Below are 57671 nucleotides of genomic sequence, written 5' to 3' on the forward strand. Positions count from 1 at the left end.
GTGACCCGTCAGCAGAGGGAATTTCTCAAAGAGCGGCGATTGCAAATGACCAAGGATGATCTCAAAGCGCGTTGGGCGGGAAAAATTCTGGAACCAACCCCGTTCAAGGAGTCTGAGAAATGAAAAACGTAATCCGTCAATGGTGTTGATATAGCGTGAGATTGAATAAGAAATACCTTACTCATTTTATTCACTATCGTAGCAATTTATGCCCTGTGGCAGTGATATTTCCCTGCCTTTTATTATCTCGTTTAAACCTGAAAAGGAAAATTAAATGAAAACTGAAATATTATCTAATATGCAGACTCGTTGTGTCGGGCATTATCTGATTGATATTCCCTTAGCATTTGAAAACATCATCAACAATGAGATATTTATTGGTGATGCGAAAATAGAAACCAAGCGTATGCATCTATCCGCATTTGAACAGCGGATAGAGATAAGAGAGCAAAAATTAAGGACGACTAAAACGGCCGATTTGAAAGATCTGCCCTTTTTAAAGAAGACCCATCATCTCCAGGGAAACTTATATGGTGTGATTTTTGATAGAAATAACAGTATCAGTGAGCCCGGTTTTACCCGAGTATTAGAAGCCCATTTATATGATAATGGGGTTGCTTTTATTATAGAAATGAAGTTTACAGAGATATCAGATGATAAATACAGTTATTCAAGAGACTGTTATATAAAATCTGGATTGAATGAAAGCCAATATAAAATGCTTTCTCAGACTCTGGACAAAATGCAAAAGCTAATTGCCAGAATCAGTGGCAGAAAGGATAGCGATATTCCGACAGAGGCAGGAATCTGTATCCCTGATGGTTTTATTGCCGACTATAATAATGAAAAAGAAAGTATAAAGTTTGTCTATCAAGGAAATCAGGATGATAATTTCACATTTAGTCTTGAAATCATTAATGACCTTAAAGGGGAAGGGATTTTACTTGAACATATTGGTGAAATTGAAAGGGACTGGTTCGTTAACTATGGCAGGATAATAAGAGAAGGAGAAAGAGAGATAAATGGGATACATGGCGCGGAGTTGTTAGCGGTAGGTCTGCAATCTTTTGACAATAATCCACGTTATCAATTTGATTTTATTGCAAATGATATGGTATTGGATGATAAAAAAGTTTGTATTGTCATTATGTTAATGAATTACCAGTTACCTGCAACGCCATATACCGAAGATGAATTGATCACATTTTGGGATACAATAACGAAAACTTTTCGTAGAAGGCCGGATGCTTTCGAATAGTAATAAAGTGAGAGTGTGTGTTTTAAATAATTCACTAATGGGGGGCAATGTGTTCTGGCTTTTATTGCTAATGGTTTTTTTTCTTTATCTGTTGGTTTTTGGTCCGGCAATATTGGTTGTTGATATATTTATCATTCGTCGGATAATTAAAAATGGAGGGTGGGGGAAATATAAAATTGTGTTCTTTTTGATTCCTGGCGTGTTATTGATGAGTATCTTGATAGCCGGTGTGGGCTTTTTCACTAACATGTCGCTTCTTTATTTATGTGACCATTCATATTACTATTTTAGTTGAGGTGATAACTTTAAAGTCAATGGCAAGGTATTTCGATATGAAATATTGCCTTTGAATATTAATTGCTTATTGCGTGATTGCTTTGGCAATAAAGTAGAGGATGCCGTTATGTCTGGCCTTATTTTAGGTGATATCAGGCTACGGCTATTTTTCTCTACTATTTTACTTCCCTTCTTATTATTTATTCTGAACGGGAAACGGTATTTTTTAATGACTTTTTTGGAGGAGCATCCTATGGATGATTTAACCCTGCGCTATTATGAGGCAGAAATGCGCTACTTACGTGAGGCGGGTAGAGAGTTTGCTAAGGCTCACCCTGACCGGGCGGCTGCGCTTAATCTGGATAAAATCGGTATGCGTGATCCTTTTGTGGAGCGTCTGTTTGAAGGCTTTGCTTTTATGATCGGGAGCCTGCGTGAGAAGCTGGATGATGACTTGCCGGAGTTGACAGAAGGGCTGGTGAGTTTGTTGTGGCCGCATTACCTACGCACGATTCCGTCCCTTTCCATTGTTGAATTGGGGATGGATTGGGCGCAATTGAAAAGTCCGGTACAGGTGAAAAAGGGCTTTGAGATCCTTTCGCAGCCGATCGGCCCAAGCAAGACCCGGTGTCGTTATACCACGACTCAGGCGGTTCAGTTGCTGCCTCTGGCACTGACCGACGCTTCCCTGCAAGAGGAACCGAATGGACGTTCCGTGATTCGATTGCGTTTTGGCTGTGGAACACTGGTGGACTGGCGCCAAATTGATTTGAGCCGTTTACCGCTGTATCTCAGTGCCGACAGCCCGCTGGCCTGTGCGTTACATCGAGCGTTTACGCTGCAAACACAACAGCTTTACCTGCGTTTACCCGGTCAGCCTGATCGTCAGCCATTTGACGGCGGATTCTCACCAATGGGGTTTGGCGAAGAGGAAAGGTTATGGCCGAAAGGGGAAAGTTCATTTAGTGGTTATCAACTACTGCTGGAGTATTTCACTTTCCGTGAAAAGTTTATGTTTGTTGCGCTCTGTGGGCTGGAAAAGTTGACTCTCCCCGAGAGAACGCCGTGGTTTGAGCTGGATGTGGTTCTGCGTGAAAGTTGGCCCTTTGATTTGCCATTTTCTGCTGAGCATATCCGTTTGCACTGTACTCCGGTGATTAACCTGTTTCGATTGGAATCCGATCCGCTTCAATTGTCACCATTGCAAACTGAGTATTTGCTGTATCCGGTCCGTTTTCATGATGGGCATACCGAGGTTTATTCCGTGGATGAGGTGTCCTCTTCGAAACGCGAGGGTCATCGGTATGTGCCGTTCAGTAGTTTTCGTCATAAAGGCGGCATGCTGCGCCATGATGCACCGGAGTGCTACTACCATACCCGTGTGAAACGAGGGCCGTCAGGTCTGTGTGACACCTGGATTATTCTGGGTGGAGCGGATTTTGATGATAATGAACTGTATAAAGAAGAGGTTTTGTCACTCACGTTGACCGGTACTAATGGTCAACTGCCGCGCAGGGCGTTGCAGGATACGCTGTTGGATACTGCCGTTAGTCCTCCGCTAGCGGAATTTACGGTACGTAACTTGTGTGAGCCGACATTGCCTTGCTATCCACCAAATCGGGACCGTTTCCACTGGCGAGTGCTCAGTCATCTTGGTTCTAACTTTCTTAGCATGATGGATAACCCGGAAGTGCTACGTGGGACATTGGCCCTGTATGACTGGTCCGACAATGAGATGAATTATCGTCGGCTGGAGGCGATTGTCGCGGTGAAGCATTCGCTGATTGAGCGATTTGAGCAGGGATGTTTGCGGCGGGGAGTACACATTGAAGTGACACTGGATAGCAACGGCTTTGCAGGCGCCGGTGATATCTGTTTGTTTGGCGAAATGCTCAGCCGCTTCTTTGCCTTATACACCGATATTCATCTGTTTAACCGACTTACACTGATTTTACAACCTACGGGGGAACGACTGTTATGGGAAGAACAACACTGTCAGAACATTCCCGGTTGATGGCGATGCTGGAAGCTGACATTTCGACACTCGATTTCTACCAATTTTGTCAGATCATTGAACGTGCAGTTCCTGATCGGCCGCCGTTGGGTAGTACGGAAAATCCGGCTGATGATGCGATACGTTTGCGGCCTCATCCAGGTTTGGGATTTCCCGTCAGTGAACTGAAAGCGATAGAGACTGACAATGAACATCCAGAGCGTCCACCGACGGCCAGAACAACCTTTATGGGGTTGTATGGGGTAGATTCTCTGTTGCCGACCGCTTACCTGAACGATATCGCTCAGCAAAGGGAAGGGAATGAAACTATCGAAGCCTTTCTGGATATTTTTAACCACCGGATGTTCACCCAGTTTTACCGTATCTGGCGTAAATACTCCTATCCGGCGACTTTTGCTACCGGAGGAACCGATAGAACCTCCCAATGTCTGCTCGGACTGATTGGCTTAGGGATACCGGGTAGTCAGCAACAGATTGCTACGCCGATGTCCCGTTTTTTGGCGCTGCTTAGCGTTATGCGCCTGCCAACTCGAACTGCTGAGGGCGTATCGGCGCTGGCGGCATTGTTGGCGCCGAAAACCCGGATCGTGGTGACGCCTGCTTGCCCGCGGCAGATCTATCTGATGCAACCAGCGAGTTTTTCAGATACTCGCCGAATTTCCCTCTCGCAGCGTACCGTGCTAGGCAGAATGGGCATTGATATCAATAGCCAGTTATTGCTGGCGCTGTATACCGATTGCCCGGATGAAGCGCGGGGCTGGTTGCCGGGTGGTCAGTTGCATACCGATTTTTTGGTGTTGCTGCGGGTTTATCTGGGCTGGCGATATCAAGCCGTATTGCGACTGACTCTACCGACCCGAATATTACCGCCGCCGATACTGGGTGGTCAGCCTGTTCAGTTAGGGCTGACGGGGGTATTGGGTTTAAAAGTTGAAGATCAGGCGGCAGTGCCTGACAGCATTACGCTGAGTCTGGGGGGGTATCACGGAATACCTCCAGACAGTAATCAAGACAAAGGAGGGAATTATGTTAACTATTCCTTTTTATAAAATTGTGCCGATGATAGCGGCAATAACATTACTGCTGTCAGGCTGCGGTCTGACTCAGACGGTGACTGATGGCTCAGCAGCGGTCACCCAATCCCTTTTTCATAAGCGGGTGAAAACGTTGCATCTGGATTTTATTCCACGGGCAGTGGTTAATACCGACACGGGAGAAAGTGTTGCTCTGTCCGTCCCGGCATTAGTCCGGGTTTATCAGTTGCGGGATAACAACGCTATAAAAAAGATGGATTATGCGGATTTGTTGGATGACGGCGATCGGATACTGAGCGCCGATTGTCTGGCGAGTGAGGAGGTGGTGGTGAAACCGGGTAGTCACGCATCGCTTGATATGCCGATGGCGGCACAGGCGAAATATGTCGTGGTGGTGGGGTTGTTCAGAAACCCCGATTTAGCCAACGGGACTTGGCGTCGGATCATAAAGCGCAATGAGTTGTTAGCGGATGGGCCTCGTATTATTGAGCTTAATGCCCACGGCTTGGCCTTGTTGCCTGAAAAGGGGTGAATAAATGAAAAAACCTTCTCTGTATGAAAGCCTTTTTGGCAATTTTAATTGCGGTCTGGAGTTGCATCAGGTGAGTGAAGAAGATCAGGTCATTTTGTCGGTATTAGACAATATGCAACGTATCCTCAATAGTCGCGCCGGTTCGCTTACCCATCTGCCTGATTATGGCCTGCCTGATCTCAACACCATTCTGCGAGGGTTGCCTGCGTCGTCGCAGCGCTTGATCTCGACGATTGAACATACCTTATTGGCCTATGAACCTCGTTTGAAACAAGTCAATGTTACGTTATTGCCGGAACTTGCGCCGGGACATCTGCGTTATGACATCAACGCTGAACTCAACGGTGTGGGGCTGGTGCGTTTTAGTACTGAGTTTGTGCCGGATGGGAATGTGTTGATCCGCCATTTACGCCAGCAAGGGTATATGGATTAGGTACTTGTGTGTGTTTTGCTACTCGTGTCGTAAATGATCATTTGTAATACAAAGTGAAGGCTTGCCATTGTTGTGCAAGCCTTTGGTAGTTTAAGAGAGAATTCTCTCTAGAAAATCTAAAGCTGATTGAGTGCTAGATAATTCAGCATCAACACTGTCACCATTCATATACTTAACATGGATTAAAAATGTATTAAATATTAGGTGATTAGGAATGAGCGTGCTGTTGTATGTAGCAATAAAGTCTTTAGCTTCCTTTAAAGTTTGAAATTTAAAGTCATGCCCATACAAAGGGGTTATAACTACATATTTGAGTGTTTTTTGTATTTTCCATTCCAATGCTTTTGTAAATCTTTCAATGTTTGCCTTATTTGAGTTAAAAATACTAGACTTAACTATTTCAAGTTGATCTTGTTTAAGTCGTTCAATAAGAGCAACTTTTTCAGCAAGGATTATTTCTGAGGTATCTTCATCAAAAGCCATATCAATCCCGGCTAAAGCGAATGCTGAAACGATATCTTTATAACGAATATACAGAACTTGAAAACCACAACTCTCAAGTTGTTTTAAAGAAGGTTCTGTAAATTCTCCGGCGAGTATTGCGCCTTTGAAAGGACATTCAAGTTGATATTTACCTACAATAGGAAGTACAGCGCCTTGAATTTCTTGAGCTTTATTCTTTGAATGTTTGGTGTATCGACGCCATGCTGATTCAATGAAGGCGACGGGTCTTCCTAATGTTGTTGCTGAGCCAGAATACTCAAACACGAAATCTAAGTCATGAGTGTTTCCATAAGTATCTTCCCAAGTTATTTTTTTTCCTTTTCGTGCTTTTCTTGGTTGTCCAACAACATCAAGATATAAGCTTGTCTTATTTGCTATATCTTGTAATAAAGGAACGAATAAATTTTCGAGTATGTTCCCAATGAGTTGTCCAAGTTTGTGAGATGGAGATATAGCCATATTCTTATCCTTCAACCCATAAACGACCTTCATGTAAAGGTACTGTATGTGTTCTATTCTTCCATTTAACATTCCTATCTCTTAGCTTTTCAAAGCTGAAAGAGGAAAAACCGGCAGAAACAGCAAGTTCCCCAAGCCATTTTTCAGCAGGAACATGTATACCATATGGTGCGGAGTCACCAATAACAAAGCAGGCTTTTGAATCTTTCTCCATATTTTTACGAATATTTACCCATATTTTGGCTATGTCTAAAAAATAAGCCGCAATCATGGTGTGGTAGGATTTTTTACCGCCTTTACTATGCCTTATTATGTCTAACTTTTTGGTTACATCAGATATTTCATCTTTTATTGGATAGAGAAGTGGATTGCTAAGAACTTCATCCAAGTCGATTTTATCTGAGGATGAGTGTTGAGAACATGATCTCATCAGTGAAGGTCTGACAACGTTTTTGAGGTCGCCCCAACCATTTATCTCTCCCCAGAACATCATCTCTAGTCTCGTTGCATCTGCATAATCATAGTTATTAGGATATGGCGGTGATGAAATTAGCAAGTTACACTTTTCTGCTTTAAACGGTTGCCTCACATCTTTGTGTTCAATATGTGAGTAGCTCTGCCAACCTGACGAAATTGCATGAAGCATATCGGCTCTCATCATTTCAAGCTTCCCAGAGAAAGCTTCAAAGGGATCTAGTACTTTAGATTTGGATTTATTGGGTAGAACATATTGCCATTGAGCTGTACCTACATGGCTACATGCTCTCAGTATTGATGTTATGTTTAGCCTGATTAATTCCCAGAGTGGTTCAGCATTAGATAATGTCTCATATGCAATTTTTAATCGTTCAAGTTTGTTAAATGAATCAAAGGAGTAACATTTTCCCAAAAGGTTACTTTCATTGTAGCGAGTAGGATCCGGCATTGTCTTTAAAGACGATGCATATGTGATAAGTTCTTCTCCTGCATCACTTAGGTCGTTCGTATCTAAGTACCAAAGCTGCTTAGCTTTTGCGATCCTTGCTACAAAGGGGTGTCCCTCAAATCCGAAAGAGCTAACATTAAAAAAATCGGCCGCAATGTTGGTTGTACCTGAGCCAGCAAAAGGTTCAAGAATTATCGCTTTTTTACCCGTTTCGTCTTGGAATTTTAAAATCTCAGAATTCACCCACTCAGCCGAAAAACCAGCGGAATAGCGAAACCACCGGTGAACAGGGAGTTTCATGTTATCGGTAAAAGTTCCTGAGCGAGCTGTTTTTTTGAGCATAAATCTTTTTGTCATTTCGTGTTAGTGTAGAAAGGGCTATTGTACTCGAAAACATCTTTTATTAAGACTGTTTTTTATTCGATCATTTTGTTTCTCATATTCATCTAGAAATAAGGTAGTAACAACGATTTAAACAACAATAGCGAGTAGAAGTTCTATTGTTAATGAAGTTATGAAATTGTGATATAAATTAAATGCAATTTTCATATCAGATTGAATTTTAATAATAAATTTTTCGATGAGATAAAATTTTTAATGATTACAATGAATATTATCATCGGACTTGTGGCAGAATATTTTCTGCCTGTGAGGATTAGATATTTTATCGTTTACAAAAACAATATTCCTCATGTTATTTTAAAAATATCTAAGTAAATAAAATTTCAAATGGAAAAATAAAGGTAAGAGAATTGTTTTAATTCGTTTTACTTTAATGAAGTTAATAATATTGTTTCAGCGGTAGCCTTATTAATAGATCAAGGCTACCGTTATTTCTTCTGGTATGTCCAGATTGGGTTTTATTGTCAGCAGCAGAATGTTTTAATAATAAAACTGCTATGACAATAAGAATTTTTCTGGTACATAATGATGAAAATTATTCGCTAAACAGTATTCTTCCAGTTGTTGACTGGAATGAACACCTATTTTGCCATAGATCCGAGACATATAAGTTTCAACGGTATGGTAAGAAATATTTAATTTCTGTCTAATCTGTTTCCTGGTATATTTCTGTAAAAAGAAGAAAATAATATCCCATTCACGCGGCGTAAAAATATCGCTTGGTGGTTGGAGCATAATCGATGTTGGTAATTCTTTATAATATTGATGCAAGCAGGATAATGAATAGTCTTGGGCTTCCCAACAGTGGTACATGACGCCGATACAATTTCCATTTTCATGATAAAAAGGTAATTTTTCACAGAAATAAGATGACAAAATTTGATTTTGTCCGAATATATGTGTCTCAATTGAACATATTCTTTGTTCTTTTTCCATAACTCTTTTATCTTGAATAATAAATTCCTTAGCAAATTCAGCGCCTTCCCAAGGGAGTTCATGATCATAAAGCCCCTCATAATCAAATGATGCTTTAAAATTATGAATATATTTCTTGGTTGCTGAATTTCCATAAATGAAATTTGAAGAACTATCTTTTATTCCCCACGGCTCATGGCTGATTTCCATTGTGTTGATGATTTGAGGTGATATCGTACAGTTCTTCATAAAAACTCCTTAATAGTTTTCAGATTAAATAAACATTCTACTTTTGGATTTCCTGGTGCTTTCTGGGGTATAGCAATAAAATTGACTTTTTTCATAAGAATTTTCTAGTTTTATATGTTATGGCAGACTGAGTTATTGTTTATTATTTAAATTATTGTTTTAATTTACTGTTTATTATATTAAAACAACGAGTGATATAGTAATATCCATCAATCTGTTAGCTCAAAAGTACATTTGTTAGTTCATTGATTATGTTATAAATTCAGAATAATTCTAAGGAGGTTTATGATTATACGGTGTTCTGCAATAAAATAATTTATCAATATTATGAGTAAATTCTTTTGTTGCTGAATTTCCGAGAGTAAAATATGAAGAACTATTTTTTATGCCCCACGGTGTATGACGTATTCCCATGATGTTAACAATTTGAGGTAATATTGCATAGTTCTTCTTCATAAAAACCCTGTTGTTATTTAGGGGTTAAGGAAATATTCTACTTTCTGGATGTACAAATCTTTCTGGTACGTAAAGATCATAATCATTTGTGCGGCAATAATCTTCCAATTGACGACTGGAATGAACACCAATTCTTTTATATATTCGGGAAAGATGGGTTTCAACAGTACGATAAGAAATATTTAACATCCTACCCATCTGCTTACTAGTATATTTTTGTAACAGAAGAAAAATAACATCCCATTCCCGTTGCGTAAATATATCGGTTGGTGGTTGAAATAATATAGATTGAGGAAGTTTTCCATGAAATAGACGGGTAAATGAGAAATCTTGCGCTTCCCATCCGTGGAAAATGACGCCGACACATTCACCATCATCATTATAGAGTGGATATTTTTCACAAAAATGAGATGATAGAAATTTATCTTTCCCATACATATGAGTTTCAAGCGAACATACTCTTGTTTCTTTCTCCATTACACTTTGATCATGAATAACGAATTCTTTTGCAAACTCAGCTCCATCCCAAGGAATTTCATTATCATACCGTCCTTCATAATCAAATGAATCTGGAAGATTCTGGATATGCTTAAATGCTAAATTACCATAAATAAAGCACGAATTTTTATCTTTAATTGCCCAAGGTTCATTACTTTGCCGCAAAGTGTTAATGACTTGAGGTGAAAGACTTAAATTGCTAGTTTTGTACATAATGAGGTCCTATTGTGTAGTTAATAGTTTACAAATTTATAACTCCCTGCTACCAATAGTGATAAAACGTTCTGGAATATAAAGATGATAGTTATTTTTCTTACAGAAATCGGCTAATTCTATATGGGGTGGTAAATTAAATTTATGGTAAATAGATTGAATGTGATTAACAACATCTTCTGTAGTTATCATTAATTCTTCGCTGATACTTTCTTCATCCAGTGAGCGTAAGATCAGAAAGAGAATTTCCCACTCAGTTTGAGTCAGGATATCGTTAGGTGGCATGAAGACTAACGTTGCCGGAGTGGTTTTGTCATAATAATAAGAAACGGAAAAATCTTGGGTTTTATACATATGAAAGAAGATCCCAATGCAATCATTATTCTCATCAAAAAGAGGAAATTTATCACAAATATAGGTCTGTTTGAGGTTATTTTCTCCAAACTGATGGGTTTCCAGTGAAGTGACGCGCTGCACAGTTTGAATGGTTTTTTGATCCTGACGGTGAAGTTCTTCTGCATATTCAGCAATAGCTGAGGGTAATTCACCTATAGAAAGCCCGATAATATCGAAATCTTCAGGAAGGTTGAGTAGTTGATAGAAAGCAGGGTTAGCATAAATAAATCTCGATTGGTGATCTCTGGCACCCCAAGGTTCATTGCTTTTATCCCACATCATGGTTAATTGTGGCGTAATAAGAGTGGATTTGTTTCTTATATTTGACATAGTAACTCCTAAATTCCGATTTAAATTGTTATCTGGATAGTTGCTTTTTCGATTATGTCTTAAGTGGACTGCTATATCATAGAATATAATGCTTTTCTCGTCAAAAAGCGTATGTTTATTAATTGAATTTTTACTATTTTATAATGAAACTTTAAACAACAAGGAATATAACTATATGTATTATTTTAGATGTAGATTATTGGGGTGATTTATTGGAAGAATGGTTGGAGGCTGTTGTTGTGCTTGCTGCTGTGCCTGATATCAGCCACTTGTTAGCTGGAAAGCCTCCATCATTAACAGCCAATAGGTGCAGATTATACCCAGAATTATCAGTATCCTAGCTGTTGTCAATTGATAAATAATTATTTGTCCTAATGCTTAATGGTTGTTTTGTTAAACTATTTTATTTACTTTTCTCTGTAATAAAGAGTAAACCCGAACAGTAGCGTGAAAAAAAAGATAGTTTTTGAACACATTTTTGATGTGACCTAAAGATTGAACTAAATAAATTACGTCTGTTGTGTTAAGTATATGTTGTTAGTTTTTCTCATTGTTTGTGCTCACGGCCTTTTTAAAAGAGTCGCTGGCAATAGTTACTCTCATTGAGATTAAGTAGTAAATACTTAATGAACGATGCTAACATAAATTTGGTTTTTTATTGGAATTTAATTTTTTCTTGATGCTATTCGTGACTTCACATGTATAACTCGCAAGTCACTGGGAAATGAAAATATCATCCAAGATGATCTTGATATGATAAAAAACACGGAAGTACGCATCTTATGATGCCTTTTAGGACGTGGAGGATATCAATAGTGGATGGAACCGTGGAAACCCAACCGTGGTTGTTGAACTTAGGGTTTAATATCGCTACCATCGATCGAAGGCACATTTATACCCTAAAGATTTCAAGATGAATCGCGACGGCAAGGGAGTGAATCCCCGGGAGAATAGATAACTATGTGACTGGGGTGAGCGAGTGCAGCCAACAAAGAGGCAACTTGAAAGATGACGGGTATATCAATTTGATAACTGTATCGTCCTTTTTAGATGATTAACGGGGAATAGGAGGAGGTTATATGCCAGCAAGATTGGTAAATCCTGAAAAGGTTAATGAGGTTTTCGCTCATCTGAATGAAAGCTCAGATAATCATACTCTCTATACTGCGTTGATGAATGGGGTTGATATTACTGATCAGATAAAGGGATTGTTGCTTTCGCCAGGTTATCGAATGGTTCGTGTTGATGGTCGATTTGGTAATCGTATCAGCCAATCCCACTTCGAATTGGCGTTGGTTAACGATGTGTCTAAAGAGGTTGCCTATTATAATCGAGTGGTTATACAGCCAGATGTGGTATTAAATTGTCGCCCAGTAACACAAATTCTTGTTTGGCGTATTCTGAAACGTGAACATCGGACGGTTTTGCATGAACTGGCTGGTAAGGTGTTCTTTGATTACTTGCTTGAACATTACAACGTGATTGTGTCGGATATGAACCAGACTCATGACGGTATTTCTTTTTGGCAGGCCCGTATGTATGACGCACTGGCGTATAATATGCATGTTTATGCTTATGATATGATTACCTGTGAGTTGCGTAAGATTTTGACCCAGAATGATGTTAGTCGCCAAGAATCTTGGTTATGGGGAGATCCTGAACATCATCAGAATAGACTGGCAATTATTTCGAAAAGCGAATTACCCATCCAATAGACCCACTTTGCGCTGAGGGTCCCCATAAATCATCGCTAATAAATCAACACCATATTTCGGTAGGTTTTTGCGAGGTGTTTTAATACATTTTTAAGTGTTATCTCTATTAAAATGAACGGAGAGTGTTGTAAGACATTCTCTGCGAACGTTAAATATGAAATGATTCGCCTTGATTTAACGCTATTTGCCTGATATCTCAAGTGTATACCCTATGAATTTCAAGATGCATTGCTACGGTAAGGGAACGAATCCCTGGGAGAATAGGTAACTATGTGACCGGGGGGAGTGAGCGTAGCTAACAAAGAGACAACTTGAAAGATAACGGGTATAAGGAGGGAGGTAATTTCCCTCCTACTTTTAAAGAGAGGATTGTATGGTAAACAAAGAGAAAAAATTAATATTTCTTATTATTCTAATCGTATCTATACTGACTTCTTGTGTAGGTTTTGTGATTCATGTTATCAACTCCGAGTGGGTAGTTCCTTATATAAGGAATGAAGTAAGCAATATAACTATAGCCCCGTCTTGGGATGTTAGATATCTTGCTGCATTAACAAGTTTAGAGACAGGACTGGGTATAACATTTTTATATATTCTTATAAAAAAGAGCCTTCCTACATATACCCCTATCACAAGAGGTATCCTTATGTGGTTAATTGAATTAGCAATTATGGGACGGCTTGTTAGGCAACCATTGATGGACTATGCTATAGGAAATCCATTTGCAATATCTGTTTTACAGAATTCAGTATCATGGATTAACTGGTTTTTTATTTGCCTTATAACCACTTGTTTGTATGACTATCTAATTAAAATTTGGTGCCAAAAGAATAATGAATGATAATATTTTTAGAAATTTAAATAAAGAGAACGATGAAAATAGGTGGGTTGCTAATACAATAATTAGAATTTACCTATCTTCTCTTTTTTTATATTCAATAGTGTTTTTTTTGATATTTTTTCTGATAAATACAGAACTAAAGGTTACATAATATTAATCTAGTGGCGATTTCGAACTGGTATAAGTTCAGTAATCATACTCCCTTAGGAGTTATATGAACAGATATAAGCTACCACCGGATTAATAACTAAGAGATGTAACGTTTGGTAAAGATATTTGGGTAGTAAGTATAATGGGTAAAATGAAATTACAGCTATCAAGTGTTATAAGCGGGATTTTCTAATATGGGTAATATTTGAGCATTCATGCGGTTGCCTTGGTGAATTACCCATCCAATAGACCCACTTTGTGGTGTTTTTTTGTAAATTGCCAGAACAGTGTTTGAAGTTTAATCTCGCTATTAATTTAACTCATTATAGTTAGTAATATTGTATTTATTGTTCGCATTTATTTAGATCAGAGTAATGGAAGTGAGCGGTTATTTTTTCACTATAGATATTTTGTTGCAAAGAAATAAGTTAAATTTTCCTACATTTCTGATGCAACAATGTTAATAATTTAACCTTAGTAATTTGATTTGTGAAAATCTTTTAATAATTTTAATAAAAACAACAAGTTAATCTATGTTTTAATATTATTTTTTACTATCTTATTTGTATTGTTAACATCAGTGTGGGGATATAGGGCAATATGTGGGGGGTAAACAGACTTTCTTGTGTATTAATATTGATTTTGAGTTTTGGCTCTATATTATTTTATTCTGCTTATTCATTTAACACTATTTGTATATATAAGCTCATTATGTCTCTGAGCTTAGGTTTTTTATTTCATTATATACTCTACAATCTTTGTGAATAAATTTCTTGTTAAGGGCGAAATATGTTTAAAAAATTCGAACAATCATCTTTGATATCAATCATGACAAAGGTGTTTTCTCTCATTATTGCATTGAACATAAAGTAAATAATCAATGAAGTAGTAACTTAATAGAGTTAGGGTAATCTGACTAATTAGGCCAAATAATGCCATCATTGATGGCTGTCATTATATTTTTACCGTGGTAAGAACGGTGGATTCGCACTGTCCACGGAAAACTCGATTCTCAAAACCGTTGCTGTATCTGTCAGATGCAGTGGTTTTCTATTTAACCTCAACTTAAATTAAGGGATTATTTATGGGAAAATCATCAAACCGTAGTACAGAATATTTCTTTACTGGGAAATACTACGATGATGATGATGGTAATAATATTGTTGCCATCGGCGTGGGAGGGGTTATTTATGCCAAAGGAGGCGATGATCGTATTACCCTCGGATCGATTGGGGCGACGGTCTATGCTGATTCTGGTAATAAGGTCGTTAATGGCGGCGCCGGATATTTAAAAATAGTGGATAAGGAAGGTAATCTGTCAGTACATGGCGCTACCGGTTATTCGGGTATTGATAAGAGCGGTAATGGTGATATTTCATTTGCTGGCGCGGCGGGAGGGGTTGCTATCGATCACCGGGGGAGCCACGGTAATCTCAATTTCTCTGGGGCGGCTGCTTATAATGGCCTGAGTCGTAAAGGGCAATCCGGTGAGGTGATTTTTGAAGGTGTTGGTGGTTATAACGAGTTATGGCATGAAACGAATCAGGGCGATTTAAATTTTTTCGGCGCCGGGGCCGGTAATAAAATTGATCGTACCTGGTATGATCACTATGAGAAAAGTCACGGCGATGTGAAATTTGAAGGCGGGGGAGCAGCAAATAGTATTAGTTCGCGGGTTGAAAACGGCAATATTAGTTTCACAGGAGCCGGAGCGGATAATCACATTATACGTAAAGGTAAAGAAGGCAATATTATTTTGCATGGCGCCGGGGCATCAAACCGTATTGAACGCTTGCGCCAAAGTCAAGATCAATATGGACAGACCCACGGTAATATCGAATTTGAAGGGGCAGGGGGTTATAACCGGATTTATTCTGATGTCGCGCATGGTGATATTATTTTCGATGGTGTCGGTGCTTACAATGAAATATCAAGAATCGGCGCAGATAGCGGTTCTCGTGATGGCGTTCTGGAATACGCTAAAGCTGAAGAGATTGTGTTAACGACAGCGACAATGGGAGGAAGTTGGATTCAGCAATCCCAACAAGTAACAGGTATTAAATCAACTATCGAGCCTGACACTTATCTCTTTGCATTTGCCGATGAAATGTACACTAAGCTGGTTAAGGTTCAACTTCAAAATGATCCTGAAACCGGTAAGCTCGGTTATTATGCTACTTCTTGGTACAAACAGGGCAATCATCTTAATAATCTTGCTACGGAGAATATCTCTTCAAGCAATGGATTTACTGATATAGGCACTAATGGCGGTTACCGTCTCTCTAATTTAATCTTCGAACATCATCAACCCGTTACTATTCAACATACGGTTGAAGAAGATTTGCAGGAAAACCAGTGGGTGACTTATGCCGGTGGAACCAATGCCAGAGCAGGAGATGTCACGTTAATTGATGCCAAGATGCATGGGCATGCAATCCATTCTGGCGGTTTGATATTAGATGTTTCAGCGGTGAAATCGAACCGTCAACCGAACACTTATATTTATGCCAAATATGTTGAGTCATATACCAAAGTGGTGATGGTTGAATTGGCGAATAATCCTGAAACTGGTGCGCTGCAATATTATGCCAGTGCGTGGTACAAAGCGGGTGATCATACCGGCAATCTGGCGGCTGAAGATTTTTCATACAAAAATGGTTATCGCTCAATGGAAGTGGGTGGATATTCCCTAACCAATCTGCAATACAAAGTGAATTCAGTATGCCGTGTTTCTGAGCACTTAGCACATACCGAAGAGTACAGTCATCAGGAGTTGGTGAAATCATCCGCCAATATGGGTGACAGCTCCGGTGACATTAACTTCAAGGGCATGGGGGGCGGCAATGTCATTACTTCCAGTGTCACACGCGGCAATGTCAATTTTAAAGGCGCTGGTGCTGCCAATGTGATTGTGAAACGTGGTGAACAGGGCAATCTGACATTCCGTGGCGCAGGTCTGGCAAACGTACTGGTTCATCAAAGCCAGTATGGAGAAATGGATGTTTACGCTGGCGGCGCAGCAAACGTATTGGTTCGAATCGGTGATGGGCGGTATCTGGCTCATCTTTTGGCAATGGGTAATATTTCGATCCATCAAGGTAATGGCGATAGCCGAGTTATCATGCTTGGGGGGTACAACACGCATAGCCAAATAGGTAACGGTAATGCCAATTGGTTAGGCGCAGGCGGTTTTAACGTGATGACCCAAACCGGTAAGGGGAAACTCTCCTCAGTACAGGTGGGTGGCGCCAATGTGCTGGCTAAGCTTGGCGCCGGTGATTTGGTTGCCGGTATGCTTGGTGGTGCGAACATTATCACGCATCTCAACGATGATGAAATATCAGGCACCACGGCGGTTGCATTAGGCGGTGCCAATATTCTGACGAAAAAGGGCAGAGGTAGTGCTATTGCGCTGATGGGCGGTGGCGCCAATGTATTTACTCACATTGGTAATGGAAGCACGACGGGGGTGATGTTAGGTGGCGCTAATATCTTGACCAAGGTCGGAAACGGTGACGCCACGGGTATCATGCTCGGCATAGGTAATGTGCTGACTCATGTCGGTGGTGGTCAGACTTTGGGAGTCATGGGAGCCGCAGGCAATGTCTTTACCAAAGTGGGTAATGGAACGGCGATTGCAGCCATGATTGGCGCGGGCAATATCTTTACCCATGTTGGCGCCGGTGATGCATGGGGGTTGATGGGAGGCTTGGGAAATGTTTTTACCAAAGTGGGGGATGGTAAAGCGCTGGCATTGATGATCGCTGCCGGCAATGTGTTTACTCACATTGGTGATGAAATGAGTGTTGCCTTGATGTTGGCGAAAGGCAATATCGCCACCAAAGTGGGTAACGGCATGACGCTGGCAGCCATGATCGGTGAGGCCAATGTGATGACCCATATTGGTAATGGTTCAACCTTTGCCGCGATGATCGGGCAGGGCAATATCCTGACGAAAGCAGGCAATGATTTGGCGCTCGGTTTGATGGTTGGTGAGGCCAATATCTATTCGCATGTAGGTAATGGCACTAGTATTGGCTTGTTTGCCGGTGAGCTGAATATCATGACCAGAGTAGGTGATGGCACAACATTGGCGGCAATGTTTGGTCGAGCCAATATCATGACTCATTCCGGCAATGGCTTAACTGGTGTTTTAGCGTTAGGAGAGGCGAATATTGTCACCAAAGTGAGTGATGATTTTATGGGGGTGTTTGCGGCGGCGGAAGCGAATGTCATTACTCATAAGGGATCATCAACGACTGCTGCTGTGCTATTCGGTAAGGGCAATATTCTAACGAAGATAGGGGACGGGACAACAGTCGGTTTACTTATTTCCGATGTGGGTAACATCATGACCCATGTTGGTCATGGCACGACGATAGGTTTCGCCAAAGGTACAGCGAATATCATTACCAAAGTGGGGGGCGGTATCGGCGTTAATGCTGTTTGGGGGGAGGCTAATATCTTGACTCAGGTTGGTAATGGTAACCGTTATAACTTCGCCAAAGGTAAAGCGAACATCATTACCAAGGTGGGTAATGAGCAGGAAATCACCGTTGTTCAGGGTGATGCCAATATTATCACCCATGTAGGGCAAGGTGATGATTATACCGGCGCTTGGGGAAAAGCGAATGTGATTACCAAGGTCGGTGATGGGCGCAATGTCGTACTTGCCAAAGCTGATGCCAATATTGTGACTCAGGTAGGTAATGGCGACAGCTTTAATGCCTTGTGGAGTAAAGGGAATATTGTCACCAAATTGGGTGATGGTATGCAGATTACCGCGGCAAAAGGCAAAGCGAATATTACAACCACGGTGGGGAATGGTTTAAGCGTCACTGCGACGCATGGCGATTTTAATATCAATACCAAAGTGGGAGATGGTATTTCTATTAATGCAGCGTGGGGTGAATATAACGTTAATACTAAAGTCGGGCATGGTCTCAATGTTGCGATCATGAAAGGTAAAGGCAATGCCAATATTCATATTGGTGATGGTTTGGGGATTAACGCCTCTTATGCCCGTAATAATATAGCGATTAAAGTGGGTAACGGCGATTTCTACTCTCTTTCTATTGCGGAAAGTAATACGCAAAGTAATAACCTTCCTTTTCTGTTTAAAAATATTAAACGAACTGTGTTAGGTGTGGAAGGTAGTCAGGCGATTAGCTATTTGATTCACGGTAATGAGGCTAACACTTCTGGAACGAATAAAGGCCGAGGGGCGATTAATTTAACTGAAGTTTCTGCCATTGATGGTTTCCAGATGAATGCCATTGATGACGTTGGTTCGGATCTGCGTAATAAATTAAGCGGTACGGTCACTCAGGCGGAGACGCCTGATACTAAGGCTATCCAGAATGCTTTGCATATTGGAGACAAGGTTGATTCGACTCAGAGTGAATCATCATCACAAGTTGATGCTGTTATTAAACATGCAAAACAGGACGGAGCTGCACAAAATGCGTTAAGTGATACAGAGAAAGCAGAGGAAAATCGCCGTATTCTGGAACAAGAACGGGATGACCAACTTAAAATAATTTCAAAATCACAATTCCAATTGGAATCAACGGATCAAAATGCGCTGAATACCAATGGACAAGTACAGCGTGATGCAATAAGTGAAGAGTCCAGGGTAGTAACAAAAGAGTTACTCTCTATGACTCAACGTCTGAATGCGCTTAATGGCTATGTCAATTACACAGGTCAATCGGGTGATGAGTGGCGTAACCGGTTTGCTACGGGATATTTGAACCGTACTCAGGAAAAATTAGATGACACCAAATTTATTTCCCAGAAAAAATTAGCTGATTTACAGCCGCGCCTGATTGATAACCAACAACAAGTAAAAAAGGCAATTGGCAAATCAGAAGCAGGTTTAGAGCAAAGTTATCAGAATATAAAGAACACAGACGACAATATTGAAGATTCGCGTACAAAAGCGAAATCAAGACAGAAAGAAGCAGATTTACAACGTCTGCGAGCAGCGCAAGCGGAAAGCGATGCCTATGCCGTATATGAAGAAGCGAAACAACGCGGTGAATATGATAGCTCGGTAGCGAAAAATAAAGCCGCTCAGGTACAGGCTGATGCGAAAGGGGCGAAACAGGCCGGTGACGCAAAACCCGATCGTAGCGGGGCGCCCGGCAGTGGCTTGTCTGGGAGGGCTTATACACCAATCGACGTAGCGAAACCGAAAAGTCATATCAATCCTGAATCCAAAACGGAAGCTAATGGCTGGAACAGTGAAGATCTAACACTCACAGCCGCAGATTTGGCGGCATTGAATAGTGCGCGACGGGCGGTTAATCGACTACAGATCAACAGGGGTATTCGTGCTGAACATGTCGGTGCTTCGGTCATTTCGCGGCTTACCGGAACGTCATCCGATAGGGTTGCGGAACCTGCCTCAAATCAACTGAGAAAGTTAACCACAAAAGCACCTGTAATTTCGGGTATCAATTTGCAAGGGTTAGGGCAAGTTGCTGGTGGAGATAGCCTTAAATCCCATTCTTCCATCCTGAGAGAGTTTGAGCCTTTCTTGCTGAGTCAGGGTGACAAACGGTTTATTGATTCGACGAAAAGATATCTTGGCCAGATAAATACCGATCGGCCCAGTAAGGCGCTGGCGGCCGTACGCGAGGCTTTCAACAATACGGTCGAGCAACCTGATGAGCAGCATGTATTGCAGCTTGAGCAAGCGCTTGCTCATTGGCAACAGCATGATCCCAATGAATTTGCCAAGCGTGGCCGATTAGTCAAAAGCCTGCGTTTTGAGATGGGGGAACTGGTTGCCTACCTTCAAGCAAAAAGAGCTGAGTCCGCCGGAATTTTAGGGGTTAGCTTATCGCCGGATCATGTTGCACAGTTTGACCAACAGGTATCCTTTGATGGATTTGGGCGTGTGGTGGGCTTGAAAGGTGATATCGCGCAAAACGAAATTAATCGTCTTACTGCTTTACAAATTAAGCCATTGACCCAGATTAACTCTGTGGCGGAACGGGAAGCGCCTAAAACTGAAAGTGAAAGTCTCATTGTTTTCGTTAGCCGATTGCAACAAGAAGCTATTCCCGAAGGTATGCCGCTAGTTGAACGGGCCAAAAACCTTTGGCTTAACGGGCAAGTAACACGACGGGAAACCATTAAGCTATTTGAGGATGCAGTTAGCCAGTTGCAGACACATTCTGAATTACACACGTTAGCTCAACAGTTACTGGCTGATGCCCGTAAGGAAAAGACGACAGGACAATATATTGACAACCTGTTTGGCCGCCATTTTGATTCTGAATTGGCCCATGAATTGGTGAAAACAGCGCCACAGGATGCCATGACCACTTCCAGACAGACAGGGCAATTTCTGGTAGAGAGATTTGAACAGTGGATAGGGGGTTTTTATCCTGATGTAGCTGAGCGTGAGAAGGTTATTGCTAAAAAGATGGCGGGATTCGCCAGGGTCATTAATAGGGATTTTCGTCCTTGGTTTAGTCGAGTGCCTGAATTGACGACGTTTCTGGATGAACCGACTTTTGCCAATTTTAAAGTCATGATGACTCAGGTTGATGATGGTTTTGCGGTGATTAAGGTGCCATTTTTGGCAGTGAAAATGGCAACTACCTCAGGAATGGGGATGGATCGTGCGGAGTGGAAGGTTAAAGGGGATCGTTTCTATGAGGATGCGATCACCAAAGCCCGTTCGACCAGTAGCCAACTGACTAGCGGGGCTGATGTCACGTATGAAGTCGAAATAACCGAAAAGCAGACTAACGATTATGGTACGGCATTGCCTTACCAGCCTGCTAATAACAAGCATGATGACTTTTTGTATGGCAGAAAGGTTGCTGCGGGCCGAATTTTGGTTCCCGGATGGGAAACGAGATTTGAGCATCATGCGTTAGCGCAAGGTCATTCTGTGGTGACAGGCGCTTCCGGCTCGACCAATATCATGGTTCACCTCAATAACTATATTGCCAATGAACAGATTGCCAATGAACAGATTGCCAATGAACAGATTGCCAATGAACAGATTGCTGGTGAACAGCCTGCTTTCTCGGCCAGGCAGGGTTATCTCAACACGCTGGCGTTTCTGGTATTTGATGGTGGTCATTCTGTCAACGAAAGTCTGGCGGTTTATCAGGCGCTACAGGTCACCGGCGATGAACAACGTAAGCAGTTACTCAATAGCTACACTGCCAATTATAGGGAGCTGGTGGATATTGCCGGTGAAGAAGGCAAAGTGTGGATAAGTCAGGCGCTGGATAATGCTTTCCAAGAGACTGGGGAATTCTATCAGAGACATGCCAGAGTGAAGCCGCGAAGTCGTCCTGCGGTGGAGGAGTTAGATGGGTTATCGGGTAAGAATAAACGGCCGGAACCGACTATCATCGACGATACTCATCAGGATAAGAAAACGAGCAAGCCACTCGGTGATTGGCGAGTAGAGGAGGTGACGCCACAAGCTGATGGCCGTGAAACTCGCTTTGATGGTCAGATTATTATCCAAATGGAGGATGATCCGGTCGTCGCTAAAGCTGCGGCTAATCTGGCGGGTAAACACCCAGATTCTAGCGTAGTGGTTCAACTTAACTCTAAGGGCAAATATCGAGTAGTTTATGGCGATCTTGCCAGATTATCCGGTAAGTTACGTTGGCAGATTGTCGGTCATGGTCGTGATACGTCGGAGCAGAACAACATTCGTCTGAGTGGTTACGCTGCTGATGAACTAGCGACCAAACTAACGCGGTTTTATCAGGACATTAATCTGGGTAAAAGTATAATTCACAAACCTGATCACATCAGTATTGTGGGTTGTTCTTTGATAAGTGATGACAAACGGGATGGCTTTGCTCGTCGCTTTATCACAGTGTTGGATAAGCAGGGCATTCGTAGCGATGTTTCCGCTCGCAGTAGTGAAGTGGCTGTTGATGCCGGTGGGCGCAAATTTACCCGTGATCAAAATAACCAATGGGTTAATAATCTGTCTGATAACAAAGTCGTATTAAATTGGAATAATAAAAATGAGCTGATCATGCATACCGAACAAGTTCGTCGCGGTATTGCTGAAAGCGACATCAACCTCTCTAGGGTAGGACATACCGAAGCTGATACCGTTATTAAAGGCGCGATTACCGGCCACAATGAAGTGTTAGTTCAACCCAAGAAACGTGAAAATACGATTCAGGTTGCCCCTGACGATCAATCGAATAATCAGCTCAGTTACTCCGGTAATATCCAGGTGAATGTGGGAGATGGCGAGTTTACCACCCTCAACTGGGGAACCTCGAACGTTGGTATTAAAGTGGGTAGCGGTGGTTTTAAATCATTGGCTTTCGGTGATAACAATGTGATGGTGCACATCGGTAATGGCGACAGTAAACACAGCTTCGATATTGCAGGCTACCAGGCGCTTGAAGGGGCGCAAATGTTTATCGGTAATCGTAATGTCAGTTTTAACCAAGGCCGCAGTAATGATCTGATTGTGATGATGGATAAATCCATGCCAACGCCGCCGTTGGTTAATCCGTTTGATGGTACTGCGCGTATTGCCCACGTATTGCAAGGGGTTGCCGGTTACAGTGAAGATCAAGATTGGTTGGCGGCGCAAGATCAGCAGTGGACCATCGCCGGTGCGAAGAGGTTTGTGGAGGATATGTCCGGTTTGGACCGAACCAGCAGCGTGGACTACAACACATTGACTGATCTGGATTCGCAACATGAGCGTAGCAGTCGTGGTTTGAAGTATGACGCTGAATTGACATTGAACAAGAAATTTAATCAGTGGCTAGGCGAGCATGGCCAAGGCACTGGTATGGGCAAAATAAGTCGTCTAGAACAATTCCGTCAGGCCAATCAAAAACTGGCCTTCAACTTTGCTGTAGGTGGGCGTGGCGCTGATATTCAGGTGACAACCGGTAACTGGAATCTGATGTTCGGTGACCATATCCAGTCGATTCTGGATACTAACTTGGGTTCGCTGTTTGGCCTGATGACGCAGCAATATTCGGCAACCGGCATGGCGAAGACCACTTTTACTTATAATCCACAGGACTTGCCGCGTCAGCTTAAGAATAAACTGATTGGCCGATTAGCGAGTGTACATGCAGATACCACCTTAGCGGATATTTTTGGCGTGAACTACACCGCAGAGGGGAAAATTATTTCCCGCACGGGAGAATCGGTTGATGGTGAGGCGATTCTGCAAGAGATGCTGGAAGTGATTGGGGAATTTAGTGGTGATCAACTGCAAGCTTTCACCGATCCAGAAAAGTTACTTGATAGCTTGGAGGCGGGCATCGATATGGGCGAGGAGGGCGTCAGGTCATTTGCGGAGAGTCATGGTCTGAAAGAGAAAGCGCCTGATGAGAGCCAGGAATCAGGATCTGCGGTGAGTATCAACGGAGAAAATGCTCAGATCAATAATAAACCTAAACCTGCATTTGGTTTTAATTCGCTTAACTTACCTAATTTATTTGCGACGCTGTTCAGCGAAAAGAAGCAGCAAGAAATGAAATCGTTAGTGGTTAACCTGAAAGAAAACCTGACGGCAGATCTGCTTAATATGGAAGAAAAAACGTTTGATTTCCTGTGTAACAGCGGCCATTTGCACGGTGATGGCGATATCCATGTATCGTTGGGGAACTATAACTTCAACTGGGGAGGCGACGGTAAAGATCTTGGCGCTTATCTGGGGGATAACAACAACTTCTGGGGTGGCCGCGGTGATGATGTTTATTACTCACTAGGGACTTCCAATATTTTTTCAGGTGGTGAAGGTAATGACTTGGGCGTCCTGATGGGACGTGAAAACTGGATGTTTGGCGGTAATGGTGACGATACCGCAGTGGTGGCCGGGCGCATTAACCATGTCTCTATGGGGGAAGGCAATGATCAGGTGTTTGTCTTTGGTGAAGGCGGTTTTATTGATGCGGGTAACGGACAGGATTATATCGTCACCTCCGGCAACTATAACCGAGTGGATAGTGGGGAAGGTCAGGATTATGCGGTGATCATCGGCAATAATAATCAGGCCGAACTAGGAGGAGGCGACGATTTTGCCAGAGTATTTGGCAATGACAACCGGATCGATGGTTATTCCGGCAACGATACGATTAAGCTGATGGGCTACCATGCGGTGATCAATGGCGGCGAAGGCGATGATCATCTGATAGCCGCGGCTATTTCGAAGTTCAGCCAATTTGACGGCGGTGAAGGTCAGGATCTGCTGGTGTTAGGCGGGTATCAGAACCATTTTCGGGGTGGCGCGGGTGTGGATAGCTTTGTGATCGGCGAAGAAGTGATTGATAACCGAGTGAACGATATTAATGCAGAAGATATGATTCTGTTTAACGGTGTTGACTGGCAAAATTTGTGGTTCCAGCGCAGCGGGTATGATCTGGTGCTGTCAGTGAATCGCCACACTCAGGACAACACCGCTCTGGGGAAATTTGAATCGGTAGGTTCGGTCACCTTTAATGATTACTTTAATGGCAATCGTGCCAAATTGGTGACTCGGATGAGTGATAAGAACACGTCAGGGGAGCGTGAATTTACCGCACTGTCAGATAATGCGGTGGATTCTTTGATTCAGGCTATGAGTAGTTTTGCCCCGACAGTGGGTGATAATGGTTTTATTGCGGGTCTGGACAGTCAGGCGAAAACGGCTATCACAACGGCGTGGACCGATGTGACGATTGGTAAGGGGAAATTTGCTTAAGGGCAGCAATCTCAGAATCACGTAAATTTAGGCTCGGCTTTTTCGGTTGGAAGGTGTAAGCAATTCATTCCGACACTATCTCCAATAAAAAGCCGAGTGGGCTACGATGCCTTGAATGTTCTATCTGGGAAATCTTTTTGAATTGGTCAACGACCGTTTCTATCAAAAAACGTTTCCGTAACATTATTTTATCCTAGAGTGATAAAGCTTTTATTTTTACATGGTTACGAACACTTGTCACCAGCGTAACCCTTCGTGGGTAAGTTCATCACAAAGTGCCTGCGATAAGTAGCCTTTATCGCCACAAATGCCCCGTTAATCCTTTTGTTAACGCTTTGACAACCTGGCTCATCTGTATTTCTTGGTGTCAGTTTAATCGAGAGGAATTAACCTAACCAGTTGATAATAAAATTAAATTTAAAACCATGAAACCAGCCCATGCTGGTTCTTACACGGTGCGCTATTCCATTAAATACGCGATGGTTAGGGATACGTATGTTCTGATAAACCGTAATTTTGGTCGGAACTCTTGAGTTTTTGCCTTGCGTGACATAAGGAAAGCACTGAGGGGATGAGGACTCTTCTTTTGAGTGTTAACATCCGGGTATAGCTGACTTGGCGGGGAAAAGTTCCGGCAAGATATTGTTTAACATGAAAAAGACAAAAATCTTTAAAGTCACGATAATGGTTCATATGAAATAAAATGAATAGGGTTACCACTTCACTGAGCGAAGGGAATATGAGCGATGATGTTTGAGCAACTTGTTCTTGATGAGTTATTGATACCTGTGGGGGATAAATTGTTGGCAAAAGTCATCAATGTTGCAGTAAAGTTCTTCTAGATTATACATGCCTGAAAATCTCTACGATTTTGCTTTCTTGAACAGAAACTTTGATCGTGACTCAGGCACTTAGTTCCCTTTTTAAATAAACTTCAAGTTAACTTAATTAACTGCTTTAAAATTAATTTGACTATAGAACCATTTCATAATCCCGGCGATGAGGTTTTTAACTTCATTCGAAGTTGATGAAGTTATAGTGATTTCAGTTATAACTTGGCGTTCGTCAGAAAAATAATCTCCATCCTTAGCAAAAGTTTTATAGCTTGTAACTTGAGGGAAAGGGCAAAACTCAGGAATATTGTAAATATAAGAGTTGATTAATTTATTTGGTATAATTATCCATCCGCAAATTGAGTTTGGCTTAATATTGATAGAGTTAAGCTTTTCATTTGACACATTACCAATGTAAGCATTAAATGCGATCTCTTTTGGGTTGATGCCAAATATATTTTCTATCGAGGTCATTACTGGCCCACCGCCTGCACGAGCTGCGATCTCGCATAATTTAAAACTTCCGTCAGAACATAAGAAAACTTCTGCATGAAAAGCAAAATTCACAGGAGAAGGAAGTGCCTCAATGCATTTTCTTACATATTTTATTATTCTATCAAATAGTTTATCCTCAGGTGATAACAAACAACTTGAAATATAGTTTCCATTCTGAAAATCCATGCAATTTGACACATATAATGAAGGCCAAATAAATCTTATCTGATTATTTAGGACAACCCCATCAACATGGTACATTGGGCCATCAACAAATTCCTCGACCATCATATTAATTAACTCTTCGGAATTCCTCTTTAATCCAATATATAAAGAATTATGGAGGTCATTGTCATTTTTAAGTATTGAAATGCCTCGTGCACGTTTAGAAGTTCGGGGTTTTAGTATGACAGGATAATCATGATCCTCAATGAATTCGATAACATCTAGGGCGTTTTTTATCAATGAAAATTTAGGGATGGGAACATTATTTCTTTCCAAAATCTCCTTCATTACACCTTTGTCTCTATATGCTTCTATTGCCTCGACACTTGCACCCGGCAGACCCCATTTCTTTCTTATGTAAGCAGCGGGTAATAAATCAAACTCTCTGACTCCTATAACATAGTCAAAGACCGTTTCTTTTCTCAACTTTTCTGCATAATAAAAAATAAGGTCATCGTTGTCTGGATGTAAACTTTCAATGTCAACAACTTTCTTAAACGATGAAATCACTTCATTGCTCATTAACTTTAATGATTCGGTAGAAGTAATTAAATAGCAATTGTGATCTTTATACCATTCACTTACAGGGTTATAATTAGAGGATTCAAAATCAATAACAAGCAAATTCATCTTACACACACCTTAGCAGTCAGCAGATTTAGGAAAAATATTATCTAACTTAGCCGGAACCCAACTTTCTTTTAACCAAATAATCAGCATGAAAATTGATTCAATTAAACGATACACGAGAAACGAAAACCATAGTGTTTCAATGCCATGATTTTTGAAAAGACAAAGATAAATCGCTAACGGTATGAAAAAAAACCACTGCAATGGCACTGTAACCATTGTCAACTGCCGGTTGAAACCTGCTCCAAACATAGAGAATTTTAATATTTGAGCAAAAACCTCAGAAAAAACAAACAGTACCGTTATTTTAAACAATCCTATATAATTATTTACTATAAAATTATCTTTTATGAATAAACCCATAATATAATGTGGATTTATCAAAATGAAGAGTTGAATAATGAATATTCCAAAGCCTAACTTTACAGCAATATTACCCCATGATTTAGCATCCTTGTATTTATTCGCTCCAAGAGATCGACTCACATAAACCGCAGAGGCCATTCCCATTCCGATTAACGGTGTGATGCTTAGCAACATAAGATTATTGAGAATTGTTATTACTGCCAAAGCGGAGGAATTCATTTGGCTAGCAATAATGAACATGACTGCAAACCCACCCGAAAAGAAGAGTTGTTGTATACCTGCATAGAAAGAAAGTTTTGATATCACACCGATCTGTTCAAAAATTTTAGTAACTTTAAAAAAACGATATTTAGAATCTATAAAATATCCACTGAAATAAAATAAGCAGGCGCCTATGTAAAAAGCACAACATGTCCCCAATCCAGCCCCTCTGATTCCATACCCTAAGGAAACGAGTGTAAAACCTATTAAGAAATTAAAAAAATAAGTAGAGAAGATTATTAATACACTCATTTTATTTTCACCGATCCCGCCATAGTAACCCCGAAAAGCCCTGATAATCCCTATAGCTGGAGCACCTAACACTAGAGTTTGAAGGTAAGTTATGCAGTTAGAAGCTAAAACTTCATCATGAATAAACAGTGTTATGAATTTTGGGACAAAAAAACCTAAACCTACGATTAATATACCTAAGACTATAGCAACAAATATTGCACTATGAAGCGCATTAATACCTTGATTTATTTTTCCAGCGCCAATGCTCTTACCAACTACAGTTTGAACGCTTATGGTTATACCAGTTACACAACTGGTCATTATCGAGAAAATAAACCCGCAAAGACCAACAGCGGCGATGGCATTCATGCCGATCTTACTTACAATGAACATATCAATAATGCTATTTAAGCTTTGTGAAAGCATAAGCAAAATAAAAGGGAAGGCAGTAATTAAAACTTGCTGATATGGTTTTAAGTTGATTCTGCTATTCATTTACATCACCAGATTGCTTTCCTTCAAAAGAAGTCAGATCTAATAAAAACAAAAGGCAATCGACATCTTTTTTATTGCTTACTGATGCTCGTATCCAACCTGGGAGTCCAAAAAGACCACAATCACGAACCATGACTCCAAATTTTTCTGCCTTTATAAGAAAATCAGTATTTCCCATAGGGGGTTTAAAGCATATAAAGTTAGTATAGGATGGTATATATGTCACTTCAGACTTACTAAATGATAATTCAATAGTAGATATTAACTTTCTTACTGTTCTTACATTGATGGATAAAATATCACTGGTAAGAACTTCAGAAGCCATCCTTTGAGCGAAACGGTTTATTCTAAATGGCAAGGCGAGAGCAGTTAAGGAGACAGCATGAATTAAATCTTTAGGGCCTATCGCAAAACCCACCCGTAATCCAGCAAGGCCATATGCTTTTGAAAAAGTCCGCAATACAATAGCCCTTCCACCATTCACTATATATTTTAGAATAGAGTTCTTATTTTCATCAGAAAATTGAATATAAGCCTCATCAATGATGGGGATAACTCTTTTATCATTCATTACCTCAATGAAATAGATAACCTCATCTAGGCTTACTATACTTCCAGTCGGATTATGAGGGTTGCATAAATAAGCAAGAATAACATCGCTAGTAATATTTTTCTGATAATTAGCAATACTACACTTCATATCATTTAAAGGAGCGTATATAACATTTCCCCCGACAATTTTTGCTGATGTCTCATAACCGGGAAATGTGGCCTCACTGGTCAATATAGTCTTTTTGTTTTTTAAAAAAGTTAAACTTAAGAGAAGAATTATTTCATCTATACCATTTCCTAAAACTACCATGTCGGGTGAAACTTTACAGTGATAGGATATTTTATTTTTTAGATCTGTATTGCTTGGATCTGGATAGATACTAATCTTCTTAAATTCATTTAAAAAAACATGATTAAGATTAAGCAAGTTATTGCTATCACTTTCGTTCAAATGCAGTCGATGAGATATATGGGTATCACTGGTGTTGAAATCCATATTTTTACTCATTTCAAACCTCCTTGTAACCATATAATATGCCAAAGCAATAACATCCCTTACTAGCCTTTCTTGTAATGAATTGATGCTCTATTCCTGCTGGTACATGAATAACACTAGGAGAATAGTATGTTTTTGTTTCTCCATTTATTGTTACATCAATGATAGCTTCGTTTGGCTCAGGAGAAATTAGGAAATATATTTCATCAACTTCATGTTTGTGTAATGCGGCAACAGGTTTATTCACTAACTCTGATATATCGCCGCCTGCAAGCTCGAAGGGTACACCCCCAAACATTTCTTCAGTTATAAAAAAGGGAACCTTATTCTCATGACCTGCGACAGATTTCATTACCGGCAGATCTTGCACGCAATTATAAAAATCCATATAAGCCTCACTTTAGAGTGAAAAGGTAAGTATTAGGAACATTCAAATATTGAATTTTTTCAATTTCAAAACCAGCTTTGGAGAAGAAATCTATGTACTCTTCTTTCTTGTAAATCTTTATATTCATAAAGTGATGCACAAATTCAAAACCATAAGTAAATATGGGCGATTCTTTGGTGATTGTATTTTCATCTGACACAAAGGTATCTGCCAAGAGAAACCTTTTTGCTTTTGGGAAAGTCTTTTGTAATTTTCGAAGAACGTCTACGGGATCTTTGATGTTAAATAAATCATGCAGCATCATGAAGGAAATTACTGTATCAACAGTTTCGAATGTAGCTATTAATGAAGCATCATAGGCGGCCTCCATTACGTTCTGATTAACCACGCAAATTCTGTCATCCATAGAGTTATTTCTTATATTAATTTCAGCAGCTTTAATAGCTTTGGCGCTTACATCAATACCTAAACCCGTTACTTTGTTAAAAATCTTACAAATGTCTATTAAAGCTCCAGCTGCACCACAACCTAAATCTACTATTTTACTTATATTTAGTCTTTTTAATTCATTAACTATTGTATTCCACATATATTCACGATTTGCTTGCCGAGACCCTAATGCTACGTTAGCTCCATCAATCAGATTATATAATGAATTATTTTTCTCATCTTTGAGGTCTGTAAAGTTTCGCATGAAATTCCCATAGCCGCCTATAGACCAAGTGAAAAATCCAACATTCCTCCTCATATCCATGCCTAATGGAGTCAGGCTAATTTTCCCATCATCAGAATCAACAAAAAAACCAAATTTTGTTGAGAATGAAATAAGAGATTCAATTATTTTTATTTTTCGGTTATCAAAAATTTTTTCTTTCAGAATGGACTTATCGAATGAAGAGTTACTTCCGAATAATTCAAATACACCTTCTTTCTCAAGGTGATAACATAGGTTAGAGCCAATATAACCATTAAATAAATTTGATGCCAACATAGCACTTTTCCTTAATCATTGCATATAATATCAATTGAAAAAGCTAAAGCATTGCACAACAACATGGTACGGCCGATAAATAATCACATTGTTCTACAAATCTATATTGTAACAGTCTGGAGTGGGATAAATTAGGAAGGAAATAAAAGTAGTAGATATTGTCTTTTATTTATTAAAAAATTACGATTCCTCGCACTATTTATCCAATTCCATCTTGGGTATTGATACATTATAAGTATAGAAATGTAAAGTTTTTTATTAGTTAAATCATGTCATGACGTATGGTGTTGATGTAATTTGTTGATAATAATAGATATTTTTTTGGTTATTGTCATTGAGATTGGCAGTTTTTCTTAACGAACGGGTGATCAGGGTTAATGAGCTGTTCTTGATTTAGTGGACCACTACACTTAAAAGTCGTTATGAAGAACTTGGAACAGATTTATCAAGCTATCACGGAAGAAGCGGCCAGCAGGCACTGGAGATTTTCGCTGAAGTCTGGGATTAACGTTACCCTCAAATTAGCCGTAGCTGGCGGGAAAGCTGGATAATACCGTTGCATGATTGGCGTATAGCGATGAGTCATTTTATAATTGAATTTGGTGACTACTTAAACCGTCACCTTTAAATAAAAGGGTGATTACGCAAAACCGTAAACAAGGTCAGTTTTATTTGTTAATGATTTTATTAATTCTTTATTATTGCTTTAATATTAAATTTAGGATTTTGTTATTAAATGGAGTTAATTACAACGTTTAATTGTTTTTACTGTGGGGTTATATTGTTTTTTATGATAATATTAATGAGTTGATTTATTGTCAGTATGCTGATTTTGGTTATGTATTAAAATGGCAATGTTAAAAATAATATAAGTTTAAAATGCAATTAATTAATATGTCAAGGATGTAAAAATATAGAATAATAACTTTATCCTTGTTTACACATTCTTATCTCTAGCATATATTTGGTTTTTTTTCATAAAACCAATACGATTAAATTAGTTAATGATTTGTTAATTTATAAGATTGAATTTAATTTCTAAGTTGTATTAATTTATACAGTATAAAATATATGACAGATTTAAATTGAAAGTTATTGAATCGTTATTGTTATCTGATAGAGGAAAATTTTAAAAAAGTCAGAATAACAAGTAGTACAAATATAATAAAGGAATAATGTGATGAATACAGACACTTATTTATTTCTTAGCACAGAGAACATCAAATATAGTGAACAATTCTATGAAGCATATACCGACTATCCTCAGCCTATTAATAAAAATTGGCCTAACCTTCCGGCCGATTTCCAAAGACATATTGATGATGTGATTAATTTGAATGGTTATTTGTATTTTTTCAAAGGATCACAGTATCTTAAATTCGATATATCATGACGCACCTCTTTCTTAACTTTCTGGTCCCGAATAGGAATTTATTTTTGCTGGCCTCTAAGGGACCTGTCAGCTCCGATCTTAGAACTCAGGTCAATATCCACTCATATTGCGATATTGTATTCTTCCTGCATAGATTGTCTTACGAACTCCGCAAATGGCTTCACATTCTTTCCTACCGAGGCTGATTCTAACGCTGATAGATACTGAGTTCTATTTTTGAGTTTAATCACTGTCCAAGGGTATCCTCCGATTACCAGCAAGAAATTCATTAAGAATCTGGCGGTGCGGCCATTACCATCGGGAAACGGATGAATGTAACCCAGAAAAAGATGCCCCAAGATAGCCTTTACCACAAAGTGTTTCTCAGTAGCGATCAACTCTTTTAGTGCTTCCATACAGTCCATCAATTGCTCGCTGGAGGGCGGTACATGCATTGAAGTGCGGATATAGATTGGTCCTTTGCGAAATCCCGCCAAATCCAGTCTGTTGATAATTCCGGCATCGACACAGGGATTGAACAGCGCAGTGAACCAGTCAGTCAAGCCAACATCGATCAGATAGTGGATATCCAAGCCTTCTTTATCTTCATGTGCCTCACGCAGTAGCTCTTTCACCTTGTTGAAGGCATCGTAATAGCCTCTGGCGGCCAGCGCATCCTTCTGCTCTTTGTCCCTTTGGATGGTATCCGGCGACCAGTCACCTTTAGACAGGCGCTCGATTAATTCTGGTGTAACCTTGTAGCCCTCGATGGATAGTGAGTTGTAGGCATCGCTTATGTAGAGACTGCTCATCATGGCGTGTGTTTCTTCGATTGAGCGCTCAAAGAAGTCAAAGGGGGGGGGAAAGTCATCAAATACCTCGATGACTTCTTGTCTCATCTCCTGCCACAGGAGCCTAACGCGAACTGCACTTGGGGATTCTCCACGACTACCACCTACTATTATCGGAATATGGTCAAATGGGTTAACTTGCTTAATACCTTCAAAACCGGCTCCCTCCATGATGGTTTGTAGTTTCCGGCTTTCGGCCCTCATCTTTAGCTGCTGGTAGGCGCCAATTAGTCTATTTCCTGAGGCAACATTCTTGATTGTCAGTACTGCTTCTGAAAGCAGACTCAGATCAGCATTCCTGAGTGCTAGCTGAATGCTTATAGGGTTGGCTCTGAAAGTTTGTGGGCCAGTTTCAACGAGTGCGCTTTCCAACGAATGAACATTTATACCGTTTACTTTGACAGTCTTACAGGGAACCCTTCCCTTGATGATCACCATACTCATGTTGTTAGGCAGGTTAAGCGTGCGAGGCGTTGTGTCTGAGGTGTAGACGATTATCTGGTTTGGTAAAGCATTGTTTGCTGTATGTAAATCAAGAGAGGATTCGGGACTTAGCCAGTAATCATCTCCGAAGATACTTTCGACGTACTGTCCAACGAAAGACCAGATGGATTCATACCAAAGTACTGAATCACCCGCTTTTTCAGTCGTGAGATCTGCATCCAGGAGATACCATCCCCTGATGATTTGCTTGAAATAGCCTTTATTGACCAGAAGTGTGCGTTGTTTATCAGTGATTGACTTAGAACTCAGCACGTTGCCCACGGCCGCATCGCTTGCAGCTCTCAGCGCTTCTGCCAACCTTTCGTTTCCAGTTTTTGCCATGTCTTTCTTCCAGCAGATGTTCAAGTATTAGCTAATACGGGAATACAATATTAGCTATTACGATATTGAATTACTAGCTTTTACGAGCTTGCATTATTAGCTATTACGCACTTGCATTATTAGCTGTTACACTCAAATACAGTGAATCTGAGTCCTACTAACTGATTGTTGATGGTCAATATGAGGCAAAGGCCAAACAGATTGTTGGGGATTTTTTATAACTCCTTAGATCGCTTGAGCCGGATTGAGTTCCTTCAAAGTGCTCGACTATTTTGCAAAGTGATTCAGGACAAATTAACCCTAATATTAATAACAGTACTCTTTACTACAAAGTTATTAATTTTTTTATTTAATGTTACAGATCGCATTTTTGTGAATAAAAGAGACGCTATTATGCATTAGTGAAATTGCTTAACGACGGGTAAAGATAATGCTCTCTTTGTCTGCATAACGATGAAACTTGTCATTCAATTCTAATAATTACTATTCATTCAGAGGTCTTTATGGGCAGTACCGGAAGTGTCAGTGCGTGGGAGGAGGCGTTATTAATTGCCGCTATTCAATATCCTGTTCCCGTCATTAAGGGGCCTGAAGATATTCAAGTTCAGGTGCAACAGATTTGTAAAACAATGGATTCAACTAAATCGGGTTATCCTGATTTGGATCTTATTGTATTTCCTGAATATTCCGCTCAGGGATTAAATACCAAGATCTGGACCTATGATGAAATGTTATTATCGTTGGACGGTCCAGAAGTGGATTGTTTTCGTCAGGCTTGTATTCGCAATAATATTTGGGGCGTGTTCTCTGTAATGGAACGTAATGAAGATACGTTGCAGCCACCTTATAACACCGCGATCATTATTAACAACAACGGTGAAATTGCATTGCATTACCGTAAGTTGCAGCCTTGGGTGCCGATTGAACCTTGGATGCCGGGCAATTTGGGTATGCCGGTCTGTGAGGGGCCAAAAGGTGCGAAGCTGGCGGTGTGTATTTGTCACGATGGTATGTTTCCTGAATTGGCACGCGAAGCCGCCTATAAAGGCTGTAATGTTTTTATCCGTATTTCCGGTTATTCTACCCAAGTTAACGATCAATGGATCTGGACTAATCGCACTAATGCCTGGCAGAACTTAATGTATACCGTATCGGTTAATCTGGCAGGCTATGATGAGGTTTTTTATTATTTCGGTGAAGGTACAATTTGTAATTATGACGGTAACGTTATCCAGCAAGGCCAGCGTAATCCGTGGGAAATTGTCACCGCTGAATTGTTCCCGCGTCTGGCAGATAAGGCTCGTGAGAATTGGGCATTAGAGAACAGTATTTTTAATCTCGGTTGCCGAGGTTATGTTGGTAAACCTGGCGGAGAGAGAGCTAATTATTTGACTTGGGTGCGCGATTTGGCAAACGGTGAATATAAATTGCCTTGGGATGAAAGCATCCGTATTCGTGATGGCTGGAAATATTACCCAGAAGGTGTGAAATTGGGGCCATTGCCGAAAATTGATAAGTAAATAGATAGGTTGATAATATAACACCATAGAAGTGCTGCGATGCTGCTATTCTTTCCATCCTGTGTAAGCTTAAAGCATAGTGGAAAAGTGGTGAGTTTGGCGTTCTTCTGGTATGAAAAGTATTGTGGAAATATAGGATATAATGATTATCGGATTGGTCAGTGATATTTTACTTCCCATTATGTCCTATATTTATTGATTTGAATTATTTTTTTTGAAATCGAAAATAGTATAAATATTTTATTGAATAACTATTATAGTAAGGTGATTTTTTTATTATATTTTTATTAATCCCATTGTGTTTATTAGTTTAACATTAATTTATTGAATGGATTAATCATCTATATGATGATTGAGAATAGTTTTAATTTTTGTATAAATTGGATATATAAAATCTAAGTTTAATTGAATTGAGATATATATGGTGGATTGAAATAAAATGATTTTTTAAAAACGATTAAAGTAAAATATATTTTAGGTTGGATGATTCATCGTGATAGGCCATAGTGTAATTCTATTCATCAAACATCTAATCATCATGATGTTTGATTGAATACTCCTATACCCTATGGATTTCAAGATGCATCGCGGCGGCAAGGGAGCGAATCCCCGGGAGCATAGATAACTATGTGACCGGGGTGAGTGAGTGCAGCCAACAAAGAAGCAACTTGAAAGATGACGGGTATATTTTCTATTGAAAAGGTAATCACATATGGCAAATAAAATAGAATCACGCATTAGCTATAAAACGCTATTTAACGATAACCAAGATCTCTATTGTTTTCCCGGTTTACCTGAAGCTAATGATGGCCCTTTGGCTTATTTGGTCGATCTGTATCAACAATCCTGCTTGTTTGAAGAAGATGCCGATAAAAAGAGTGCCCGGCTTCTCGGCCAACGACGGCCAGATATTGAAAAATTACTGCTTGATGGCATAAATCTCAATCAAACCAGTAAATCATTACCCCTTGTTGTTGAAATTCTTGCCGAAAAAGTCAAAGCATATCTCAATAACGACCAACCTTTGACGGGTTCGCTGGCCGATATTTATTACCCACTTTCGCTGCCATTCCATTTTCCACTCCAGCAAACGACAGCCGTACTGGCGGAAAAACAGATCTCATTACTGGATCTGATTCAACAGGCCGATAGCAAATATCCCAATTTTATCGATGACAATCTGAGTGTGGATTCGCTGCAAACGGCCATGATGGTTAGCAGTACCTTGGCGCCCAAACTGCAAGCCTTGCTGTTGGAAACATCACAAAGCGGCCAAAAAGATTTCTTCGATAACTACTACGGTCTCAAAGGCGATGCAGCCGATGCAGCACTCTCTTTATCTCGCCTCACGGTGTTTACCCAACAAACCGGGCTAAGTTCCCAACAAGCTGAACGCCTGTTTGCCGTTAATGGCATATCAAAAGCGGAAGAGAACGAGATATACAGTACCGTCACTTATTCCGCTAATGTCATCAAACCCGACAATGTGGATAAACGGTTTCCTTCCGGTGCTAACTATGCCGCTTCCTATATCAATGCGGGTCAAGCTCCCGCGCTTTATCTGGAAAAATTCGAGAATAAAGACACCGCCAAAAGCGTTATCCTAATCTCAGACGTCAGTACTGATAACTTTGACCGTATCCAACGTTTCCTGCATCTGCAAAAAGCACTGAAACTCTCTTATGAGCAACTGGATCTGTTACTGGCAACCGCACGACAAGCAGAAAAACAGACCGGTTTTGTTATCACAGAAGCAACCATCCGCACATTGGGCGTCTTCCTGCATTTCCGGCAAGAGTACAACACGACCGCGGAACAGTTTGCTGCCTTTATCGGCCAGATAACGCCTTATGCTCTCGGTAATCAACTCTCCTTCTTTGACAGGATTTTCAATGCGCAAGGGCTGTCAAAACAGGCATCCTCTTCCTCTGTGCTTGTGCTGGATAATCGTGAATTTGACCCAATGATGACCGAAGGCCCAGACGCTTTAATCGTTAATCAGCTATGCAAAGGTCTGAATATTGATGATGAAACATGCCAAATTCTGCTAACGCTCGTGATGTATGTTCAGGGGTTGAAGAAACCCCAATGTTCACTGAATGTCGTTTCCGCCCTGTATCGCTTGGTAGCATTGCCTCGTCAGTTACGCATGTCAGTTAAAGAGGGTTTGGGGCTACTCGTCATATTGAGCCGTGATAATAACAATTATCTGCAACAGCTAGCGGGTATTCCAACATTGGCGCAAGATGCCAAGACCATTGATATCCTTGATGTACTTATCGCGGTCACGAATGCGGCACAGTGGATTCAGCGCCATAATTTATCTCCCCTGTCGCTGAACACGTTACTCACCCCTTATCAATCTGACGGCAATGTGACGGTTGATATTGAAAATATTGATTGGATTAACAAAGTCAGAACTGTCATCCCCGATGCGAGCGATGCGTTGCTGAGCGAAGATAAAATTGCCGCTGTCATGCAAGACTTTCAGGCGAAGAAAACGCCGATCCAGTGGATGAATGAGCTTAATCAACTGATAGGGGAATTAGGTGTTGTTTTGGTTCAAGTCGTTTCAGACGATGATCAAAAAGCCTTAAGCGACAAAGTGAGCGGAATTCTCCAAAAATTAGCCCAAGATGATGCATGGAAACAACAAGGGGATACCTGGACACAGGAGCTAACGACCTTGATAGGCAACGCCTTTATTGCCCAACAGGATCTAATAATTAATGCTATCGCCCATGTCTTTGATATTGAGGATTCACTTGCGCTGCCACTATTACGATGGACGGGAAATAGCAACGCTGACTTTCTGAATAATACCATTGCATTGGCTCGCCGTTCCGGTTCTCAACAACAAACAGAGCAAGCGCTGACCACATGGTACGATCTCAACCGTTATGTTGAGATTTGCAAGTTATTCAAGCTGAAAGATACAAGCGTTACAGCATTAGTGAATTACTCTGCTTGGTTCAATCTCCAGAAAGATAACCAACTTCGCCCCCTTGATTTGACTTTCCTCCATCGCTTGAGCCGTTATAGTGATTGGCTGAATTTATTACCCGCCAATAAAACAGAAGTTGATGTGATCTACTATCTGTATCAAGCCGGTCAAATTGGGCAACAACCGTCTGACGCCACGGTTTGGAGTGCTGAACAAGCTGCCACAAATTTGGCCGAATTAATTGGCTGGTCAAGTCGAGAGATTCTGAGAATAACCAGCGATTTTAATCTGAAAATGGCACAGAATGTCGTTGACGTTAGTACCGTCATGCGTCTAAAAGCACTGGCCGAAAAGAGTCAAGTATCTGCCCAGCCATTACTAGATATCGCCAAACTGACCACAGCATCCAGCTATGATCATTGGTATCAAGTCAGCAGCGCTTTATTTGCCGCCACCTCTTCCGAAGTACAATCCAAGCTAGGCGGTTCACTCAATGAACGCTGGCGTGATTCGATGGTCGAATATCTGTTACGGCGCTGGGCGCCTTCCAGCGATTCCTCATCGGATATCACGACTGTTGAAGATCTTTCAAACTATTTCCTGACCGATATATTGGTGGCTAAAGAAGTTGATACCAGTAGAGTCGCTTTTTGCATTGCCAGCCTACAACGCTATCTGTTCCGTCTCTTTTCCCGGATGGAAACCGGCTATGAGGGACAAATCATCAGTGATGAACGAACCCAGTTCTGGGAGAACTTTCTGAATCAATATAATCGTTGGCAAGCTTGGCAAAGGCAAAGAAACTTCCCGGAAAACTTTATCTCCCCCGCCAGCAGGCTGCGTAAAACTAGCGCCTTTACCACGCTGGAAAACGATTTGGGTCAATCACGTTTGAACAACAATATGATCCAAACAGCTATTCTGCATTATCTGACCGAATTTGAACGGATCAGCAATTTGCAATTGATGTGCGGCTATATCGACGGTACTGACCCTAAAAACGATAGTTATCACTTTATCGGTAAAAGCAATGTCGAACCTATAGAGTATTACTGGCGCACACTGGATATTAAGCTGCGTGATAACAACGATGTCATTAGCCCACTGGCGTGGAGTGAATGGGAAAAAATCACATTGTCTTTATCCGGAACCATGCTGGCAATCCGGCCTATTGTGATTTCTGGCCGTCAATATGCAATCTGGGTTGAGCGTGAAGCAACGCCATTGATGGGGGTAGATCAGAAACCCACCGATTATCGCGCCATTAATGTGAAATTTACCTTCAAACAAAGCAATGGTGAATGGAGCGCCCCCAATCTATTACTCCGCTTGGATGGTAGAGATGCCAACGGTGAATATCCGACACAAGATGGGCAGCGCGTTGCTGATAAAAATAACTCTTACTTGAAAGATGAAAAATATAAGCCTGGGTTGATAGCTATGGTGGATGTACAACTACAAGTGGACGGAGACCAATGGATGGGGGTTTTATTGTACGACTCCGAAAATAAAGATAGCAACAAGTGGGAGAAAAACAAAGATTATTACCTTGAATTGCGCGACTTATTATTGCTGGATAAGAAGTCCTTGACTCAAGAGAATGAAAAAACGCTTGTTACCACGTGGTATAAGTTGTTCAGCAATCCAGACACATTACAACATCATTATGCAGGTACAGCGAAGTTTCTCACTATAAAAGAAACCGAGGAGGAAACGAAGAGTAGTTATTATTATATTAAACCGCATAAATCTTCTTTTCTGCAATTAGAGGGCAAAGTAGGCAGCGGAGGAACTAATCTTCTGTTAACTTGCAGAAACACATTGGTTAAACGCTATCAGTTAGCATCATCAAGCCCTAATAAGTTTCCCTCCAAAGAACTTTTTTGGGGAATCAATACTAAGAACATTCAAATGCAAGTCGAAATTCCTGCCAGTGATACAGCAATAAAAACGTTTAAATTTGGTTGGTACGGAGAAAATGCACCAACGGATGTTTTTATTATCAGCTATGATGAAACACAACTTTTTAAGTTATTACCCTCTGAATGGAAAGATAATAAAATTACCAAAAGCCACGATTTTTCATGGATCGGTAGCGGTGCATTTCAGGCCAGTACACAATGGAATCTCAGTGATAAAAACCTGTCACTCTCCATTGAGGGAGAGAATATTTCCTTACGTAAAGAGATATACAAAATCCAAGATGGTTGGGAATATTTACCATCTGTTCTGATCTTCAGAACATACCCACAAGGTGAACAATACGCCAGCCAAAAATTACCACTAGATGGTAACGCAGTAATACAAGATATCATTTTTAATCTTGAACCAAATATCAATACCTATTTTTTTAGTTTAGTCGCAGGATTAATTGAATCAGAAAATAAACCACAAGTTATCGAGAATATATACGAACTCACGATCGAAGAAGGTGATAAAATTCCTGCCATTACGTTGAAAAGAAATACAAAGCAAGTTCAATATCTAGATATAACCAACCTGAAATTCAAATCTACCGCCATTAGATTAAACACATTATTTGGCAAACAACTGGTTGCACGAGCGACGCAATCCATTGACAAGGTATTGGCATGGGAAACTCAATCCTTGCTTGAGCCTGCGTTGGATAACGAAACTTCACCGACAAAAGTCGATTTTAATGGCGCTAACGGGCAATATTTCTGGGAACTGTTTTTCCATCTTCCTTTCCTAATCTCTTCCCGACTTTGTGAAGAGCAGCGTTTTTATGATGCACGCCGATGGTTTATCAATTACCTGTTTGACCCTTATAACAATATTCTAATGTGGAATTCCCGCGCCATTGTCGAAAATGGCAATGATCTTCCTCCAATAATGAGAACGGCCGATCCTGATACTATCGCTTACAACCAGCCCGTCTATTATCAGAAAGCCCTATTCCATTTCTTAATCAATTTGTGGATACAAGAAGGCGATAACCTCTACAGACAACTGACCAGAGATAGCCTGAACGAAGCCGGTCTGTGTTATCAACAAGCCCTGCAATTACTCGGCGCATTACCGGAAGGTTTGGATGCCAGTCATTGGCGTCCGGATACCTTGGAAAAGGTCAAAGCAAAATTGAAACCCAAGGTACGTGCGGCTGAAAATTTATTTAAATCCCCGTTCAATGAAAAACTGGTTGAATTTCAAAAAACGTTGAACACTCGGCTCTATAACTTGCGTCATGGCCTAACTCTGGATGGCAAAGTACAACCGTTGCCACTTTATGCTAGTGCCGCGAGTGCAGAGAGCTTGACGCAAAGAAACGCAGGCTATCTCACCAGCGGGCTGAACAATATGCAGCAGCAGATCCCCCCTTATCGCTTCCCATTGATGTTAAAAAGCGCAAATAGCGCGGTAAAACAATTAATTGAAATGGGACATTGGTTACTTCATATCATAGAAACTGAAGTTGATGCCGAAAAGGACGTGCTGGTACAATCGCAAGCGCTCCGGTTATCTGCTTTTACCGTGGAACTGCAACAACAAGCCTTGCAACTTGCGCAAATGGGGAAAGCCACACTAGAAGTCAGCAAAAAAATGGCAGAGGAGCGCTACCAACATTATCACGCGCTATATGAAGAAAATCTTTCTGCTTTGGAGATTTCAGCCATCAGCATGAAAGTGGCATCAGGAATATATAAAATGTCGGCCGCTCCTTTCCTTGTCGCCAGCACGATACTGGAAACCATACCCAATATTTATGGTCTGGCAGTTGGGGGAGCAAAGCTCGAAGCGTCTGTCAAAAACGCAGCTATCGTTGCCGACCTTTTTTCTGATGCATTAGGCAATGTTGCTGACAGGTTGCAAGACGGAGCAGAATATCAACGCCGTCGCCAGGAATGGGAAATTGAGTACAAGCAAGCTCAAAGCGAAATCAATATCATTGAGATGCAATTAAAAGAGCAGGAATTGCTAATCAAAAGTTCTCAAATCGCCCTGCAAGAAGCCCAAGCACAGCAATCCGCTGCCCGTGAGCTGTATGAGTTTATAACATCCGGCTTTCTGGTTGTCCCGACCTATAAGTGGCTGATGGGACGTCTCGCAGCGCTGTATGCGCCAGCCTATGATGCGGTACTTTCCATGTGTTTGATGGCGGAAAGAAGCTGGCGGTATGAAGTCGGGGATTATCAGCGGCAAGGTTTTATCAAAACCTCGGGGTGGAATGATTCTTACCAGGGTTTGCTGGCAGGGGAATCTTTGCAGCTTGATCTATTACAAATGGAAAGCGCTTGGTTACAACGCAATGAACGCCGTTTGAATATCAATAAAACCATCTCGCTCAGTAAATTGCTGTCAGACAATGGGTTGAAAACTCAAATCATTAATAAAAAGGCGGTGAGTTTTACGCTGGATTCTAAACTGTTCGACACGAATTATCCCGGACATTATCTACGCCAGATTAAGCGCATTTCCGTTTCGATATTGGTAAACGCACTTAGCCCTTACCCTGCGTTACCGACGGAGATTAGCGCCATCCTGACACAAACCAGCAGTTTCACTTTAACCAGTACCGATATTGATGGAGTAACCTGGCTTTATGACCCAACCAGAAATAGCGGAAGCGATAAAAATATTGTGAAGAATCTGCGTGCTCAACAGCAAATTGCCCTCTCTTCTTTAAATGAAAAAGATGATGGTGGTGTCGCTAAAGAGAACTGGCTATGCACCCTGATGTTTGATGATGATCGCTATCTGCCTTTCGAAGGAACAGGAGCCATTTCAACCTGGACATTGGAATTCCCCGATCAGTCTGTGATTGATGTCCTGGTTCCCAACCTTTATACATCGCAGTTGAAAGATATTCAGATTCATCTTCACTACACTGCGTTAGATGGTGGTAAACCATTTGCCACAGCAGTAAAAGGTAAAATGAAGAATGGGTAAGTTGGTGCCCGGGAGAATAAATTATCCAAGACCTCGTTAGCAGTCAGAGCAGGGAGTTTTTCCTGCTCTGTACTATCAGTCTATACCCTATGGATTTCAAGATGCATCGCGGCGGCAAGGGAGAGAATCCCCGGGAGCATAGAGAACTATGTGACCGGGGTGAGTGAGTGCAGCCAACAAAGAAGCAACTTGAAAGATGACGGGTATAAATCTAATTCCTTGAGCTTCCCTTTTCTGGTTCTTAACTGAGAGATAGATTCCAGAAGACGATTCGCGTTGGTTGGTGATCTCATCAAATAAGCTGTTTCTTGCAAAGATTCGAAATCAGTTAATGACATAAGTATGCAACTTTCGCCATTTTTACGAGTGATAATCACTGGGCTACAATCGTTCACGACATTTGTCATCGTTTCAGAAAGGTTTTGTTTTGCTTCTGAGTCAGTTAACACTTTCATTTATCCTACCTATGCCAAGAAATAACCTGAAAAATACAACGAAGTGCCCATTGTTCGTACAACATACTGTACGGTTGTTTTTGTATCTTGCAAACTTCCAAGTTCGTAATTTGTGGTAGCTGAGCTATAGCGGTCATTATCAGATTAACTAAGGTGTCATATGTACAACTTTGACAAATACAAATATAAGGAGCAAAACGTTATCCGCCGAAAAAATGCAGGTTTCGTTCTTTCTGTCGAAGAGAATGAGCGTGTTGCACGGCTGATTCGTGTGTTTGATGCCGCAGTACAACTTTTTGGCGGAAATAAGAATGAAGCATGGACATGGTTAAAAAGCCCTGTTAAGAGCCTTGGTGCAGTCACTCCGATGTCTCTTATTGCAACTGAAAGCGGCGCACTTGAAGTGTTAGATCTCATCGGGCGTCTGGAGCATGGGGTATTCTCATGATTTCTTTATAGAATTAAGAAAAATCATTCTCCTTCTTTAACCTCTCTTTTCTACATTAATGCCCAGTCAAATGTGAACTGGGCATTTTTTTAACGTCAGGATAGAGGGCAGGTTTACATTAAATAGAATCGATATTAATTATTTCAAATTATTATTATTTTAAATATATATTATTGTAAATATATATTATGTTTGTGAAATTAATATTATTCGTGAAAATATATTTTTGGTATTTTAATAAAGAAAAAATAAATAATTGATCATAATTAGTGAAACGTTATATCTTATGTGAAAGAAAGAGGTTTTCTGGGTTAAATATTGTTTTTGAATCTTGGTTTTATTTGAAAGTATCTGTCTATACATCAGTTTAGGTATTTTTTGATTTTAAAGTTTTATGGTGCGTTTTTTATGAATAAATTGTCTTTTGAGTAAAAGTATGTCCAAAAGATTTGTACAAATTCTCTCTAATCTGTATATCAGCAGGAGAGCTGCTTACCTTATATTCCGTGTGCTGAGAATAAAATTGCCGGATGAATAAAATAATGATGGAGTAGCATTTTCCTGCACTCAGTATTTTAAATAAAGCTTAATCGTTGAGCCGGAATATCTGTTTTTTCGAAATGATCATATTCCATGATCACCGCTTTAACGTTGCTAACAATATGTTATTTGGTCTCTTTTTATCATGAAGAGACTAAAGGATTTGTATTGTTAAAAAAATGAGACATTCAACCTAACCATTATATCTGTCGAGTACGGTTTTAACTTCTATTAAACTAAGGGATTGTTTATGGGGAAATCATCAAGCAGGAGTGCGGAATATTTCTTTACCGGGAATTATTTCGCTGATGACAATGATAATGACATTGATGCCATTGGATTTGGTGGCTACATTTATGCTCGCGGAGGAAATGACCATATTACGTTAGGGTCGATTGCTGCCAAAGTCTATACCGGCACAGGTAATGACACGGTAGTCGGTGGCGCGGCATATTTATCTATTGAGGATTCCACCGGTAATCTGACAGTAAAAGGTGGCGCGGGTTACACCGATATTGATAAAAATGGTGATGGTAATGTTTCATTTTCCGGCGCTGCGGGTGGCGTTGTTATGGATCACACCGGTCATCACGGTGATCTGGACTTTACCGGTGCGGCCATTTATAACGAAATGAACCGTGACGGTCTAACGGGTGATATGAGCTTCAATGGTTCTGGCGGCTACAATAAATTATGGCACGGAACCAATCAGGGCAATTTATTCTTTGATGGCGCTGGAGCGGGTAACAAAATTGACCGCACTTGGTATGATAATTACCACGGAAGTCGTGGCGATGTCACATTTAATGGCGCAGGTGCAGCAAATAGTATTAGCTCGCGGACAGAGCTCGGTAATATTGTTTTCGAAGGTGCCGGGGTTGACAATCATATTGTACGTAAAGGTAAAGAGGGTGATATTACCTTAAGCGGTGCTGGGGCATCGAACCGAATTAAACGTATTCGCCAAAAGGAGGATGTTTACGTACAGACCCGTGGTGATATTTCTTTCGAGGGGGCAGGTGGTTATAACAAGATTTATTCTAATATTGCACATGGCAATATCAATTTCTCCGGTGTCGGAGCCTACAACCAAATATCAAGAATAGGTGTCAATAATAGCCTCCGTGATGAGGCGCTGGAATATGCTAAGGCTAAAGATATTGTATTAACGACAGCAACGATGGGCGGAACTTGGATTCAAGAAGCCCGGCAAGTGACAGGTATTAAATCAACGACTGAACCTGATACTTATCTCTTTGCCTTTGCTGACGAAATGTATACGAAAATCAGCAAAATTCAGCTCCAAAATGATCCCGAAACCGGCAAGCTCAATTATTACGCCACCTCTTGGTATAAGGAGGGTAATCACCTCAATGGTCTAGCTTCAACGGAGATTTCTTCCGGTAATGGATTTGTCGATATCAACATCAATGATGCTTACCGACTTTTCAATTTAATGGTTGAACATCATCAGCCGGTGACTATTCATGCCGTGGAAGAGGGGTTATCTGAAAACGAGTGGATTATTTATGCGAGTGGGACAACGGTTAAAGCGGAAGATATCACCCTCTCTGATGCGAAGATGGGAGGAGATACGATCTTTGCTAATTGTCAGAAGTTTGATGTTTCCGCAGTGAGATCGAACCGTCAACCGAATACTTATGTATATGCTAAATATCTAGAATCATACACGAGAGTGGTGGTGGTTGAACTAGAAAATGATCCTATCACGCAGGAACTCAAATACTTTGTTAATGCGTGGTGCAGAGCGGGTGATCATACCAGCAATCTGGCTGATGAAGATATTTCATCCACAAACGGTTACCACTCGGTGAGTGCAGGTAGCTGCGTGTTAAGTCAGCTTCAATATAGCCTTAATGCAACGATGCGCTGTGGTTCTGATCGGTTGGCGCATACCGAAGAATACCGTCAGCAAGCACTGGTGAACTCATCTACTAACAGTGGTGACAGTTCCGGTGATATTCAATTCAATGGCGCTGGCGGCGGAAATGTTATTACATCCAGTGTCACCTATGGCAATGTCAATTTTAACGGTGCTGGTTTAGCAAACGTTATCCTTCATCAAAGTCAGTATGGAGAAATGGATGTTAACGCTGGTGGTGCCGCAAATGTTCTGGTGCGGGTTGGAGATGGAAGATATTTGGCACATCTTCTGGCAGTTGGCAATATTTCGGTTCAAAAAGGCAATGGTAACAGTCGGGTTATTATGCTGGGTGGTTACAACACGCACACGCAGATAGGTAATGGCAGAGCGAGTTGGTTAGGTGCGGGCGGTTTTAATGTCATGACCCAAAAAGGAAATGGCAATGTCTCCTCGGTATTGGTGGGCGGCGCTAATGTGCTGACTAAGCTCGGTGCCGGTGATTTAGTTTCCGGTATGCTCGGTGGGGCTAACATTATCACGCATATCAGTGATGATGAAATGTCGAATACCAGGGCAATTGCGTTGGGTGGTGCTAATGTTCTTACCAAGAAAGGACAGGGCAATGTGCTGGCAGTGATGGGGGGAGGCGCAAACGTTCTGACCCACATTGGGAACGGGAATACGACAGGTGTGATGCTCGGTGGCGCCAATATCCTGACCAAAGTAGGAGACGGCGATACTACTGGCGCTATGTTTGGTATAGGTAATGTACTTACCCATGTCGGCGGCGGTCAGACTTTGGGGGTAATGGGGGCGGCAGGCAATATCTTTACCAGAGTTGGGGATGGAGCTGTGATTGCAGCCATGATTGGCGCAGGCAATCTCTTTACTCATGTCGGTAAAGGTGATGTATGGGCGCTGATGGGGGGCGCAGTCAATATCTTTACTAAAGTGGGTGATGGTGATGCGTTGGCGCTGATGATAGCCGCAGGCAACGTGTTTACTCACATTGGTGATGGGGGAAGTGTTGCCCTGATGCTGGCGAAAGGCAATGTCGCGACTAAAGTGGGTAATGGTATGACTTTGGCCGCAATGATTGGCGGCGCCAATATTTTTACCCATATGGGAGATGGCAATACCTTTGCTGCCATGATCGGTGGCGCCAATGTGTTGACTAAGATCGGTAATGATCTGACAACCGCCTTGATGATAGGTAAAGCTAATATCTATTCCCATGCGGGTAATGGCCCCAGTATTGGCTTGTTTGCCGGTGAACTGAACGTGATGACTAAAATCGGTGATGGTACAACGTTGGCGGCAATGTTTGGTCAGGCCAATATCATGACCCATGTCGGCAATGGCTTAACCGGTGTTTTGGCGTTAGGAGAAGCGAATATTGTCACCAAAACCGGTAATGATTTTATGGGGGTTGTTGCAGGGGCGAAAGTTAACGTTATTACTCATGTAGGCGACTCGATGACCGCTGGCGTACTGCTTGGCGAAGGTAATATTCTGACCAAAGTGGGAGAGGGAACGACTGTCGGCTTGCTGGTGTCGAATGTGGGGAATGTCATGACCCATGTTGGTGATGGCACAACAGTGGGATTTGCTAAAGGTAAAGCCAATATCATTACCAAAGTGGGGAATGGCGCCGGTATCAATGCGGTTTGGGGTGAAGCTAATATCTTGACGCAAAAGGGGCATGGTGATCGTTATAACTTCGCGAAAGGTAAAGCGAACATCATAACCAAAGTGGGTGATGGACAAGAAGTGACGATCGTTCAGGGTGATGTCAATATTATCACTCATGTTGGTCACGGTGATGATTACACCGGCGCCTGGGGTAAAGCCAACGTCATTACCAAGGTCGGTGATGGGCGCAATGTGGTGCTTGCCAAAGGTGAGGCTAACATTGTGACTCAGGTGGGTAACGGTGACAGTTTTAATGCCTTGTGGAGTAAAGGGAATATTGTCACCAAAGCGGGTGATGGCATGCAGGTTACCGCGGCAAAAGGCAAAGCGAATATCACCACCACCGTGGGAAATGGCTTAAATGTAACGGCGACGCATGGCGACCTGAATGTGAATACCAAAGTGGGTGAGGGTGTTTCCGTTAACGTGGCATGGGGTAATTTCAATGTTAATACTAAAGTTGGAAATGGCCTGAATGTTGCGGTGATGAAAGGTAAAAATAATGCCAATATTCATATTGGTGATGGTCTGGGGGTGAATGCCTCGTATGCACGTAATAACGTGGCGATTAAGATCGGTAACGGTGATTTCTATAGTTTCTCTGTTGCAGAAAGCAATACGCAAAGCAACAAACTCTCTTCCTTCTTTGAACATATCAAACAGACAGCATTAGGTGTGGGGGGCAGTCAGGCGATCAACTATCTGGTTGAGGGCGGTGAGGCTAGTACATCTGGGACACATAAAGGCAGAGGGGCGATTAATTTAGCCGAAGTTTCTGCGATTGATGGTTTTAAGATGAATGAAATCGCGCCGGTAAATTCAGATTTAAGCAGTCGTCTGAATAGTTCTGTAACAGCGATAGAAACGCCCGAGCTCGAAAATATCCATCATTCATTGCATATTGATGAAAGCGATGATCGGAAACAGGAAGCCAATCTGATCATCAATGGTAATTTTGAGCAAGGTAATTACGGCTGGCTGGCAACTAATGGTATTGAGGCATATCTCTCAGCCGGTGCTTACGGTCTTGATAATGAGGGGCATGGAGAGCGGGTTAGTGAACTTGATGCGGATAAAAACACCGCGATTTATCAGGATCTACAAGACTTGTTCGAGGGAGAAGTTATTTCATTGAGCTTTGATTTTGCCAATCGTCACAATGCTTATCTTACCAACAATGGCATGGAGGTTTTCTGGAATGGGGAACGGGTATTCTCAACTTCTGGAAATGTTGCTGGATGGCAAAACAAAACGCTGGAGTTGACAGCGAAAACCGGTAGTAACCAAATTGCATTTAAAGGTACAGGTTTAAATGATGGCGTAGGTTATGTTCTCGATAATATTGTTGCGAAATCTGAAAGTTCACGACCAGCTAAGGCTGTTATCGAACAGGTAAGACAGGATAAAGCGGCGCAAAACGCGTTAAGTGATAAAGATAAGGCTGGAGAAGATCGCCGCGTCTTGGAACAAGAGAAAGAGAAACAACTGGCAGCAATTGCAGAAACACAATCTCGATTGGAGTCAACGGATCAGGCGGTGCTAAACACCAATGGGCAAGCGCAGCGTGATGCGATAAAAGAAGAATCACAAGCAGTGACAGATGAGCTGTTCTCCATGACTCAAGGTCTGGATGCATTGAATGACTTTGATAATTACCACGGTAAATCTGGTGATCAATGGCGTAATCAATTTGCTGCCGGATTCTTAAACAATGTTCAGAGTAAATTGGATAACACCAAAACTAATGCACAGAGAGCATTGGTTAATGTACAGCAAAATATTAGCGATAACCGACAGAGTGTGAGAAAAGCGATTGCACAATTGGAGGCAGGTATAGCGAAAAGTGAGCAGCATCGTATTGGCGTGCAACAAGATATGATAGACGTTCATAAAAAAGTGGAATTGAGAGAAAAAGAGGCCCTGTTACAACAACGGCAAGCAGAAAAAGCAAAAAGTAATGCCAGTATTGCTTATCTAGAGGCAGAAAATCGAGGCAAACGCGATATTGCTGTGGCTGAGGAGAAAGTGATTCAGGCACAAACCGATGCGAAGAGCGCGAAGCAGAGTGACAATGCTAAGCCACAGCGAATAGGCGCACTTGGTAGTGGTTTGCCGGGAGAGGCTTATCAGTCCACGGCTATGCCTGAAATCAGCAGCCATGTTGGTTTTGAGTTTGCCGTACAGGCAAATGGGCGATTCAGTGCAGGATTGATAGAAGAAGATCTGACCATACTGAAAGATGCAGAAAACATGATTAATCGATTGCAGGTTAATAATCAATCCTTGTTGGATAAAAATCTGCTAACAACATCTTCTCAACATCGTGGGGCAATAAAAGGGGATGTTTTTCAAAAAATTGATAATAAAATTTTCGATTTTATCGCGCATGGAAAAGAGCTGGAGGCTTATTCATTCCATTTTAGCCAAGATGGTAATGTGTTGGAAAAAGTTAGCAGAATCATCCCAGAAATTAGCAGTGTGCTCTTGACTAAAGGAGATACCGCTGAGTCTAAAAAGCTCATGAAAGGATTGTGTTTTGCTTTATCCGCCCGCTACTTAATGGAAGAGCGAGTACATGGCTCCGGGGGTGGCAAAGCTTATATGTTGTGGTTGAAGGACACTGTTAAAGCCTACAACGATAAATCAGTCAATAAGAAAACCGATATCAACGCCATTGAATCCGCTTTGCTGACCCAATATCGCCGTCAAAATATTGGGCTGGTTATTGAAGATTTATTATCGATGCAGTACAGCCAATTTATGGATGACTCTACTCTTGAAGCCTATAAAAAAGCGAATGCTGCCTATGGCGGCAAATTGAAAGCTAACGGATTGGCCGGGCCGAACATTAATTATGCACTGAATTATTCCGCGGAAGGCTATGAATCCGTCATGGATAAGCTGCGTCATGTAAGAAAATCGACTTATATGACATTCATGTCGGAAGAGCATGCCATGTCCGTTGTGGTGCATAGAAAAATCAATCAAACAGTTTGGTCATTTTATGATCCTAACTATGGCGGCAAATCGTTTGCTAACTATAACGATTTCCGCCGTTTTATGGATACGTTTCATAAAGGGTTTATAACGAGTTATAAATTTCAGGCAAGTAAAGAACCCGACCAAAGCTTTTATGTTCAATTTAATAAGTTTGAAGAGGGAACCATTGCGAAATATGACGGCGTTTGGAAAACGTCACGTGATGGTGAACAAAACTACGTATTGCGCGCATTGAAAGAGCAAGGCAAGGTATTTAACTTAGGTTCAAACGTCACTGGGCGTGTAGTTGATTACCGAGAAGGTGATATCACCTTGGAAGTGACAGCTAAGCAAGGTAAACAAACTAAGAAGGTTCTGGTTGACATTGAGAGCAACAACTTTAAACAAGCGGCCAGCTTTGTGCAGTCGAATATCGATAAAGTCCTCTCTTATCCAGCAGCAAATCGGTTGATACTTAAAGTGCCGGTTGATAGTGATGCGGCGAGCTCTTCACTGGAAAAATTGTCATCAAGTGACATCATCAAAAACAAAGATGCGGGAACTTGGGAGCAGGTGGTTGTCACACCACAAACCGATGATCGTGCAACGCGTTTTTATGGTCAGATTATTATTCAAATGGAAGATGATCCGATCGTTGCCAAAGCCGCCGCCAATCTGGCCGGTAAACATCCGGATTCCAGTGTAGTGGTGCAACTGGATGCTGACGGTAAATATCGTGTCGTTTATGGCGATCCTGCCAGATTATCCGGCAAGTTACGTTGGCAAATTGTCGGTCATGGCCGTGATACGTCGGAGCAAAATAACATTCGCCTGAGTGGTTACACTGCCGATGAACTCGCTGTTAAACTAAAACAGTTCAGTCACGACCTTAAATCGGCGGGTAAACTAGGCCATATCAGCATTGTGGGTTGTTCTTTGATAAGTGATGACAAACGGGATGGTTTTGCCCATCGCTTTATCACAGAGTTAGATAAACAAGGTATTCGCAGTAATGTTTCCGCCCGCCGTAGTGAAGTAGCGATTGATGCAACAGGCCGTAAATTTACCCGTGATGCCAATAACCAGTGGGTTAATAACTTGCCTGATAACAAAGTTGTATTCGAATGGAATAAACAGGGTGAATTGACGACCAGTACAGAAAGGGTTATTCGCGGTGTTACTGAAAGTGATATCACCCTTTCCAAGGTGGGATACACCGAGGATGATGCGGTGACGAGAGGGGCAGTTGCAGATTATCGTCGTCCTTTTACTACGCCAAAGAAACGTGAAAATACTATTCAGATTAACGCCAACGATAAATCGAATAATCAGCTTAGTTACTCCGGCAACATTCAGGTTAATGTGGGTGAAGGGGAGTTTACTGCGCTCAATTGGGGAACATCAAATGTCGGTATTAAAGTGGGTAGCGGTGGCTTTAAATCACTGGCCTTCGGTGACAATAATGTGATGGTCCATATCGGTGATGGAGACAGCAAACATAGCTTCGATATCAGTGGTTACCAAGCGTTTGAAGGGGCGCAGATGTTTATCGGTAATCGTAACGTGAGCTTCAATCAGGGCAGCAGTAATGACTTGATTGTGATGATGGATAAATCCATTCCAACGCCGCCACTGGTTAACCCGTTTGATGGTGTGGCGCATGTTGCCGGCGTACTACAAGATATTGCTTACTCTGGCAAAGAACAGGATTGGTTAATCGCGCAAGATCAGCAGTGGACCATCGCCGGTGCGAACAAGTTTGTGCAAGATATGTCCCGTTTGGATCAAACCAGCAGTGTGAACTACAAGACGTTGGTTGAGCTGGATTCACAGCATGAACGCAGTAGCCGCGGTTTGAAGCGAGATATTGAAGCGACGTTGAATAAAAAATATCATCAATGGCTAACCAGCAACGTTACAGATATGGGCACAATGAGCCGCGCAAATCAATTCCGTCAGGCTAATGAGAAGCTGGCTTTTAACTTTGCCGTCGGTGGTCAAGGAGCAGATATCCAGGTAACAGCCGGTAACTGGAATTTTATGTTTGGTGATCATATCCAGTCGATTATGGATACCAACCTGGGTTCGTTGTTTGGTCTGATGACTCAGCAATATTCGACAACGGGTATGGCGAAGACCACTTTTACCTATCATCCGCAAGACTTGCCGCGTCAGCTTAAGAATAAGCTGCTTGGCCGATTAGCAAGTGTAAATGCAGAGACTACCCTAGCGGACATTTTTGGCGTGAATTACACCGCAGAGGGGCAAATTGTTTCCCGTACAGGAGAACCGGTTGATAGCGAAGCGATTCTGCAAGAGATGCTGGCAGTGATTGCAGAATTTAGCGGGGATCAACTGAAAGCTTTTACAAATCTAGAGAAGTTGCTTGATGGTTTGAAAGCGGGCATTGATATGGGCGAGGATGGCGTCAGATCGTTTGTGGAAAATCATGGCTTGCAAGAGAAAGTTCCTGACGAAAACCGTAAACCCGAATCCCCAGTGAGCGTCGATGGAAAGCGTGCTCAGGCCGATGATAAAGGTAAATCTGCATTTGGCTTTAACTCAATGAATCTGCCTAATCTGTTTGCGACGATGTTCAGTAAAGATAAGCAAGCAGAAATGAAGTCCTTAGCCACGCATTTGAAAGAAAACTTGACGGCTGATTTGCTCAATATGGAGGAAAAAACGTTTGATTTCCTGCGTAACAGCGGTCATTTGCATGATGATGGCGATATCCATATATCGTTGGGAAACTATAACTTCAACTGGGGTGGTGACGGTAAAGATCTCGGTGCTTATCTGGGAGATAACAACAACTTCTGGGGTGGTCGCGGTGATGATGTTTATTATTCAATTGGTACTTCCAACATCTTTACCGGCGGTGAAGGCGATGATCTGGGCGTCCTGATGGGACGTGAAAACTGGATGTTTGGCGGTAATGGTGATGATACCGCAGTGGTGGCCGGGCGCATTAACCATGTGTTTATGGGTGAAGGCAATGATCAGGCGTTTGTCTTTGGTGAAGGCGGTTTTGTTGATGCTGGTAACGGACAGGATTACGTCACCATCTCCGGCAACTATAACCGGGTAGATAGCGGAGAAGGTCAGGATTATGTTGTCGCCATCGGCAATAATAACCAGGTTGAATTGGGTGGAGGCAATGATTTTGCCCGAGTATTTGGCAATGACAACCGGATCGACGGCTATTCCGGCAACGATGCGATAAAACTGATGGGCTACCATGCGGTAATCAATGGTGGGGAAGGTGACGATCACTTAATAGCCGCAGCGATTTCGAAGTTCAGTGAATTTGATGGTGGTGAAGGTCAGGATTTGCTGGTGCTTGGCGGGTACCAGAACCGCTTCCTGGGTGGTTCGGGCGCAGACAGTTTTGTGGTTAGCGGAGAGGTGATTGATACGTCAGTCAATGATATCGGCGCAGAGGACATGATATTGCTTAATGATGTTGACTGGAGAAACCTGTGGTTGCAGCGCAGTGGGTATGATCTGGTGCTGTCAGTGAAGCGCCAAACTCGGGACAACAGTGCGCAGGGGTTATTTGAATCAGTAGGTTCGGTTACTTTTGATGATTACTTTAATGGCAATCGTGCCAAATTGGTGACTCGGATAGGAGATAAGAACTCATTAGGGGAGCGTGAATTTACCGCACTGTCAGATAATGTGGTGGATTCTTTGATCCAGGCAATGAGTGGTTTTGCGCCGACAGTCGGTGATAATGGTTTTATTGAGGGGCTGGAGAGTCAAGCGAAAGTGGCTATCGTAACAGCGTGGGCAGATGTCACGATTGGCAAGGGGAAATTTGCCTAATTAAATTCCTGGTAATCAAGTGGCTCAAGATAAATGAGCCACTTTTATCGCTAATCGACCGGTTTCCTACGTTAATTCCGTATCGGTATTAAGAAAGCGATGAATTGCCTTTAAAACCGCGTCTGGTTTTTCTGCATGAACCCAGTGGCCGCAACCGGCGACTACCCAAGCTTTAGCCTGTGGAAATTGTCTGGCGATATCGTTCCGATATTCTTCCTGAATATAAGGGGAGAGGCCGCCACGAATAAACAAAGCGGGATGAGGCCAGGTAGGGATTTCTTGCCAGCCACTGATCTTTTCGTACTGGTCAATTAATACCGGTAAATTGAATTTCCATTCCCCCTGATGGAATGATTTCAGTAAAAACTGAATGACACCTTCTTCCTGAATATTTTCTCGCATAATTTTAGCGGCGTCTTGACGGGTTTTAACTCCGGCTGCTGTCACGTTGTTTAGTGCGGTAAAGATTTGGTCATGACGGCGAACCTGATAAGCGATAGGCGCTATATCAATAAGAACAATTTTTTCTATCCGTTCTGGTGCTAGTGCTGTCATTGCCATCGCGATCTTACCGCCCATTGAATGACCGATAATAATGACAGACTGAATTTGCAGATGATCCAGCAGGGAAATAACATCTTGTGCCATATCGTGGTAATCCATATTATTCGCCCGTGGGGATAAACCGTGATTGCGTACATCGACTTGAATGACGGGATAGTATTGCTGCAAATCACGGGCTAAAACCCCAAGATTATTGAGATCGCCGAATAACCCGTGGATGAATACCACAGGGGTAGAAGAGAGCGGATTTTCCGGTATCTGCATATGGTAATTTAACGGGTTGTCTAATTTCATGATGAGAATTATTTTCTTTCAGGTATTGATATCATACCGTGTATATTGTTGCTTAAATTATAAAAAAGCAACCAGGTTGCACAATTATAGTTAATAATATCTTATGATTAAGTTGTTCTCAAAACGTTCATGTATCAAAAACTTGTTAATTTTTTCAATGTAATACTTAATGGATTGAAAAATAAATGTTCTTCAAGTAAATAATATTATTAAATGGAAAGTTTTAAATAACTTATGAGATGATTATCGGTTCAATCATCTTAGTGAGGTTATTGATTGTGTGTTTATGTGATCTATATCTTGAAAAATTGTGTGTTAATTTTAATTTTTTGTGAAAAAATGATGAAAATTTACTTTATGTGTTATATGAATGAAGACATAAGGTACATTTAACAATAACTACACCGTTCTAATAAGAATAAATAGAATCTGATTTTACACTATGGATTAGGGAATTAAGAAGTGAAGAAAAATTTACTAAAAAGCCTTTATTTTCAAGTTTTGGTTGCAATAACTATCGGCATACTTTTGGGGCATTTCTACCCACAGCTTGGGGCAGAAATGAAGCCATTAGGTGATGGATTTGTCAAATTAATCAAAATGGTTATTGCTCCTGTTATTTTCTGTACCGTTGTGACCGGTATCGCAGGTATGGAAAGTATGAAAGCTGTTGGTAAAACAGGCGCTATTGCATTGGTATATTTTGAAATAGTTAGCACAATTGCTTTGATTATTGGGCTAATGGTTGTCAATGTTGTACAGCCTGGTGCGGGGATGAATATTGATCCCTCTACATTAGATGTTAAAGCGGTATCCCTATATGCGGAAAAGGCGGCTGAACAAGGGATAATCCCATTTTTACTTGACGTTATTCCGGCTAGTGTCATCGGAGCGTTTGCCAGTGGCAATATTTTGCAGGTCCTACTATTTGCTGTGTTATTTGGTTTTGCACTTCATCGTTTAGGAGAGAAAGGGAAACCAATCTTTAATATTATTGATGGTTTTTCTCATGTTATTTTCGGCATTATCAATATGATAATGCGATTAGCTCCTTTGGGGGCTTTTGGTGCAATGGCATTTACCATCGGGAAATATGGTATTGGTACATTGGTACAATTAGGGCAATTAATAGTTTGCTTTTATATCACCTGTATTCTCTTTGTGGTATTTGTTTTAGGAACAATTGCTAAAGCCACAGGGTTTAGCATATTCCGATTCATTAATTACATTAAAGAAGAACTATTAATCGTATTGGGAACATCGTCTTCTGAATCTGCATTGCCGCGTATG

27 protein-coding genes and 3 pseudogenes (1 of these 30 running past the window's edge) are annotated in these 57671 nt (G+C 41.3%); 15 read left to right on the forward strand and 15 right to left on the reverse strand.

The genetic code is table 11. The features are described 5' to 3' along the window. Nucleotides 1-274 precede the first annotated feature (274 nt). The 5 genes from BA1DRAFT_RS07610 (at nucleotide 275) to tssE (ending at nucleotide 5547) form a co-directional block, all read left to right on the forward strand. Nucleotides 275-1258 (forward strand): T6SS immunity protein Tli4 family protein, encoded by a 984-nt coding sequence (locus BA1DRAFT_RS07610; protein ID WP_051560699.1) that lies wholly within the window; start codon nucleotides 275-277, stop codon nucleotides 1256-1258. A 529-nt stretch (nucleotides 1259-1787) separates the two neighbouring features. Beyond that, nucleotides 1788-3548: a type VI secretion system baseplate subunit TssF gene (gene tssF, locus BA1DRAFT_RS07620; protein WP_036777720.1), complete on the forward strand. Its 1761-nt coding sequence runs from the start codon at nucleotides 1788-1790 to the stop codon at nucleotides 3546-3548. After that, nucleotides 3512-4597 (forward strand): type VI secretion system baseplate subunit TssG, encoded by a 1086-nt coding sequence (gene tssG / locus BA1DRAFT_RS07625; RefSeq protein WP_036777647.1) that lies wholly within the window; start codon nucleotides 3512-3514, stop codon nucleotides 4595-4597. The genes tssF and tssG overlap by 37 nt, the downstream gene beginning before the upstream one ends. Beyond that, entirely contained in the window at nucleotides 4575-5114 is a 540-nt protein-coding gene (tssJ, locus tag BA1DRAFT_RS07630; protein ID WP_051560700.1) for a type VI secretion system lipoprotein TssJ, read from the forward strand. The genes tssG and tssJ overlap by 23 nt, the downstream gene beginning before the upstream one ends. 4 nt (nucleotides 5115-5118) lie before the next feature. Further along, nucleotides 5119-5547 carry a type VI secretion system baseplate subunit TssE gene (gene tssE, locus BA1DRAFT_RS07635; protein ID WP_036777649.1) on the forward strand — a complete coding sequence of 143 codons (429 nt, stop codon included), beginning with the start codon at nucleotides 5119-5121 and terminating at the stop codon, nucleotides 5545-5547. A 90-nt stretch (nucleotides 5548-5637) separates the two neighbouring features. Here the strand turns inward: tssE and BA1DRAFT_RS07640 are convergent, their stop codons facing one another. From BA1DRAFT_RS07640 to BA1DRAFT_RS07660, 5 genes are all read right to left on the reverse strand, one after another. Further along, nucleotides 5638-6510, reverse strand: a complete 873-nt coding sequence (locus BA1DRAFT_RS07640) for a hypothetical protein (RefSeq protein ID WP_036777652.1) — start codon at nucleotides 6508-6510, stop codon at nucleotides 5638-5640. A 4-nt stretch (nucleotides 6511-6514) separates the two neighbouring features. Further along, nucleotides 6515-7777 carry a hypothetical protein gene (locus BA1DRAFT_RS07645; protein ID WP_200868772.1) on the reverse strand — a complete coding sequence of 421 codons (1263 nt, stop codon included), beginning with the start codon at nucleotides 7775-7777 and terminating at the stop codon, nucleotides 6515-6517. 555 nt (nucleotides 7778-8332) lie between these two features. Next, nucleotides 8333-9001 carry a helix-turn-helix transcriptional regulator gene (locus tag BA1DRAFT_RS07650; RefSeq protein WP_036777653.1) on the reverse strand — a complete coding sequence of 223 codons (669 nt, stop codon included), beginning with the start codon at nucleotides 8999-9001 and terminating at the stop codon, nucleotides 8333-8335. Nucleotides 9002-9481: 480 nt separating this feature from the next. Beyond that, entirely contained in the window at nucleotides 9482-10168 is a 687-nt protein-coding gene (locus BA1DRAFT_RS07655) for a helix-turn-helix transcriptional regulator (protein ID WP_036777655.1), read from the reverse strand. Between the two features lie 36 nt (nucleotides 10169-10204). Beyond that, nucleotides 10205-10894, reverse strand: a complete 690-nt coding sequence (locus BA1DRAFT_RS07660) for a PAS domain-containing protein (protein ID WP_036777657.1) — start codon at nucleotides 10892-10894, stop codon at nucleotides 10205-10207. A 1079-nt stretch (nucleotides 10895-11973) separates the two neighbouring features. On the opposite strand from BA1DRAFT_RS07660, the gene BA1DRAFT_RS07665 reads away from it, so the two are divergent. Then, a complete protein-coding gene (locus BA1DRAFT_RS07665; RefSeq protein ID WP_036777659.1) occupies nucleotides 11974-12609 on the forward strand; it encodes a hypothetical protein in 636 nt (211 codons plus the stop codon). A 35-nt stretch (nucleotides 12610-12644) separates the two neighbouring features. On the opposite strand, the pseudogene BA1DRAFT_RS23975 reads toward BA1DRAFT_RS07665, so the two are convergent. Continuing rightward, a pseudogene (locus tag BA1DRAFT_RS23975) lies at nucleotides 12645-12818 on the reverse strand (IS4 family transposase); the annotation flags it as partial. 164 nt (nucleotides 12819-12982) lie between these two features. Here BA1DRAFT_RS23975 and BA1DRAFT_RS07670 point away from each other — a divergent pair. Further along, complete coding sequence (locus BA1DRAFT_RS07670; RefSeq protein WP_036777661.1) at nucleotides 12983-13450, forward strand: hypothetical protein; 468 nt, start codon at nucleotides 12983-12985, stop codon at nucleotides 13448-13450. Between the two features lie 1234 nt (nucleotides 13451-14684). Further along, the gene (gene rtxA, locus BA1DRAFT_RS07675) at nucleotides 14685-25310 is read left to right on the forward strand and encodes an MARTX multifunctional-autoprocessing repeats-in-toxin holotoxin RtxA (RefSeq protein ID WP_036777663.1); all 10626 of its coding nucleotides are present in this window, start codon (nucleotides 14685-14687) and stop codon (nucleotides 25308-25310) included. Here the strand turns inward: rtxA (BA1DRAFT_RS07675) and BA1DRAFT_RS24610 are convergent. The 6 genes and pseudogenes from BA1DRAFT_RS24610 to BA1DRAFT_RS07700 form a co-directional block, all read right to left on the reverse strand. After that, nucleotides 25261-26161, reverse strand: a pseudogene (locus tag BA1DRAFT_RS24610) (IS982 family transposase). The gene rtxA (BA1DRAFT_RS07675) and the pseudogene BA1DRAFT_RS24610 sit on opposite strands and share 50 nt — an antisense overlap. A 93-nt stretch (nucleotides 26162-26254) precedes the next feature. Continuing rightward, nucleotides 26255-27493, reverse strand: coding sequence for an ATP-grasp domain-containing protein (locus BA1DRAFT_RS07680; protein WP_036777666.1), 1239 nt, complete (start codon nucleotides 27491-27493; stop codon nucleotides 26255-26257). 12 nt (nucleotides 27494-27505) lie between these two features. Next, nucleotides 27506-28849 carry an MATE family efflux transporter gene (locus BA1DRAFT_RS07685; RefSeq protein WP_036777669.1) on the reverse strand — a complete coding sequence of 448 codons (1344 nt, stop codon included), beginning with the start codon at nucleotides 28847-28849 and terminating at the stop codon, nucleotides 27506-27508. After that, the gene (locus BA1DRAFT_RS21245) at nucleotides 28842-29909 is read right to left on the reverse strand and encodes a pyridoxal phosphate-dependent aminotransferase (RefSeq protein WP_051560702.1); all 1068 of its coding nucleotides are present in this window, start codon (nucleotides 29907-29909) and stop codon (nucleotides 28842-28844) included. Before BA1DRAFT_RS21245 ends, BA1DRAFT_RS07685 begins: the two co-directional genes overlap by 8 nt. Before the next feature lies 1 nt (nucleotide 29910). After that, the gene (locus BA1DRAFT_RS07695) at nucleotides 29911-30285 is read right to left on the reverse strand and encodes a cupin domain-containing protein (protein WP_036777670.1); all 375 of its coding nucleotides are present in this window, start codon (nucleotides 30283-30285) and stop codon (nucleotides 29911-29913) included. 7 nt (nucleotides 30286-30292) lie between these two features. Further along, a complete protein-coding gene (locus tag BA1DRAFT_RS07700; protein ID WP_036777673.1) occupies nucleotides 30293-31276 on the reverse strand; it encodes a class I SAM-dependent methyltransferase in 984 nt (327 codons plus the stop codon). A 413-nt stretch (nucleotides 31277-31689) separates the two neighbouring features. Between BA1DRAFT_RS07700 and BA1DRAFT_RS24615 the strand changes: the two are divergent. Together BA1DRAFT_RS24615 and BA1DRAFT_RS07705 are read left to right on the forward strand one after the other, a co-directional pair. Continuing rightward, nucleotides 31690-31904, forward strand: a pseudogene (locus tag BA1DRAFT_RS24615) (transposase); the annotation flags it as partial. Nucleotides 31905-32456: 552 nt separating this feature from the next. Beyond that, a complete protein-coding gene (locus BA1DRAFT_RS07705) occupies nucleotides 32457-32669 on the forward strand; it encodes a hemopexin repeat-containing protein (protein WP_036777674.1) in 213 nt (70 codons plus the stop codon). Between the two features lie 101 nt (nucleotides 32670-32770). Here BA1DRAFT_RS07705 and BA1DRAFT_RS07710 read toward each other — a convergent pair whose 3' ends face one another. Further along, complete coding sequence (locus BA1DRAFT_RS07710) at nucleotides 32771-34324, reverse strand: Fic family protein (protein ID WP_036777677.1); 1554 nt, start codon at nucleotides 34322-34324, stop codon at nucleotides 32771-32773. A 503-nt stretch (nucleotides 34325-34827) separates the two neighbouring features. Here BA1DRAFT_RS07710 and BA1DRAFT_RS07715 point away from each other — a divergent pair. Then, complete coding sequence (locus BA1DRAFT_RS07715; RefSeq protein ID WP_036777678.1) at nucleotides 34828-35844, forward strand: formamidase; 1017 nt, start codon at nucleotides 34828-34830, stop codon at nucleotides 35842-35844. 712 nt (nucleotides 35845-36556) lie between these two features. Continuing rightward, complete coding sequence (locus BA1DRAFT_RS07720; protein WP_036777680.1) at nucleotides 36557-43696, forward strand: Tc toxin subunit A-related protein; 7140 nt, start codon at nucleotides 36557-36559, stop codon at nucleotides 43694-43696. 146 nt (nucleotides 43697-43842) lie between these two features. Here BA1DRAFT_RS07720 and BA1DRAFT_RS07725 read toward each other — a convergent pair whose 3' ends face one another. Continuing rightward, nucleotides 43843-44151 carry a type II toxin-antitoxin system Phd/YefM family antitoxin gene (locus tag BA1DRAFT_RS07725; RefSeq protein ID WP_051560703.1) on the reverse strand — a complete coding sequence of 103 codons (309 nt, stop codon included), beginning with the start codon at nucleotides 44149-44151 and terminating at the stop codon, nucleotides 43843-43845. A gap of 160 nt (nucleotides 44152-44311) precedes the next feature. Here BA1DRAFT_RS07725 and BA1DRAFT_RS07730 point away from each other — a divergent pair, with 160 nt between their 5' ends. Together BA1DRAFT_RS07730 and rtxA (BA1DRAFT_RS07735) are read left to right on the forward strand one after the other, a co-directional pair. Further along, the gene (locus BA1DRAFT_RS07730) at nucleotides 44312-44599 is read left to right on the forward strand and encodes an antitoxin Xre/MbcA/ParS toxin-binding domain-containing protein (protein ID WP_051560704.1); all 288 of its coding nucleotides are present in this window, start codon (nucleotides 44312-44314) and stop codon (nucleotides 44597-44599) included. 790 nt (nucleotides 44600-45389) lie between these two features. After that, nucleotides 45390-55523 (forward strand): MARTX multifunctional-autoprocessing repeats-in-toxin holotoxin RtxA, encoded by a 10134-nt coding sequence (gene rtxA, locus BA1DRAFT_RS07735; protein WP_036777681.1) that lies wholly within the window; start codon nucleotides 45390-45392, stop codon nucleotides 55521-55523. Between the two features lie 66 nt (nucleotides 55524-55589). On the opposite strand, the gene ybfF is transcribed toward rtxA (BA1DRAFT_RS07735), so the two are convergent. Further along, the gene (gene ybfF, locus BA1DRAFT_RS07740; protein WP_420865124.1) at nucleotides 55590-56351 is read right to left on the reverse strand and encodes an esterase; all 762 of its coding nucleotides are present in this window, start codon (nucleotides 56349-56351) and stop codon (nucleotides 55590-55592) included. Nucleotides 56352-56843: 492 nt separating this feature from the next. Between ybfF and BA1DRAFT_RS07745 the strand changes: the two genes are divergently transcribed. Continuing rightward, nucleotides 56844-57671: the 5' portion of a dicarboxylate/amino acid:cation symporter gene (locus BA1DRAFT_RS07745; RefSeq protein ID WP_036777684.1), read on the forward strand. It continues 426 nt past the right edge of the window; the window shows 828 of its 1254 coding nt (coding positions 1-828); its start codon is at nucleotides 56844-56846; the stop codon falls past the right edge of the window.

It is taken from the genome of Photorhabdus aegyptia, assembly GCF_000612035.1.
GTDB lineage: Bacteria > Pseudomonadota > Gammaproteobacteria > Enterobacterales > Enterobacteriaceae > Photorhabdus > Photorhabdus akhurstii.

Coding starts and splice junctions, on each gene's coding strand:
- BA1DRAFT_RS07665 (WP_036777659.1), top strand. CDS start 11,974: ATGCCAGCAAGATTGGTAAATCCTGAAAAGGTTAATGAGGTTTTCGCT.
- BA1DRAFT_RS07670 (WP_036777661.1), top strand. CDS start 12,983: ATGGTAAACAAAGAGAAAAAATTAATATTTCTTATTATTCTAATCGTA.
- rtxA (WP_036777681.1), top strand. CDS start 45,390: ATGGGGAAATCATCAAGCAGGAGTGCGGAATATTTCTTTACCGGGAAT.
- tssJ (WP_051560700.1), top strand. CDS start 4,575: ATGTTAACTATTCCTTTTTATAAAATTGTGCCGATGATAGCGGCAATA.
- BA1DRAFT_RS07645 (WP_200868772.1), bottom strand. CDS start 7,777: ATGCTCAAAAAAACAGCTCGCTCAGGAACTTTTACCGATAACATGAAA.
- BA1DRAFT_RS07720 (WP_036777680.1), top strand. CDS start 36,557: ATGGCAAATAAAATAGAATCACGCATTAGCTATAAAACGCTATTTAAC.
- BA1DRAFT_RS07610 (WP_051560699.1), top strand. CDS start 275: ATGAAAACTGAAATATTATCTAATATGCAGACTCGTTGTGTCGGGCAT.
- BA1DRAFT_RS07695 (WP_036777670.1), bottom strand. CDS start 30,285: ATGGATTTTTATAATTGCGTGCAAGATCTGCCGGTAATGAAATCTGTC.
- BA1DRAFT_RS07730 (WP_051560704.1), top strand. CDS start 44,312: ATGTACAACTTTGACAAATACAAATATAAGGAGCAAAACGTTATCCGC.
- BA1DRAFT_RS07660 (WP_036777657.1), bottom strand. CDS start 10,894: ATGTCAAATATAAGAAACAAATCCACTCTTATTACGCCACAATTAACC.
- BA1DRAFT_RS07680 (WP_036777666.1), bottom strand. CDS start 27,493: ATGAATTTGCTTGTTATTGATTTTGAATCCTCTAATTATAACCCTGTA.
- tssF (WP_036777720.1), top strand. CDS start 1,788: ATGGATGATTTAACCCTGCGCTATTATGAGGCAGAAATGCGCTACTTA.
- BA1DRAFT_RS07700 (WP_036777673.1), bottom strand. CDS start 31,276: ATGTTGGCATCAAATTTATTTAATGGTTATATTGGCTCTAACCTATGT.
- tssE (WP_036777649.1), top strand. CDS start 5,119: ATGAAAAAACCTTCTCTGTATGAAAGCCTTTTTGGCAATTTTAATTGC.
- BA1DRAFT_RS21245 (WP_051560702.1), bottom strand. CDS start 29,909: ATGAGTAAAAATATGGATTTCAACACCAGTGATACCCATATATCTCAT.
- BA1DRAFT_RS07650 (WP_036777653.1), bottom strand. CDS start 9,001: ATGAAGAACTGTACGATATCACCTCAAATCATCAACACAATGGAAATC.
- BA1DRAFT_RS07705 (WP_036777674.1), top strand. CDS start 32,457: ATGAATACAGACACTTATTTATTTCTTAGCACAGAGAACATCAAATAT.
- ybfF (WP_420865124.1), bottom strand. CDS start 56,351: ATGCAGATACCGGAAAATCCGCTCTCTTCTACCCCTGTGGTATTCATC.
- BA1DRAFT_RS07655 (WP_036777655.1), bottom strand. CDS start 10,168: ATGTACAAAACTAGCAATTTAAGTCTTTCACCTCAAGTCATTAACACT.
- BA1DRAFT_RS07640 (WP_036777652.1), bottom strand. CDS start 6,510: ATGGCTATATCTCCATCTCACAAACTTGGACAACTCATTGGGAACATA.
- BA1DRAFT_RS07685 (WP_036777669.1), bottom strand. CDS start 28,849: ATGAATAGCAGAATCAACTTAAAACCATATCAGCAAGTTTTAATTACT.
- BA1DRAFT_RS07715 (WP_036777678.1), top strand. CDS start 34,828: ATGGGCAGTACCGGAAGTGTCAGTGCGTGGGAGGAGGCGTTATTAATT.
- tssG (WP_036777647.1), top strand. CDS start 3,512: ATGGGAAGAACAACACTGTCAGAACATTCCCGGTTGATGGCGATGCTG.
- rtxA (WP_036777663.1), top strand. CDS start 14,685: ATGGGAAAATCATCAAACCGTAGTACAGAATATTTCTTTACTGGGAAA.
- BA1DRAFT_RS07725 (WP_051560703.1), bottom strand. CDS start 44,151: ATGAAAGTGTTAACTGACTCAGAAGCAAAACAAAACCTTTCTGAAACG.
- BA1DRAFT_RS07710 (WP_036777677.1), bottom strand. CDS start 34,324: ATGGCAAAAACTGGAAACGAAAGGTTGGCAGAAGCGCTGAGAGCTGCA.